At 41.8% G+C, this 57,671-nt stretch carries 50 protein-coding genes (2 of these 50 cut by a window edge); 35 read left to right on the top strand and 15 right to left on the bottom strand.

Annotated elements, in window-relative coordinates:
- The 3 genes in view from H5123_RS13080 to H5123_RS13070 are tightly spaced (at most 18 nt apart) and all read left to right on the top strand, a layout consistent with a single transcriptional unit that may run on beyond the window.
- Positions 1-1,202: the 3' portion of a bifunctional diguanylate cyclase/phosphodiesterase gene (locus tag H5123_RS13080; RefSeq protein WP_182698245.1), read on the top strand. The gene continues 1,108 nt to the left of window position 1, outside the view; the window shows 1,202 of its 2,310 coding nt (coding positions 1,109-2,310); its start codon lies off the left edge, out of view; it ends in the stop codon at positions 1,200-1,202.
- An 18-nt stretch (positions 1,203-1,220) separates the two neighbouring features.
- Positions 1,221-2,063, top strand: coding sequence for a DUF3034 family protein (locus H5123_RS13075; protein WP_124016714.1), 843 nt, complete (start codon positions 1,221-1,223; stop codon positions 2,061-2,063).
- Positions 2,063-2,494, top strand: a complete 432-nt coding sequence (locus H5123_RS13070; RefSeq protein WP_124016713.1) for a group 1 truncated hemoglobin — start codon at positions 2,063-2,065, stop codon at positions 2,492-2,494. The genes H5123_RS13075 and H5123_RS13070 overlap by 1 nt, the downstream gene beginning before the upstream one ends.
- A gap of 34 nt (positions 2,495-2,528) precedes the next feature.
- On the opposite strand, the gene H5123_RS13065 is transcribed toward H5123_RS13070, so the two are convergent.
- Positions 2,529-3,722 carry an HD-GYP domain-containing protein gene (locus H5123_RS13065; RefSeq protein WP_182698244.1) on the bottom strand — a complete coding sequence of 398 codons (1,194 nt, stop codon included), beginning with the start codon at positions 3,720-3,722 and terminating at the stop codon, positions 2,529-2,531.
- Positions 3,723-4,075: 353 nt separating this feature from the next.
- On the opposite strand from H5123_RS13065, the gene H5123_RS13060 reads away from it, so the two are divergent.
- Together H5123_RS13060 and H5123_RS13055 are read left to right on the top strand one after the other, a co-directional pair.
- Positions 4,076-5,434: an isochorismate synthase MenF gene (locus H5123_RS13060; RefSeq protein WP_404948311.1), complete on the top strand. Its 1,359-nt coding sequence runs from the start codon at positions 4,076-4,078 to the stop codon at positions 5,432-5,434.
- Between the two features lie 304 nt (positions 5,435-5,738).
- Positions 5,739-6,419, top strand: a complete 681-nt coding sequence (locus H5123_RS13055; protein WP_182698242.1) for a 7-cyano-7-deazaguanine/7-aminomethyl-7-deazaguanine transporter — start codon at positions 5,739-5,741, stop codon at positions 6,417-6,419.
- Positions 6,420-6,961: 542 nt separating this feature from the next.
- Here the strand turns inward: H5123_RS13055 and H5123_RS13050 are convergent.
- Together H5123_RS13050 and H5123_RS13045 are read right to left on the bottom strand one after the other, a co-directional pair.
- Positions 6,962-9,052 carry a HAMP domain-containing sensor histidine kinase gene (locus tag H5123_RS13050; protein ID WP_124016773.1) on the bottom strand — a complete coding sequence of 697 codons (2,091 nt, stop codon included), beginning with the start codon at positions 9,050-9,052 and terminating at the stop codon, positions 6,962-6,964.
- Between the two features lie 56 nt (positions 9,053-9,108).
- On the bottom strand, positions 9,109-10,497 hold the full coding sequence (locus H5123_RS13045) for a sigma-54 dependent transcriptional regulator (protein ID WP_182698241.1): 1,389 nt from the start codon (positions 10,495-10,497) through the stop codon (positions 9,109-9,111).
- A gap of 644 nt (positions 10,498-11,141) precedes the next feature.
- Here H5123_RS13045 and H5123_RS13040 point away from each other — a divergent pair.
- From H5123_RS13040 to mutM, 7 genes are all read left to right on the top strand, one after another.
- Positions 11,142-11,906, top strand: a complete 765-nt coding sequence (locus tag H5123_RS13040; protein WP_371697349.1) for a substrate-binding domain-containing protein — start codon at positions 11,142-11,144, stop codon at positions 11,904-11,906.
- Positions 11,903-12,610, top strand: a complete 708-nt coding sequence (locus H5123_RS13035; protein ID WP_124016707.1) for an ABC transporter permease — start codon at positions 11,903-11,905, stop codon at positions 12,608-12,610. The genes H5123_RS13040 and H5123_RS13035 overlap by 4 nt, the downstream gene beginning before the upstream one ends.
- Before the next feature lie 58 nt (positions 12,611-12,668).
- Positions 12,669-13,361 carry an energy-coupling factor ABC transporter ATP-binding protein gene (locus H5123_RS13030; RefSeq protein ID WP_404948312.1) on the top strand — a complete coding sequence of 231 codons (693 nt, stop codon included), beginning with the start codon at positions 12,669-12,671 and terminating at the stop codon, positions 13,359-13,361.
- A complete protein-coding gene (mobA, locus tag H5123_RS13025; protein WP_182698238.1) occupies positions 13,345-13,935 on the top strand; it encodes a molybdenum cofactor guanylyltransferase MobA in 591 nt (196 codons plus the stop codon). The genes H5123_RS13030 and mobA overlap by 17 nt, the downstream gene beginning before the upstream one ends.
- 18 nt (positions 13,936-13,953) lie before the next feature.
- On the top strand, positions 13,954-15,771 hold the full coding sequence (locus H5123_RS13020) for a bifunctional molybdopterin-guanine dinucleotide biosynthesis adaptor protein MobB/molybdopterin molybdotransferase MoeA (protein ID WP_182698237.1): 1,818 nt from the start codon (positions 13,954-13,956) through the stop codon (positions 15,769-15,771).
- A 276-nt stretch (positions 15,772-16,047) separates the two neighbouring features.
- Positions 16,048-16,506 carry a hypothetical protein gene (locus H5123_RS13015; RefSeq protein WP_182698236.1) on the top strand — a complete coding sequence of 153 codons (459 nt, stop codon included), beginning with the start codon at positions 16,048-16,050 and terminating at the stop codon, positions 16,504-16,506.
- Positions 16,507-16,514: 8 nt separating this feature from the next.
- Entirely contained in the window at positions 16,515-17,330 is an 816-nt protein-coding gene (gene mutM, locus H5123_RS13010) for a bifunctional DNA-formamidopyrimidine glycosylase/DNA-(apurinic or apyrimidinic site) lyase (protein WP_182698235.1), read from the top strand.
- A 96-nt stretch (positions 17,331-17,426) separates the two neighbouring features.
- Here mutM and H5123_RS13005 read toward each other — a convergent pair whose 3' ends face one another.
- Positions 17,427-18,932, bottom strand: coding sequence for a capsule assembly Wzi family protein (locus H5123_RS13005; RefSeq protein ID WP_182698234.1), 1,506 nt, complete (start codon positions 18,930-18,932; stop codon positions 17,427-17,429).
- A 4-nt stretch (positions 18,933-18,936) separates the two neighbouring features.
- Positions 18,937-19,443 carry a pantetheine-phosphate adenylyltransferase gene (gene coaD / locus H5123_RS13000; RefSeq protein ID WP_101088596.1) on the bottom strand — a complete coding sequence of 169 codons (507 nt, stop codon included), beginning with the start codon at positions 19,441-19,443 and terminating at the stop codon, positions 18,937-18,939.
- A gap of 235 nt (positions 19,444-19,678) precedes the next feature.
- Between coaD and H5123_RS12995 the strand changes: the two genes are divergently transcribed.
- The 4 genes from H5123_RS12995 (at position 19,679) to H5123_RS12980 (ending at position 23,749) form a co-directional block, all read left to right on the top strand.
- Positions 19,679-19,975, top strand: a complete 297-nt coding sequence (locus tag H5123_RS12995; protein WP_182698233.1) for a hypothetical protein — start codon at positions 19,679-19,681, stop codon at positions 19,973-19,975.
- Positions 19,976-20,061: 86 nt separating this feature from the next.
- Positions 20,062-20,778 (top strand): YjbF family lipoprotein, encoded by a 717-nt coding sequence (locus tag H5123_RS12990; RefSeq protein ID WP_182698232.1) that lies wholly within the window; start codon positions 20,062-20,064, stop codon positions 20,776-20,778.
- On the top strand, positions 20,775-21,557 hold the full coding sequence (locus H5123_RS12985) for a capsule biosynthesis GfcC family protein (protein WP_182698231.1): 783 nt from the start codon (positions 20,775-20,777) through the stop codon (positions 21,555-21,557). Before H5123_RS12990 ends, H5123_RS12985 begins: the two co-directional genes overlap by 4 nt.
- A gap of 2 nt (positions 21,558-21,559) precedes the next feature.
- On the top strand, positions 21,560-23,749 hold the full coding sequence (locus H5123_RS12980) for a YjbH domain-containing protein (RefSeq protein ID WP_182698230.1): 2,190 nt from the start codon (positions 21,560-21,562) through the stop codon (positions 23,747-23,749).
- A gap of 287 nt (positions 23,750-24,036) precedes the next feature.
- On the opposite strand, the gene H5123_RS12975 is transcribed toward H5123_RS12980, so the two are convergent.
- Entirely contained in the window at positions 24,037-24,798 is a 762-nt protein-coding gene (locus H5123_RS12975; RefSeq protein WP_182698229.1) for a glycosyltransferase family 25 protein, read from the bottom strand.
- 506 nt (positions 24,799-25,304) lie between these two features.
- On the opposite strand from H5123_RS12975, the gene H5123_RS12970 reads away from it, so the two are divergent.
- The 5 genes from H5123_RS12970 (at position 25,305) to H5123_RS20790 (ending at position 30,266) form a co-directional block, all read left to right on the top strand.
- A complete protein-coding gene (locus tag H5123_RS12970; protein WP_182698228.1) occupies positions 25,305-26,306 on the top strand; it encodes a glycosyltransferase family 9 protein in 1,002 nt (333 codons plus the stop codon).
- 52 nt (positions 26,307-26,358) lie between these two features.
- Positions 26,359-27,312, top strand: a complete 954-nt coding sequence (gene rfaD / locus H5123_RS12965; protein WP_182698227.1) for an ADP-glyceromanno-heptose 6-epimerase — start codon at positions 26,359-26,361, stop codon at positions 27,310-27,312.
- Positions 27,313-27,358: 46 nt separating this feature from the next.
- Positions 27,359-28,204 carry a glycosyltransferase gene (locus H5123_RS12960; RefSeq protein ID WP_124016696.1) on the top strand — a complete coding sequence of 282 codons (846 nt, stop codon included), beginning with the start codon at positions 27,359-27,361 and terminating at the stop codon, positions 28,202-28,204.
- A gap of 138 nt (positions 28,205-28,342) precedes the next feature.
- Positions 28,343-29,125 carry a glycosyltransferase family 25 protein gene (locus H5123_RS12955; RefSeq protein ID WP_182698226.1) on the top strand — a complete coding sequence of 261 codons (783 nt, stop codon included), beginning with the start codon at positions 28,343-28,345 and terminating at the stop codon, positions 29,123-29,125.
- A gap of 1 nt (position 29,126) precedes the next feature.
- Complete coding sequence (locus tag H5123_RS20790; protein ID WP_182698225.1) at positions 29,127-30,266, top strand: glycosyltransferase family 9 protein; 1,140 nt, start codon at positions 29,127-29,129, stop codon at positions 30,264-30,266.
- Positions 30,267-30,332: 66 nt separating this feature from the next.
- Here H5123_RS20790 and H5123_RS12945 read toward each other — a convergent pair whose 3' ends face one another.
- Both H5123_RS12945 and H5123_RS12940 read right to left on the bottom strand, forming a co-directional pair.
- Complete coding sequence (locus H5123_RS12945; RefSeq protein WP_124016693.1) at positions 30,333-31,328, bottom strand: glycosyltransferase family 4 protein; 996 nt, start codon at positions 31,326-31,328, stop codon at positions 30,333-30,335.
- 53 nt (positions 31,329-31,381) lie between these two features.
- Complete coding sequence (locus tag H5123_RS12940) at positions 31,382-32,443, bottom strand: glycosyltransferase family 9 protein (RefSeq protein ID WP_182698224.1); 1,062 nt, start codon at positions 32,441-32,443, stop codon at positions 31,382-31,384.
- A 110-nt stretch (positions 32,444-32,553) separates the two neighbouring features.
- Between H5123_RS12940 and H5123_RS12935 the strand changes: the two genes are divergently transcribed.
- Positions 32,554-33,282 (top strand): 3-deoxy-D-manno-octulosonic acid kinase, encoded by a 729-nt coding sequence (locus H5123_RS12935; RefSeq protein WP_182698223.1) that lies wholly within the window; start codon positions 32,554-32,556, stop codon positions 33,280-33,282.
- Between the two features lie 44 nt (positions 33,283-33,326).
- On the opposite strand, the gene waaA is transcribed toward H5123_RS12935, so the two are convergent.
- Complete coding sequence (gene waaA, locus H5123_RS12930) at positions 33,327-34,589, bottom strand: lipid IV(A) 3-deoxy-D-manno-octulosonic acid transferase (RefSeq protein ID WP_182698222.1); 1,263 nt, start codon at positions 34,587-34,589, stop codon at positions 33,327-33,329.
- Positions 34,590-34,706: 117 nt separating this feature from the next.
- Between waaA and H5123_RS12925 the strand changes: the two genes are divergently transcribed.
- The 5 genes from H5123_RS12925 (at position 34,707) to glpG (ending at position 39,210) form a co-directional block, all read left to right on the top strand.
- Positions 34,707-35,363, top strand: coding sequence for a TetR/AcrR family transcriptional regulator (locus tag H5123_RS12925; protein ID WP_124016689.1), 657 nt, complete (start codon positions 34,707-34,709; stop codon positions 35,361-35,363).
- A 334-nt stretch (positions 35,364-35,697) separates the two neighbouring features.
- The gene (locus H5123_RS12920; protein WP_182698221.1) at positions 35,698-36,891 is read left to right on the top strand and encodes a glycine C-acetyltransferase; all 1,194 of its coding nucleotides are present in this window, start codon (positions 35,698-35,700) and stop codon (positions 36,889-36,891) included.
- 24 nt (positions 36,892-36,915) lie between these two features.
- Complete coding sequence (tdh, locus tag H5123_RS12915; protein WP_124016687.1) at positions 36,916-37,941, top strand: L-threonine 3-dehydrogenase; 1,026 nt, start codon at positions 36,916-36,918, stop codon at positions 37,939-37,941.
- Between the two features lie 112 nt (positions 37,942-38,053).
- On the top strand, positions 38,054-38,362 hold the full coding sequence (gene glpE, locus H5123_RS12910; RefSeq protein ID WP_124016686.1) for a thiosulfate sulfurtransferase GlpE: 309 nt from the start codon (positions 38,054-38,056) through the stop codon (positions 38,360-38,362).
- Positions 38,359-39,210: a rhomboid family intramembrane serine protease GlpG gene (glpG, locus tag H5123_RS12905; protein ID WP_182698220.1), complete on the top strand. Its 852-nt coding sequence runs from the start codon at positions 38,359-38,361 to the stop codon at positions 39,208-39,210. The genes glpE and glpG overlap by 4 nt, the downstream gene beginning before the upstream one ends.
- Before the next feature lie 88 nt (positions 39,211-39,298).
- On the opposite strand, the gene elbB is transcribed toward glpG, so the two are convergent.
- Positions 39,299-39,952: an isoprenoid biosynthesis glyoxalase ElbB gene (gene elbB / locus H5123_RS12900; RefSeq protein ID WP_182698219.1), complete on the bottom strand. Its 654-nt coding sequence runs from the start codon at positions 39,950-39,952 to the stop codon at positions 39,299-39,301.
- Positions 39,953-40,482: 530 nt separating this feature from the next.
- Between elbB and polA the strand changes: the two genes are divergently transcribed.
- Positions 40,483-43,242, top strand: a complete 2,760-nt coding sequence (polA, locus tag H5123_RS12895; RefSeq protein ID WP_182698218.1) for a DNA polymerase I — start codon at positions 40,483-40,485, stop codon at positions 43,240-43,242.
- Between the two features lie 685 nt (positions 43,243-43,927).
- Here the strand turns inward: polA and yihA are convergent.
- Positions 43,928-44,590 carry a ribosome biogenesis GTP-binding protein YihA/YsxC gene (gene yihA, locus H5123_RS12890; RefSeq protein ID WP_124016682.1) on the bottom strand — a complete coding sequence of 221 codons (663 nt, stop codon included), beginning with the start codon at positions 44,588-44,590 and terminating at the stop codon, positions 43,928-43,930.
- 263 nt (positions 44,591-44,853) lie between these two features.
- Here yihA and H5123_RS12885 point away from each other — a divergent pair, with 263 nt between their 5' ends.
- From H5123_RS12885 to H5123_RS12865, 5 genes are all read left to right on the top strand, one after another.
- Positions 44,854-45,477 carry a cytochrome c gene (locus H5123_RS12885; RefSeq protein ID WP_182698217.1) on the top strand — a complete coding sequence of 208 codons (624 nt, stop codon included), beginning with the start codon at positions 44,854-44,856 and terminating at the stop codon, positions 45,475-45,477.
- 837 nt (positions 45,478-46,314) lie between these two features.
- Entirely contained in the window at positions 46,315-46,977 is a 663-nt protein-coding gene (locus tag H5123_RS12880; protein ID WP_182698216.1) for a methyltransferase domain-containing protein, read from the top strand.
- Between the two features lie 55 nt (positions 46,978-47,032).
- Positions 47,033-47,581 carry a Der GTPase-activating protein YihI gene (gene yihI, locus H5123_RS12875; RefSeq protein ID WP_124016679.1) on the top strand — a complete coding sequence of 183 codons (549 nt, stop codon included), beginning with the start codon at positions 47,033-47,035 and terminating at the stop codon, positions 47,579-47,581.
- Positions 47,582-47,676: 95 nt separating this feature from the next.
- Positions 47,677-48,144 carry a DUF2489 domain-containing protein gene (locus tag H5123_RS12870; RefSeq protein WP_182698215.1) on the top strand — a complete coding sequence of 156 codons (468 nt, stop codon included), beginning with the start codon at positions 47,677-47,679 and terminating at the stop codon, positions 48,142-48,144.
- 338 nt (positions 48,145-48,482) lie between these two features.
- Positions 48,483-49,037, top strand: coding sequence for a 1-acyl-sn-glycerol-3-phosphate acyltransferase (locus H5123_RS12865; protein ID WP_124016677.1), 555 nt, complete (start codon positions 48,483-48,485; stop codon positions 49,035-49,037).
- Between the two features lie 259 nt (positions 49,038-49,296).
- Here the strand turns inward: H5123_RS12865 and H5123_RS12860 are convergent, their stop codons facing one another.
- The 4 genes from H5123_RS12860 to hutC all read right to left on the bottom strand — a co-directional run bounded on the left by H5123_RS12860 (position 49,297) and on the right by hutC (position 54,909).
- Positions 49,297-50,541, bottom strand: coding sequence for a mechanosensitive ion channel domain-containing protein (locus H5123_RS12860; RefSeq protein ID WP_220487642.1), 1,245 nt, complete (start codon positions 50,539-50,541; stop codon positions 49,297-49,299).
- Positions 50,542-50,894: 353 nt separating this feature from the next.
- Positions 50,895-52,433, bottom strand: a complete 1,539-nt coding sequence (hutH, locus tag H5123_RS12855; RefSeq protein ID WP_182698214.1) for a histidine ammonia-lyase — start codon at positions 52,431-52,433, stop codon at positions 50,895-50,897.
- Positions 52,434-52,436: 3 nt separating this feature from the next.
- Positions 52,437-54,107, bottom strand: a complete 1,671-nt coding sequence (gene hutU, locus H5123_RS12850) for a urocanate hydratase (RefSeq protein ID WP_182698213.1) — start codon at positions 54,105-54,107, stop codon at positions 52,437-52,439.
- A gap of 94 nt (positions 54,108-54,201) precedes the next feature.
- Positions 54,202-54,909 (bottom strand): histidine utilization repressor, encoded by a 708-nt coding sequence (hutC, locus tag H5123_RS12845; protein WP_182698212.1) that lies wholly within the window; start codon positions 54,907-54,909, stop codon positions 54,202-54,204.
- A 134-nt stretch (positions 54,910-55,043) separates the two neighbouring features.
- Between hutC and hutI the strand changes: the two genes are divergently transcribed.
- Both hutI and H5123_RS12835 read left to right on the top strand, forming a co-directional pair.
- Positions 55,044-56,276: an imidazolonepropionase gene (gene hutI / locus H5123_RS12840; protein WP_182698211.1), complete on the top strand. Its 1,233-nt coding sequence runs from the start codon at positions 55,044-55,046 to the stop codon at positions 56,274-56,276.
- 226 nt (positions 56,277-56,502) lie between these two features.
- On the top strand, positions 56,503-57,671 hold the 5' portion of the coding sequence (locus H5123_RS12835) for an amidohydrolase (RefSeq protein ID WP_182698210.1). The gene runs 493 nt beyond the window's last position; 1,169 of the gene's 1,662 nt are visible here — the first part of the coding sequence; its start codon is at positions 56,503-56,505; its stop codon lies beyond the right edge, outside the window.

Below are 57,671 nucleotides of genomic sequence, written 5' to 3'. Positions count from 1 at the left end.
AAATGCATGGCAACTTAGTGATGATAGACATCAAAAACTTTCGTCATTTGAATAACATTATTGGCTTTGCCAATGCCGATGATCTGTTGGTATTGTTTGCCAGTCGCTTAGAAAGCTTATCTCCAACAGCACAGTTAATATCGCGCTTAGATGGCGACTCGTTTTTATTATTATTCCAACCTGGTATTGATGATCAACAGCTTGATAATTATTTACGCTTATTAACTCAACCCTTTGCCATTCAAGGATCAAAAATCACAGTCAATGTTCGCGTAGGGATGGTAGATTTATCCCGAGGCTATGACAGTAATGATATCGATACCTTGATTCGCCATGCTGAAATTGCCTTAAACCAAGCCCGCATGGAATCATTAAGTATTGCCACTTATCAACAAGGCGAAGATGAGCGCTATCTGCGTGAATTAATGATCATCCGCGATTTACCGATAGCCCTAAGTCAAGGGCAACTGCATTTAGTGTTTCAGCCCAAAGTTGATATTCAGACGAATCATTGCCATGGAGCAGAAACCCTGATCCGTTGGCTGCACCCTGAATTAGGGTTTATTCCACCGGATGAATTTATTCGCTTAGCTGAAAACTCAGGTAATATCTCGATTATTAGCGAGTGGGTGCTCAATACCACCATAAAACAGCTAGCAAAATGGCAGCAACAAGGTATTTCACTTACGGTCGCGATTAATTTATCCGCCCACGACTTAACCAATCCTCAGCTACCACTGGACATTGAACAATTACTCATTAGCAATAATTTACCCATTACCGCCCTATCGATAGAGGTCACTGAAGGTGCGGTGATGAAAGATGCGCAAACGGTGATTGCGGTTTTGCAGCAATTTCGCAATATCGGTATATCGATTGCCATCGACGACTTTGGCACAGGACACTCTTCATTAGCCTATTTGAAATTATTACCGGTCAATGAAGTGAAGATTGATCGCAGTTTTATTAAAGATATTCATACCGATGCCACTGATTTAATGATCGTTGATACTAGCATTAGGTTAATTAAGGGACTTAACTTATCCGTAGTGGCCGAAGGCGTAGAATCCGCAGAAGGAATCGATATTTTGCGCAAGCTTAATTGTGATATAATTCAAGGCTATGTGTATTCTAAGCCATTAAAAGCGGATGATTTTATTGTATGGTTTCAACAATTCAATCAATCTAATGTCCCATTCTAATGAAGATACGGTGCGCTAATGTATCAAATCATATGCATTATATTATCCGGGCTATTAAGCCTAATCGTGACGCAGGCCCAAGCTGATACGAGCAAAATTATCGCCACTGGCGGCGCAACCACTATTGAAGGTAGTGCCGGAGGTGGCATAGTACCTTGGGCGGTAATTAATGGTTATGCAAGCTCTGATCAATGGTCTTTAACCGCGATGAACTCCGCCGTTTATGTTGACGACTTTACACTGCATTCTATGGGGGCATCGTTAAGCATTGATAATCGCTTTGAACTGAGTATTGCCAAACAAACTTTTGATTTAGACACTCTGGGCGGCAAACTAGGCCAAGATATTGTAGGCATAAAATACAAACTGGCTGGTGAAGTACTCTATACCGCAATGCCGCAAATCAGCTTAGGATTACAGTACAAACGTGTTGATGACTTTGCCTTACCACAAGCGGTGGGAGCGAGAGATGATTGGGGGTTAGATGTGTATTTGGCCGCTAGCAAGGTCTATTTTGAAGCCATTGCAGGTCGTAACCTTGTGACCAACTTAACCCTGAGAGCCACCAAAGCAAACCAAACAGGTTTACTCGGATTTGGCACTGCAACCAACAACGATTACACCTTACAAGCCGAAGCTTCTATCGCGGTGTTATTAACTGATAATATTGCTCTGGGTTATGAGTACAAACAAAAACCAGATGAGTTGAGTTTTGCGCAAGAGCAAGATTGGCAAGATATTTTTGTCGCCTGGTTTGTTAATAAACACCTTTCGGTTGTCGGCGCATATGTCGATTTAGGCAGTATTGCCGGATTTAAGCAGCAACAAGGGTGGTATTTATCCGTAGAGGGAACACTGTAATGCTGAATGCTTTTAAACATCATCTACTGGTATTGGGCGCACTGTTATTACTGTCTACTGGCTGCGCAAGCCAACCAACAAGCCTTTACCAGCAGCTGGGGGGGAACAAAGGCATCAGTATGATCACCGACGATTTCCTGGTTAATTTGTCCCAAGACAAACGCCTCTTGCATCACTTTGAACAAACCGACATCAGTGTTTTTCGTCAACGGCTGATTGAGCATTTATGTGTTGTCACTGGCGGTGAGTGTCTTTATCAAGGAGCATCTATGTATGATGCCCATATCGGACTGCACATTAGCCAAGCCGACTTTGATGCCTTAGTGGGCCATTTGATTGAAGCCCTTAAACAACAGCATATTCCTATCGCAACACGTAATGCGCTTCTAGCTAAGTTAGCACCCATGTACCAACAGATTATTGGCCATTAGTTATTGCTATTCACTCACAGGGCTTTACTGGCATTTAGTAAAAAGGGCTAGGATCGACATCGAGCATACTTGGCGATACGCCTCGCTCAATATTTAACTCAGATTTAAGTAAATCCACCATAGTCACTTCGGTATAGTGCTTATGCTTGATTGAATAAAAGCACTTAACGATAGGATGCAAGGCATCGCGACCTTTAGCATCCCATACAATTCCTACACGCAGGTCCGATAGCTGTACTAATGAACCGACAGGGTAAATACCCACGCAGCGGATGAACTCATATACCAGTTTTTGATCAAGATGAAATGGTGTCAAGCTGATCAATATTTTAAATGCTGCCGCGGGGCTCATGGCTTCTTTGTAACAACGAGCAGCAGTTAACGCATCGAAAATATCTACAATACAACTCATTCGCCCATGCTGAGGAAGTTGCTCATCTTTGAGGCCATTAGGATAACCGCGGCCATCAAGCTTTTCATGATGCATTAAGCACACATCTTTACTCACTTGTGACAGCCCTGTTGTTTCATGCATGATTTCAATTGCATAAAATTGATGCAATTTCATGTGTTCAAATTCTTCTGGGGTCAGCTTACCTGGTTTGTGTAATATTTCGTTATCAACTTTAATTTTGCCGATATCATGTAAAATCCCCCCAACCGCCATTTGCTTAAGCAATTCGCGGTCAAGCTTAAGGTGCTTGCCAAAGGTGACGAGCAAAAAGGCAACATTGATAGAGTGTTCAAGTAAGTAAGCATCTTTGCTACGCAGTGCTGAGATACACTTAAATGCGTCGGCATCATCCATAACCGACTCAATCATTTTATCAGCAACATCTTCAAATTGACCCACTTCGATAGCTTTACCTTCGAAGGTTTCAGACATTACTTTTTTGATAAGCCCCTTGGCTTCAGCAAGTAACTTTTTAGCTTGCCCTCGCTGACCATCTCGAGTGACCGTCGCTTTACGCATTAATAGGCTACTAGCAGAGCTTGCTCTTTCTGCTTTTTTTAATCCACAGGTGTCTGAAGAGCGTTCAATATCAACCCACACCACTGCAATATTGCTGGCTTTAAGTTTGACAATTGCATCACGGTATTTAATTTGTCCGGGATTACGGATGGCTACTTTACCGTTCTGATGATCTATCGCGGTAACAAACATGCCTAAAGCAAGTTTATCGATAGGGACTTTAATGACATTGTTTGATTCGGCAGAATCATTCATTGTACAAATTACTCCGGGAGACAAAACTAAAAAACGAAATCTGACTTGCAATTTCTAGTGATATTTTGAACGACTTTACTCAATTCAGCTAATTTTCACTTCAGATCATCACACAAATATCGATGGCACTTTAACATTGACTCAACGAGATGCTCGACATTGCTTTTCATTCTATAACGATCCAATAACACTAGCCAATAGCTGAATTCTTTAACATGGTTACCTAACAGACACATTACCAAAATCTCATGGCTATATTAGCAATTCAGATCACACACTTTAATCTTGCTAATTGACACTTTTTCATCTGTTTATTAACGTTAACCCTTATGTTGATATACGAGAGGCACAGATTGAAAGGTCACTTTTTTTCACCACAATTTAGCGAATTGATCTCTAAGCTCGAACAACTTCGCAGCATACCGATCTGTGACCCTATAGTGCAACTGTCAGTCGATGCTCCAGCATTGCCATTAATCTCTTGGTTAAGTGCCCAAACCGTATACCCTAAAATTTATTGGCATGGCCGTGATAGAAATGAAGATGTCGCCGCTATAGGTTCATGTAAGGCATTTTATTTTGCCGACCAAGTCGACGACAATGCCTTAGCGCAAATCTATCAGCAACAACGTAACAAAACCAATCACCTAGACATTCGCTATTACGGCGGTTTAGCGTTCGATCGCACGGTAGAATGTTGGCCTGAATTTGGCCGTGCACACTTTATATTACCTAGAATAGAATTACGCCGAAGCGGTCATAAGGTTAGGATATTAGTAAACCTTAATTTTGAGAATGGAAACGCTGAAGACGAAATCCAAGCTGCACTTGATACTATCGCAATGGTGCAAAAACCTGCTCCCTTGTCACCACCGAATAAACTCATGTTAATAGGTCGAAGTGATTTACCTAATTTTGCCCGTTGGAAGGAATTAGTTGAACAGGTCACCCAAGCTAATTTTATCAAATCGACCCCCAAAGTCGTCTTATCACGCCTCAGCCAAATTGATGTAAATGACCATATTGACCCTTGGACTGTTTTAGCCTGTTGGCAAGGGCGTAATCCAAATAGCTTTCAATTTGGCTTTCAATTTAGCCCTGAACGCGCATTTATATCTTGTTCACCCGAACGGTTATATTTACGCCGCCAACAGGAACTGTTTACCGAAGCATTAGCCGGAACAACAGTGCGAGGACTTAATCCAGATGAGGATGCATTACTGGCTCAAGCGCTATTAGATGATATTAAAAATAGCCATGAAAATCAGTTAGTCAGAGAGCATATTGTCAATGTACTCACACCATTAAGTCAATATGTGGGCGCCGACGAGCAGCCTAAAATATTTAAGCTTGATCATATTCAACATTTACATCGCGCTATTCGAGCACAGTTAAAGCCAGGTGTTAGTGATTTTGAATTATTACGGGCGCTGCATCCTACTCCTGCCGTAGGAGGTTTACCCCGCGAGGCGGCATTAAACTTTATTCGCCAGCGAGAAGGTTACGCTAGAGGTTGGTATGCTGGAGCTTGTGGTTATTTAAATCACCATGAATCAGAGTTTTCTGTTGCGATCCGCAGCGCTTTAATTGAACCCAGAAGAATCAACTTGTTTGCCGGAGCAGGTATTGTTGCGGGGTCAAATCCTGAAGCTGAGTGGCAAGAGCTGGAAAACAAATTAGCGACAGTATTGTCTATATTAATCGATTTTTAATATTTCTAAGCTGACTCCAACGATGCTTGCTCGCCATGACTAGGCCTTTCGCTTGTACAAAACCCATGCTATTATCCCGCCCCCATGATTGCTGACCGCCATGAATTCGCTTAAAAAGGTTAATCAAGTGGTGTATTTATCAGCAAACACGACCAATAAACTATAATGATAATATTCTCTATAACAGGTATTAACTTATCGGCTTAACTCAGGCTATATAGTCTCGTTAACACCAGTAAATACTGTTAACTAATTAATAGCGGGTTCCCTCACCCCGCGCTAACCCAATTAAAAAGGCCACAATATGTTGACGTTAACCCAGGCGAAATATCGCCGAGCACTGATGCTATTAGTCAGTTTCCATATCTTAATTATTTGCGCAAGCAACTATCTTGTTCAGCTACCATTTCAGCTGTTTAGCTACCACACCACTTGGGGTGCATTTAGCTTTCCATTTGTCTATCTCGCCACCGACCTAACCGTAAGAATTTTTGGCCAACAAGCTGCTAGAGGCATTATTCTTAAAGCCATGATACCGTCACTTGTGGTGTCGTATTTAGTCGGGGTATTGTTTCACCAAGGTCAATTACAAGCATTTGGTGCATTAATCGAGTGGAACAGCTTTGTGTTTCGCATCGCCTTTGCCAGCTTTGTGGCGTACTTGATTGGCCAGCTAATGGACATCACTGTATTTGCTAAATTACGTCAGGCCAAAGCTTGGTGGGTTGCCCCCGCAGCATCAACATTAGTGGGTAACTTAGTCGATACCTTAGTGTTTTTCAGTATCGCGTTTTATGCTTCCAGTGATGTATTTATGGCCACACATTGGCCAGAAATTGCTAGCGTTGATTACGCCTTTAAATTGATCGTGAGCTTAGGATTGTTTTTACCGGCTTATGGGGTGTTATTGAAGGTACTACAAGATAAAATTTTATTAAATGACATCTCGGCTGATGACGACATTATTATTCATGCATCAAAGTAATCGTTGTTAGGATAGGTGAATAAGCAAAAAAGCATCGTCAGCTCAATTACAGTGCCGCCGATGCTTTACTTATTTAATATGCTCAGTTTTTATCAAATACGATGACAGTATTGTTGTTCTAAACAATATTCCACAGATTATCATCAGCACATTAATCGCAAGATGCTCCTCGCGTTCCAGTAACGTTCATCTAAGCGTGAATAATAACAATCAAACTAACACCAACCTCTAATACCAGAATAAGCGCCAAACTGTTTTATTTTACAAAATACATTTACATATAAGCAATAAGGCATAAACATTTTAAACAAAAACAATAGCTTATAATTTTATGTACTTAATTGAATGTAAAGATGCGATATATTATCTTAAATGCTTGCAAACACTAATGAGAATGATTATTATTAACTTGCGTTCCAAAACTCGGTTTAGTGATTAAAGACTTCATCACCTTTAATCACTTTTCAGAGTTCGCAAGCACGACATTGCTCATACACTCTTTGTGGCCGGATTCATCATCCGGCTTTTTTTTAGCTGTTTTCTTATTGTGCTTTTTCACCAAAATGTAAGCCTTCATAAGGCCCAAGTTGCTGATCATCTTTTGCCTTGTGGTAAAGACCAATGGTAAATATGGTGCCCTTACCTACTGTCGAATTCACTTCAATCGTACCACCAAGCCGTTTAATGATCCCATAGCTCAACGAGAGGCCTAAACCAGTACCATCTTTACGTGTAGTATAAAATGGGTCAAAAATACGACTCAAATCTTCTTTATTAATTCCCACTCCCTCGTCTTCAACTTCAATTTTAACGCCAATCGTTTTGCCATCTTCTAGCCAGTCATATGTTCGTAGCCAAATTCGGCCTTTGTTTTCAATCGCATGAGCGGCATTAACCATTAAGTTAATCAGTACTTGTAACAGCTGGGGACGATTGACTTCAACATCACCTGTGGCAGTGAAATCTTTGATCAGTGTGACCTCTTGTTGTTCAATGGAATGGCGGGCTAACAACAGCATCTCTTCAACAATTTGCGTCACTGGTTGCGATGTTATGGGGGCATTGAACTCACCTGGACGGCTGTATTGCAGTAGGCTTCGAATAATAGTGGTGATCCGGCCCACTTGCTGGAGCACTAACTCGATCTCTTCTTCGACTACGGCAGCATTATCACCAAGTTCATATTTTAACAGCTCCATATTGCCCAAAATTACCGCGGTAGGATTATTAATTTCATGGGCGATACCTGCGATGAGCTCTCCTAATGCGGTAAGTTTTTCATTGGTGACCAGTTGTTGTCTGGTCGCATGCAATAACGCCACATTACGCTCGAGCTCCTCCGTTTTATCTTGCAAGCTACGAGTACGCTGCTCAACTTTAATTTCAAGTTGCTCTGCAGCAGATTGAATTTGGGCATTACGTCTCTGTAATTGATCCAACATATTGTCAAATTGTTCGGCTAAATGTGCCAGTTCATTATCACCATTGATGTCTAATTTACCGATCCTGATATTGCGCCCAGATTGCACCGCAGTAACCACTTGGTGAATATACTCAATTGGCTGTAATAAGCTGTTTGCTCCCCGGTACACTAGAAAACCTGAAATCAATAACACAAACACTAAAATGGTACCGAGCTCGATAATATTGAGTAAATAATTATGCAGAAAAGGAGACTCAGAAAAGCCCACATAAACCATCCCAATCCGTTTACCGCGCACATCCTGTAAAGGTAAATAACCAGAGATGTACCAATCATTGAGAACAAAGGCACGATTTATCCATGTTTGCCCTTCAACCAATACTTGTTGATACACTTCATTAGACACCAGCGTACCTAATGCTCTATTGGGTTTATTCGGGTCTTTGGGAAATTGCTCCATCGGCACATTAGTACTAATCCGAATATTATCCAGAAAAAGGGTCACGGTACCGATTGAGCGTTCTGGTAATGTGCCTTTGCCGTACACTAAGTCACGAATATTATCGACGATGGCAGTATTGCGGTTAAACAACATACCACCATCTAAATACCAAAATACATTACCCGACTGGTCGGCTATCGGTAATAAGGTTCGGCTTAATAAACCACGTGTTTCGATATTTTGTAGAGGCTGTTTGGCATGTAATGTGGGAATTAAGCTAATGTTAGCTTGGGTTGCTAGACTTGAATTAATTCTTTCGAGACGTTTAGCTGACAGCACCATCAAACCAGAAAAAGCCTTCTGTTGAGTTTGGTGCAACATCAAACGTAAGTCGGGATCCGCGGCAGCATCTGCGACACGAATTAACCTTAGAAAGTCTAATCCTGATGCTTTTTGCTGCTGTTCTAATAGTATATTTAGCGCACTAATAACCTTGGGATCAGCTTGCTGCTGACTGTGTTGTAGTAACCTAAATGCATGTTGAAAATCCCATGATTTACTGATCGACTCTAAACTGTCTTGTTGGCGTTCCTGCACTTGCATCAAGGTACTATTAGCGACAACCAAATCAGCCTTTACCTTCATAAACAATTGCTTACCTGTATATATTACATTCCAATATATGGTTATAAAAACTAAGCTAACCAGGGTTAATACAATAGGCAGAGATGTCAGAAACAAGATCCGATAACGTACTTTGGCTTGCATTTGCTGCCAACTAATACCGAAAACTCGTGTAAAAAAACCCTTCGAATTCGCCACGTTTATGTTTCCTCGTGACCTTCTTCGGCGTGATTCAACCAATCTTTAAATTTTCGATCTAATGTTTTTCGCGACACACCTAAATCGCGGGCAGCCGCAGATTTATTGCCGTTATGATTATCAACAACCTTTGTGACATGTTGTTTTTCAACTTCTTTCAATGGCCAATTAAGCGGGTAACCCATGGCATCGTTGACCATAACTGACGCAGGTTTTTTCCAATATTCAGCAGGGGGTTTGCCTAATAAAATACACCGTTCAATCATATTACGTAGCTCACGAATGTTTCCAGGCCAATCATGTTGCTGCAGCACTTGCAGATCTTCGTGGCTCCAAATAACGTCTTTAATACCCAATTCTTGTGACAATTGTAAGGTAAAATAATGGGTAAGTTCAGCAACATCATCGGGGCGAGATCGCAAAGATGGAATAACAATATTTAATACATTCAAACGGTAAAATAGATCGCGCCTAAAACGTCCCGCCTCAACCTCATCGATTAATAAACGATTAGTTGCCGCGATAACGCGCACGTTAATATCCACTTCTTTTTCGCTTCCAACTGGACGAATCGCACGCTGTTCAAGCACTCTTAATAATGCCGTTTGCATATTCATTGGCATTTCGCCAATTTCATCCAAGAATATTGTGCCACCCGAGGCATAACTAAATAAGCCTTCACGATTACCTTTGGCCCCTGTAAATGCACCTGCAGTATGGCCAAACAACTCACTGGCCAACAGATCTGGGGCTATTGCACCACAGTTCACCGGCACAAATGCACCACTTCGACCGCTAAGCAGATGTAGCTGTCTGGCCACCAGCTCTTTACCCGTACCAGACTCGCCTTCAATTAACACCACAGCGTTCGTCGGGGCGATGCGTTCAATCACTTCTTTAACATCGCGAATAGCTTCACTGTTACCAATAATAGTCGATGATTGACCGTGCGATAATTCACGCTTTAGCATAAAATTCTCACGCTTAAGCAAACGTTTTTCGATACAACGATCAACGGCAGTGATCATCTGCTCTAAATGAAACGGTTTCATAATAAAGTCACACGCACCCGCACGTAATGCTTTGATTGCCACATCCATATCGGCGTAACCAGTCATAAAAATAATATCGGATTGGTGCTCGGGATCATTAAGCGCTTCATGCCATTCAATACCCGATCTATCAGGCAAGCGAATATCCACAATCAATAAATCGAAATGACCATGACTGCGTAACTCTTCAGCTTGGGCAATTGAAGAAGCGGTTTCAACCAAGGCAAACTTTTTAGCCAAGGCTTTCATCAAAAAACTGCGCATACCGGGTTCATCATCAACAATGAGTACTGACATTGTGGTCTTTGCTACTGGGTTGGCATGTTCATTTGGACTCATAAATGGACTCTTATATGGACGCTTTGGCAAGCTTTGTAATACTGTATCACTGAATTCAAATCACTTGGTCACTATGAACCATAGAAAGGTGATCATGGGACAATTTGTCTAATATAAATAACCATAGCTTGGGAGCAAGTTCACAGTTTCGATTTTATGCGTGAACAGTATTTGCATTAAAGTACTTTGGCATTTAACTTGCTTATTACGTTGGGAATTAGTTATTTCCTAATGCATTTAATTTTTTAGTTAGGGCTTGTTGATCTTTCGAGATGAATTTTTACGCAGTTTATAGCCATTTCTCCGAGGCGAAGCTTATAGCATGTGATCATTCTACATGAACAAGCGGTCAAGTAATAGAAAGTGGCTACAAGTGCTGCCCGAAGGGTTCAACTTAAGCGTGTGACGCCTTTGCAAGTAGAAGTCTTTGTTGCAAATTATTCGCTTAGAAGGCTAGGCGCCATAACTTGCTCTGCGATTTTGATACAAGGTGCGACACGGTTTACGTTTAAAAATTTTGATCATCAAAGATCAACAGACCAAAAATATGAATATCATAACGATTAATATATCAAGGAGCGGCAATGTTAAAACTCAAAGCAAGCATTAGTATTCTGATAGCAGCATCGGTACTTAGTGGAGCGATGTTTAGCCCTACTGCACTGGCAAATGAAGTGATTAAGTTAGCAACCACAACCAGTACTGAAAACTCAGGCCTACTGGGGGCACTGTTACCTAAGTTTGAAGCTGAATCAGGTTATACTGTTCAAGTTATTGCAACGGGTACAGGTAAAGCATTAAAACTTGCCAGCCAAGGAGATGTTGACGTTGTGATGACTCATGCCCCAGATGCTGAAGCGAAATTTATCGCCGATGGCGATGGTATTGAACCGCGCGGCATTATGGAAAATGATTTCGTGGTATTAGGACCTAAAAATGATCCTGCGGCAGTAAAGTCTAGCAAATTAGTCACTGAAGCCTTCAGTAAAATTGCCCAAAGTAACAGTAAATTTGTTTCTCGCGGTGATAACTCTGGTACCCACATGAAAGAATTAATCATTTGGAAAGATGCCGGCATTACACCAGACTTTGCAGGTTATACCTCTGTAGGCCAAGGCATGGGTAAAACGTTATTAATGGCGGATGAATTACAAGCTTATACATTAACCGATCGTGGAACGTATATTGCTTATAAAGCTAAACTCGATCTCAATATTAGCTTTGAAGGTGGCGATAAATTAGCTAACCCTTATCAGATCATGTTAATTAACCCAGCAAAATACCCAGACTTAAATCATAAGGGTGCCAGAGCATTGAGCGATTGGTTTATTAGTCCTGCAACACAAACTATGATTAACAATTATAAAGTGCAAGGAGAGCAATTGTTTAAGGCAACCTATAAAAAATGAGTGATGGCTGGTTAGTACTATTGCAGCAAGCATTTAGCTTGCTGCTCTCTTTTGACCCTCATGTTTGGGCCATTATTAATATTTCTTTTTCAGTGTCTTTTGCTGCACTATTGATCACGATTATTCCCTCTATTATTTTAGGTTTTATCCTTGCTTTTAGCCACTTTAGAGGTCGTTGGATTGTCACTAACTTAGTGCAAACTTTACAATCCATTCCTACCGTTGTAATCGGTTTATTAGTCTATTTATTGCTGACCCGTAATGGCGCTTTAGGTGATTTAAAATGGCTATTTACTCAAAAAGGCATGATTCTGGGTCAAATGCTAATTTGCGCCCCGGTATTGATAGCATTATCACAAGCAGCATTTTCGAGTGTCGATCGTCGAGCTTGGGAAACATCACGAACCTTAGGAGCATCCTGGTTACGCGCAGTGTGGACTTTATGCCGTGAATTACGGGTGCCACTCTTACTCGCTATTATCGCCGGTTTCAGTCGAATTTTAACTGAAGTGGGTTGCTCTATGATGGTCGGTGGCAATATTATGAATGTCACTCGTAATATCCCTACGGCTATCGCCCTCGAAACGAGCAAAGGCGATTTTGCCCAAGCAATTGCCTTAGGACTGGTGTTACTCATATTAGCCTTAGTGTTAAATTTCATCTTGGGTTCATTGCGAGGCAAAGCCGTCCCAAGGAGCCATTAAAATGTCGTTAGCGAATAACGCTGTTAAATACCCAGTCAGTATTGAAGCTAAAGATGTCATGATTAAATTTAATCAAAAGATGTTATTTTGTGCTGATAGACTTAACTTTAGTCAGGGTGATGTCATTTATCTGCAAGGTGATAATGGCTCAGGTAAATCAACCTTGATGAAGCTACTTGCTGGATTACAGTCCCCTACTAAGGGCCAAATTGAGAGTCATGGCTTTGTGCCCACACCTTGGTGGCGAACTCAGTCGCTTTTAGGTAAAGCAGTCTATTTGCATCAGCATCCTTACCTGTTTGAGGGGTCTGTCAAATACAACTTAACTTATGCCTTAGCTCAACGGTCGTTATCGTCAGAACAACGAAAAAAACGCATTAGCCAAGCGATTCATATGTCTCAATTAACTGACTTGCTTAACCACCATGCCAGCGATTTATCTGGCGGAGAGCGACAACGCCTTGCCATCGCAAGAGCCTGGATCGCTCAACCAAAACTATTAATGCTCGATGAACCGATTTCGAATATGGATAAACACTCGCAGAGTTTAGTGCTTGCGATGATTAATCAATTAAAACAAGATGGCACAGGACTATTAATCAGTAGCCATCAAACCTGTGGCCTGACGGCGTTATGTCATCAATATTGGCACATCAAACAACATACCATTCATACCAGCATGCATGTTCCTACAGTAGAAGAAGTGCATCAGGCTAATACAACGGAATTACATTATGGCACCACAAATTGACGCAGTAATTTTAGCTGGCGGCATGGCTAGGCGCATGGGTGGCAATGACAAAGGCCTAGTGAGTCTTAATGGCCAAGCCATGATTTGCCATACAATTGATAAGCTAAAAAGCCAAGTCGATGGCATTATGATTAATGCTAACCGTAATCAAGAGCAGTATGAACAATGGGGTTACAAAGTCTTTAGCGACCAAGATAGTGGTTATCTAGGGCCGCTTGCTGGAATGGTCACCGCATTAAAGCAAACTGAAGCAGATTATCTTCTGGTCGTGCCTTGTGATTGCCCAATGTTACCTGATGACTTAGTCGTAAGGTTATTAGCGGCTTTAGAGCAACAGCAAGCCGACCTTGCTGTGGCCAGTGATGGTGAGTATGAACAACCCGTAGTATTACTATTAAAACCTCATCTAGTGACATCGATGCAGGCTTTCTTGGATGCGGGAGAGCGCAAAATTGATTTGTGGTACAAGCAACATAAAGTGGCAGTAGAAAGTTTTGCCGACCAACCCAATGCATTCGTTAACATCAATACACCAGAACAAAAACATCAGTTAGCAAAGCAAATTGCCAAGTAATTTCAGTAGAGGTACTTCATGACAGCATTATTTACCAATCCATTGCCGATCCCCGTTTTAGGTTTTTGTGCATACAGCGGCACTGGGAAAACCACCTTACTGAAACAACTTATTCCGTTATTGAATCAGCGTGGTTTACGTTTGGCAGTCATAAAACATGCTCACCATAATTTTGATGTCGATATTCCAGGTAAAGACAGTTTCGAAATGCGTAAAGCAGGAGCAAAACAAGTCTTAGTGGCGTCGAATATGCGTTGGGCGTTAATGACCGAAGATCCGCTCGATGATGATCCCCAGTTACAACACTTATTGCGTCAAATTGAAGTCGATAAAGTGGATATTGTTTTGGTAGAGGGCTTTAAAAAGTTAGCATTACCTAAAATTGAACTACATCGTGCAGCACATAATAAGCCATTGATCCATATCCATGATGACAATATTGTCGCTATCGCCTGCTGTGATGAGACGACTGTCCCTGCATCTTTAACTCGTTTAGATTTAAACAATGTGGCACAAATTGCTGATTTTGTTCAGCACTACCAACAAAACTGGCAAGCTACAGTCATCAATTTACCGGTTGATGCCAGTAAAGCGGCGAAAATAGACGACACCGCAAACAATAAAAACGGTATTAGTGTATCGCAAGGTGTAGCTGCAGTGTTGGCACAAATTACACCAACCAATCACCCCGAAGTCGTTGACCTGATTGATATCGATAATCATGTGTTAGCACAAGATATTATTTCTGAAATCAATGTGCCGCAGCAAACAAACTCCGCAATGGACGGTTACGCATTTGCCTTCAATAGCATAGCTAACGCCCCCCTCAAAGTTGTCGCTGAAGTGTTAGCAGGACATCACTATCCTAATATTTTACAAGACGGTGAAGCAGTGCGCATTATGACTGGAGCTACCGTGCCACAAGGCGCCGATACGATTCAGGCAATCGAACTGGCAAATGAGCAAAATCAAAAATTAATACTGCTTGAAACAGACAAGATTATCAAAGGCCAACATGTTCGCCTTGCTGGTGAAGATATAGCTCAAGGTCAAGTCGCTTTAGCTGCTGGTACAAGATTAGGTGCTGCAGAACTGGGATTAATGGCCTCACTCGGTTTCCATCGATTACCGGTATTTAAACGCCCGATTGTGGCGGTATTTTCTACCGGTGATGAAGTAAGTCAGCCCGGCGATCAACTAAAAGCTAACTGCATTTATGACGCTAATCGCTACACGATTTTATCTATGGCGAAAAAGCTCGGCTGTCAGGTCATCGATCTCGGTATCATAGATGACAACGAGCAGACACTGACCAATACCCTCATTGATGCCGGAACCAAAGCAGATATTGTGATCAGTTCTGGCGGCGTATCCGTGGGTAATGCCGATTACATTAAAATGGCTCTCGCGAATGTGGGCAATACCCATTTTTGGCGGATTAATATGCGCCCAGGAAGACCGCTTGCGGTGGGTAATATTAATCAAAGTCTCTTTTTTGGCTTACCGGGTAACCCAGTGGCTGTCATGGTGGCTTTTCTACAATTTGTGCAGCCGGCTATTCGTAAAATGGCAGGCGAAGCAAACTGGCTACCGCAATTTATTCCCGCCATTGCCAGCCAACCACTGCGAAGCAAAACAGGTCGCACAGAGTTTTTACGCGGTATTTATACTCTTGGGCCTGATGGCAAAATTCATGTCAGTACAACGGGGGCGCAAGGTTCAGGCATGCTCAGTTCGATGGTCAATGCCAATTGCCTTATCGTCATTGGCGATGACCATGACACCATACCCACTGGTGGATCTGTATTTATTCAGCCATTTGCCGATTTATTGTAACTGAAACTAAACACGTCCCCGATTGTCATTACATTAAAATCATGACGTCATGATATTAATGTAATGACTATCGGGGAATGCAGTAAAGCAGATAATTCATTGCTCATCGTTAATCTAAAACCCTATCCGCAACCGTATCAATACTACAACAAAGATTAACTTACGGATGACTCCTGAGCCGATTCGTTTTTTATCTCCTGGGTGATACACTCAAAAATCAACAGGGCACAATGCTGCCTTAAGATAAATAACATCATCCGATTAAAGGTAATGACTATGGCGCTTTCTCGTAAAAGTTGGAACTATATTATTATTGGGTCCAGTGTATTTATGATTGCCGTACTGTCTTTCATCAATGATAAAACGGCTAGCGTTCCCGCTGATGCTGTGGCTTTATTTGACTCGCAAATGCCTTTAAAGCAATTACACCTCGATGATATATGGCTAAGTCAACAAGATGGTCAATGGCAATGCCACCAGCAAGTACTCAATTGTCAGCAATGGGCCCAATCATGGCAAAACATTAGTGTGTCACCATTAAAAACCGAACCAGAGCATAGCCTTGCAGAGCAGACGCTCACGATCGCGATTAATCATGTTCACACAGCACAACAATGGCGTTATTTTCCAAATGAAGGTCTATTACAATCGTCTAACCAAAATTGGTATCAAGTACCACCCAGTTTACGCGCCGATTTACAGCCTATTCTTGCCGTTCCTTCTCAATCAAAATAAGAGTTTTTATGCCTGAATTACCGGAAGTTGAAGTAACCCGCCTTGGGATCAGTCCTTATCTCATAGACCAAACTGTCAGTGAGCTCATTGTCCGTAATGGATCATTACGCTGGCCAGTGCCGGACGTGGCACAAAATATTGTCGGCCAACGGATTAATAATGTTCGTCGCCGCGCCAAATATCTATTAATCGACACTGATGCGGGCATCACCATAGTTCATTTAGGTATGTCCGGTAGTTTACGTATTTTGCCGCGTAACACCCCGGTAGAAAAGCACGACCATATTGATTTAATCCTCGATAATGGTCGTATGTTGCGATTTAACGACCCGCGACGCTTTGGCGCCTGGCTATGGTACGAATTACCAGAAGAGGCTCATCCATTGCTATCAAAGCTTGGTCCAGAACCATTAAGCCCGCATTTCACACCATTACAATTGCAAGCTGCACTGGCTGGCAAGAAAAAAGCCATTAAGTTATGCCTAATGGATAATCATATCGTAGTGGGAGCAGGTAATATTTATGCTAATGAAGCACTATTTGCAGCAGGGATCCATCCACAAGCTGCCGCTGGGAGTATTGACCTAGAAAGGTTAACCATTCTTGTGGCGGAAGTTAAACAGATTTTGGCTCATGCTATTGAGCAAGGTGGAACAACATTGAAAGATTTCATTAATGCAGATGGTAAGCCAGGATATTTTGCGCAAAAGTTGCATGTTTATGGTCGCGGCGGCGAAACATGTACCAGCTGTGGCAACTTATTAAGCGAGATAAAACTCGGTCAGCGTACTACAGTATTTTGTGGTTTATGCCAGCAACGGTAAATGTCTAGCCACTGCGCCTAGCATTAACCAATAAAAAAGGGAGCCATTCGGCTCCCTTATATCATCAACCTCAACTCGGTTAATCAACCATAACGCTTAAAACTTATATTCGTAAGTTGAAAAAATAGTCCCTTGACTATCATTGGCTTGCACTTCAAATTTGGAATTTGCCACACTGCCGCCTAAGGTCAACATACCGTTAAACGCCGGCAAGCGATATGACAACTCGAGCATCATAATATCTTCTTTTAATGGTTGCGGCGCCCATTCACTATCAAAGTTTCCACCGTCTTTATTAAGCTGAGCATAGCGTAGTAGCGTAGTAAAACCATGACTATTATCAAATTGGCCTATTAACCCTAAAACATAAACATTAGCATCGCTGTCGTAGGTGCTACCAAAAGCACGACCATAATAACGTGAACCACTTAGGTAGGTTGAATGTTCGTAAAAACAGTTCGAATTGGCATCCGTTTCGCTTTCAAAGCAATACACCAAAGTATTTGTATATTCTAAGAACAATTTATACTGCTGGCTATTAAAGTTAATCCTTGTGTCAATACCAACCATTTTAGCACAATCAGCAATTTCCCATGGCTGACCAGTTGAATCTTCACAGGTTCTTTCCAAATAAAGTCCTACAGGGATATTGAACCACTCATCAGCATAACGGACATCAAAGCCAGCCATTTGATTACCATAATTCGAGCAACCTTCATATAACTCAGTGTCTATTCGACAATCTCTTTGTCCAGTAATAGATTTAACAGCAGTATTAAAGCTACACTCTTGGCCTTCACCACAAAACTGTGTGGTCCAAGACAAGCCTATTTCTAACTGTTTGAATGGCTTAATGGCACCGCGAAGGTTCCACAATAGAGCATGAGGAGCATAACGTTCTTTTTCTGTAACACTAATACCTCCAGTTAAACTCCAATCACCAATCCATGACAGCCAAGGCGTTTCGAATGCTTGTGAATTATTACGGCTGACCATCAACGATGGCATGGGTCTGGCATTGTTCGATTTATGCAGCGAGGAGTCAAATCCTGGTCCCCACCACTGGCCAACACTGCCAGCAGTGACAATCCAATTGCCTAACACCACAGCAATATAAGAATCATCTAAACGGATTTCTTCGTCGTCCGCAGGGTTATAATTTGCAGAGGTGGAAATCTTATAAGCGAAACGCTCACCTGTGTATTCGTGTGAGCCTTGTAATTGGCCCTGTTCACGATAATCAGAGCCAAAATGTTGAAAGCGCGCCTCATCAGATGCAGCAGCCACTTTGATACTGGTGTTACCACGATTACCCACAGCATTCTGGTAGTAAAAGTTAACCCGTGCGAAAGCGTCCACTAAGTCAGGAGTTAATATCGAAGGCTCAACGTTGGCAAGATCAGCTCCAATACCCGCCCACATCAATGGAAACGTATTAATCGGCGCACTAATCACACCTGCATCGGCTAAAGCTTGGATATCTGCGCGTAAATAGATATCTGAAGTATCAACCCATGGCGCAGCTTGAGCGCTGGTGTAAACCATCATAGCGCTTAGCCCCAATGCGGCAGTAACACTAGCTAAACTAAATCCCTTTATCATACGACTACTTACCTTTATTTTCTGCTTGAATTTGTGCCACTTTCTGTTTCAATGCCGCCGCGATCTGTGGATGAACAAACTGGCTTACGTCCCCCCCATGCAAGGCAACTTCCTTTACTAACGTAGATGAAATAAATGAATTCTCTTCCGCTGGCGTCAAAAAAACACTTTCAAGATCGGGGCTTAAACGGCGATTCATATTTGCCAACTGAAACTCGTATTCGAAATCAGATACTGCTCGTAATCCACGCACCAAGACACTAGCATGTTGCTCTTTAGCAAAATCAACTAATAGACCAGTAAAGCCAACAACTTCAACATTATCTAAATGTGCAGTCACCAAATTAACTTGAGCGACACGCTCTTCGAGGCTGAAACGAGGTTGCTTAGAAGGGTTTGATGCTATACCAATAATCACGTGCTTGAATAAGCGTGCTGCACGTTCAATTAAATCGGCATGACCGTTAGTCACAGGATCAAAGGTACCTGGATAAATAGCTCTTCTGTGCATAATAATGCCATTGTGGTTAGTTTTCAGTGATTTTATCAGCACATTATGTCTCAACACACTTGTCATCAACAATTAATTAAATCTTTTTTGTCAAAAAACAAGATCCAATACATTATTCACTGAACATCACTGAATATTTATTGAGCAATTTTATCGAATTTAATATGGAAGTGAATTGATTGTATGCTAATCTATCAAAAGGTTTGTTTGGATAATTTACGGGAATACTTTGAATATGAAAAAATTAGCTATAGCGTTAACAACGGCTTTATTAATGATTAGTTCAGCTCAAGCGGCTGAAGAAACTACTGGTGCTGGTACTGGTGGTACTGCTGGTGCTGGAGCTGGTGCTGGTGGCCTAGGTGCTGTAACTGTAGGTACTCTTGCAGTTTCTGCAGGAATTCTTGCTAGCGTAGCCGCTTTGACTGTGAATGATAGTAATTCTAATAGCGGCTCAGGTACTGGAACTGGCACGGGTACAACAACAACGAGCACTGGCACAGGTACTACTACAACTTCAGTTACAAACTAAAGTCGTTAGTAAAATAAAAAAGCACATTTTTAATGTGCTTTTTTTATTTTCCATAAATATTATCAAGCTTAAGGAATTGAGCTAGTATGTCTTTTATTTTAAATAGCAAAACTCTATTTATTATCTCTTTGATCACCTTATCTGGTTGCAGTAACACTTCATCCCAAATTGCTAATATGGTTAAAGAAAGTATCATAGGACCACCTGATTCGGTCATTTCAGCAAGCAAAATTGAAAGTAGTCCATATGCCAGTATCTACGTCAGAGTAAATAAGTCTTCTCAAGCCTATGTATTACTTGCTTTTGCTGAAGCATCACAAACAATTCCTGCTACGCCATTTTCAAAAAAAAATGCTGAATTAAAGTGGGTTTCATCTGATGCTGCAATGCTGGTTACTCGTAACGGTCGCTTACTAAAGACAGTTAATTTGTTTGATGGCAACCTTGTCACTCTTAGTAGCGAACAAATCGATCCAATTTCATTAGGACTTCATTTAACCAGCACACCAATGCAATGGCAAAGTACTATTGATTGGCAACCCGGTTACCATTTTAGTTACAAACAGCAATCAACCTTTACCTTTATTGCTGATGAGACCGTTATCATCAATGAGAGTCCCGTGATATTGAAAAGGTATGATGAACATGTATTTATTCCCAAATTAGGTATCGAATACAATAACCAGTTTTGGATTGATGCCACTTCTGGCATGGTCTTTAAAAGCAACCAAAAAATTGCTCCTAATCTCCCTTATATTGATATCACGCTGTTAAAGCCTTATACATTTGAGGATATAAAATGACGCTGTTTATTAGATTTCTACCGCTTTTGTTAATTTTTCTTGCTCAAAGTGTCAGCGCTGAAACAACAATTACCGTCACACAATCAGCATCAGCAACTAAAACATTAACGCTTGAATATTCACAACCTGTTCGCTTGGTGCAAGTTATTGAAGACAGTTTGGCAAACATTAGTAAATTAGTTTCTCAAAATGACATCCAGCCACAACCTATCTATTGGTTATCTGCCGGACTTTATGACCTATCCACGGCCACGGCAGTAGAAAACCAGCAACAACAAGTTTTACATTTACTGAGTAACCAAGATTCCAATAAAAATAAGCCACAAAATATTCAAGCAATGAAAGCATTATCAGATTGGATAATGGTTAATGAATTCGCAAAACGTGAAGCAATTGTTTTGGACTTTGACTCAATAAGACTTAAAGAAGAACTCAATCCACTTATTTCAGGACACTATTTATTCTCATTACCGACCAAACCTGAATATGTAATGGTATTAGGGGCAGTAGAGAAAAATGGCAAACAACCGTTTCGAGTTAGGCAAAATGCAACAAAATACCTCGATTGGGCTTTACCAATAGATGATTCAGATAACAGTTTTGCATGGTTAATTCAACCTGATGGAAAAGTTGAACATTACCCTATTGCCTATTGGAACAATCACCATACTGACATTGCGCCGGGGGCAATTATTTACCTTGAATTTCGAGGTGCTCAAGAAAATGAACAAGTATTAAATCAACAAGTGATTGAATTATTAAAATATTGGATACGTTAACCATGAGCAATGTCAAGCAGAATGTTAGTTACCTTTTCGTCATTCCTTTTATGTTTAGCAGTGTACTTGTATCCGAAAAAGCACTAAGTGATGAGTTATCTAAACAGAAAGTTACTCCTTCACAATATGACTTTGGCGGTGTCGGTCTGATACAAATGCCTACAGGTAGAATGGCCGCAGAAGGTGAATTTAGTGTTAACGCCACCTTTAACGAAGATTATTATCACGGTGCATTATCTATCCAGCTTTTCCCTTGGTTAGAAACCACCATTCGCTACACTCAAGTACCCGATGTACTTTACAGCAATGATCCTAACTTTAGTGGTGATACCTATTACACCGATAAAGGTATCGACGTAAAACTGCGCTTACTAGAAGAAAGCTATTGGATACCTGAGACGTCTATCGGCGTACGTGATATCGGCGGTACAGGCTTATTCGATAGCGAATATATTGCTATGACCAAAGGATTTGGACCGTTCGATGCTACTATTGGGTTTGGGTGGGGCTATATAGGCAACCGCGGTAATTTAACCGGTACTAACAAATCATCATCAGTAGATTGTAACCGAAATACCGGCTATAAAGGCAAGGGTGGTAATGTTGACTTTGAACGTTGGTTTAAAGGCTGTAGTGCCGTTTTCGCTGGTATTGAATATCAAACCCCTTGGGATCCTTTACGTATAAAGGTTGAGTACGATGGAAATGATTATAAGTCTGACTTTGCCGCTTTACGTACTGGTAATGAACTGAAACAAAGTAGCCCAATAAACTATGGCTTATTGTATAAAGTAAGTAACTGGGGCGACTTTAAGCTAAGTTATGAACGGGGTAATACCTGGACATTAGGCTTTAGTTTAGCCACTAACTTTAATACCTTAAAATCTAACTGGCGCGACACACCAAAGCAAGCTATTGAAGATAAACCTGATATGGCCGATCGCAAAGTTGATTTACCAGAATTAAATAAACAACTGGCTTATGATGCCGGATACAAAGGCGCCAAGATTTACATCAAAAATGATGAAGTCACCGTGGTAGCAACTCAAACAAAATATCGTGACAGAAAATATGCACACAATCAGGCTGGGCGTATTTTAGTAAATCAGTTCCCTAGCGCCAAGACTTTCAAAATTATTGAAAATACTGCACGCTTACCTACAACTGAAACAGATATTGATGCTCATAAATTTAAAGATGCTGTCCAGCATAACTACATTAATGCAAACATTGAAGATAGCACTAAAGTAATCGAACCCACTCTACCTTCTGAAAAACCCGATTGGGAAACTCCTGATCAATGGAATTATGGCTTTGCGCCAAAACTTGATCAATCTTTTGGTGGTTCTGAAAATTTTTACCTTTTTAACTTTGGTATTAATGGATCTGCGGGTCGTTGGTTAACAGATAATATAGAAGTAAGTAGCTCTATTTATATTAACTTGTTTGATAACTACGACCAATTTAAATATAAAACACCACCAGATGGTACTGACTTAAAACGTGTCAGAACTTTAGTCCGACAATACGTATCTGATAATCCAGTTCGAGTTGATAACCTACAACTAACTTGGTTAGATAAACTCAGTGAAAATATCTATGCCCAAGCCTATGTAGGCTATCTAGAAATGATGTTCGGTGGTGTTGGTGGGGAAGTACTATACAGACCAATGAATAGCGAATGGGCGTTTGGGGTGGATGCAAACTACGTTAAACAGCGCGACCCAGATAACCTTTTTGGTTTATTTGACCAAGAAGTCAACTTTGATCCCGACTCCGGACGTTTTTACCGTGCTCAAACAGGTACATTCACAGGTCATGCTAGCGTATATTATCAACCAAACTGGTTCGACGATGTTCTTCTTAAAGTCAGCTATGGTCAATATTTGGCAGAAGATCGCGGTGTAACCGTTGATTTCTCTAAGCAATTTAAAAGTGGTGTCATTGTTGGTGCATTCGCCTCTAAGACAGACTTATCTGCTGATCAATTCGGTGAAGGCAGTTTCACCAAAGGATTTTATATCTCGATCCCGTTTGATGCCATATTACCTACGCCAGTGACCAATCGCGGAAATCTTGCTTGGCAGCCATTAACTCGTGATGGTGGCCAAAAGTTGGGACGTAAATTTGAATTATATGGCGGTACAGATGCCCGAGCACCTTGGCTAAATAAGCCTTCTACAACAAAATAAATGCCAACGGGGACGATATGAATAATTCACATCGTCCCCGAAGCAATCACTAGCCCTCTTCACAAGAACTCAGAATAATAAATGAAGAAAAATCATTAAGTATTCTTTCGGTTTCAGCATTTCAATAAAAACCTTCATGTGATTTCAAATACTGATGCAAAGTAAATTTACTCATCCCACTCGGTAGTAATCAATGACTATTGAATGAGACCAATTAGGCTAGCAGTATAAAACACAATTGTGACGGTAAATTATCTAACGTTCAGATGACTTACCTTGTAAAATCACTATGATTTATAGCTTTTAAATCGCGGAAGTGATGGCAATTGTTGTTTATATTTTAACAATTCCAGCTCGTATTTCACTTTTTGCCAAATACGCAACAAATGATGACGCTTAGCATTATTGCGTCGCCCTTGTCGGCTAATATCACTGTCTAAATCGGTCGCGATCACCGGGAAAGGTCTAACAACAAAACAGCGTAATTGTTTTTCATACCAATACTGAATATCAATATCCACAGGACGTGCAATAGGATAGGCCGTAGCTAATAATTTTTCAGCACCAGCCAATGACACGCACTGCCCGCGAGTCGAAGACGGCAGCTTCAAACACGTCGATAAACTAAAACGATCATCAAGCGCTATCGATTGTACAATGCCTTTCTGCTTACGCCCATGACACAGTTTGATGTAATCCCAATCTGTAGATAAATTATCGATATGCTGTATCACAGTCATCAATGCGGGATCTAAGACAGAATCATCTTCGAGAATTAAGGCATAATCTAATTGCTGATCAATAATCATTTGCCAACATTGCACATGACTGAGGTAACAACCAATTTCACCTAAATTCAGTTTTTTATCGTACTTTTGAAGGTTTGTTTGCGGATCATATACTTTGCTAATGTCGGTAGCGTGTAAATCCTTACCATATACGGCAGAAATACGTTGATATTCGATACCTAACTGTTTGAGTTGATCATCCATGAAGGTAAATCGTTCTGTACTGCTATCTAAATTTATTAGAAAAACTTTAAATTTCATATACTAATAACCCAAACACCTATTTTAATCATGTTCAACTACTGACGATTAACCCAATAATACTCAGTCGTGATGATATCTGCTGAATAAAATGGTCGATGCTTCAGTTAGGTTACTTTTGCCAGTGACATTTGATGTAATCCGTTGAATAAGCTTGAAATAACCGTTATTAAATTAGTGGTTATTTGCGTCCTGTATCTCACATACATTTCACTATTTTGAGAGTGAGAGGTTTGGGAGTATATCACTAATATTATCGCTTTAGTTTGTTGTCAAAAAACTTCTTCATTGTCACCAGATGAGTTAACAATAACAACCGGCATTTACTCACCCTCAATACAATTCCTAATGCAAAACGATGAACAAACGGTCTTGAGTTGATATACTTGGCAGAAGCGTTATACCTCAATCATCATGATGGTTAATAGAATCGTTAAAAGTTACACTATAATGAGCCCCATCATCTGATGGAATTAAGTTAATATTTTTATCTTTCAGACACTAATATGAAAAAAATCTTAGTCATCAAACACGATAAAATTGGCGATTTTGTACTGACATGGCCTGCATTCTATCTACTCAAACAAGCCATTCCAGATGCGACAATTGACGTATTTGTTGCCAAAGTAATTACACCTTTTGCCGAAGCATGTCCCTATATTGATAATGCTATTGCTGATTCTGGTGATGACAAAGCTATCGCAGAACATATTGCCAAGCAAAATTACGATGCTGTCATCGTGGCACATTCTGAAATGAGAATGTATAAGCTCTTAAAAAACATTGATATTCCATACAAGCTAGTGCCGAAACATAATTGGTATCAGTATCTGTATAAACATCGAGCAAACACAGATTACAAAAAAGGTGAAGGTTGTTGGCGTGGCAGCTGTATGTTGATAGAACATTTTTTACACCATCATGGTTATCCTATCCCAAGTTTACCGAAGCAGTATTGGGATATGAGTGAATATAAACCTAAATGGCAGCAATATTATGGCCAACAAGGTGATGAAAAGCTGATTTTTATTCATCCAGGTACCGGTGGTTCTTCGGGCAGTGTTGCAGAAGTCGATCTGGCAAAAATGATCAGCCAAATCAACCGCCTTACCCAAACAGCTTGTCATTTTGTTTTAACCTATAATGGCGATGAATTGGTTTTAGCCCAAAATATTCAAGCGTTACTTGCAGATCAACCTATACGCGTTTCAATAGCGAAACCATTAAGCAGTTTGCGTGATTTTGCCGAATCGCTAGTTGCCGCAGACATGTTTATTGCCGGTTCAACAGGCCCATTGCATATTGCCGGCTTACATAATGTACCGACTGTCGGTTTTTATGCCGGTAGACGATCAGCACCACATATTAGATGGCAAACGTTAACCGAGCCGAGTAAGCGACTCACTTATACGCCGCCAATTGGTAAGAAAACTGGCCGTAATATGTCGCTAATTGACTTTGATCAAGTGTCCCAAGAAATTGCAGATTTTTTGAATAAGTTATCTTAATCGCAATAGGTTCAGCCTGCTCATCTAGAGCACAAATATTGGAAATATTATTATGATAGTGGTTACAGGCGCAGCAGGGTTTATTGGTAGTAATTTAGTTAAACAACTTAATGCCATGGGACGAAATGACATTATTGCCGTTGACGATTTAACCGACGGTACCCAAATGTTTAATTTAGCCGATTGTGAAATCGCCGACTATCTTGATAAAGATGATTTCATCAAGCAAATTCAAGCCGGTGATTTTGATAACGCACTCGAAGTAATCTTCCATCAAGGTGCTTGCTCATCGACCACAGAGTGGGATGGCAAGTTTATGATGGCTAACAACTACGAGTATTCAAAAACTTTATTACATTATAGCCAAGCCAATAACTGTCAATTTATCTATGCTTCTTCGGCCTCGGTATATGGCGGCAGCGAAAAGTTTATTGAGCAACGTGAACTCGAGAAGCCGCTGAATGTCTACGCTTACTCCAAGTTTTTATTCGACCAGTATGTAAGACAACAAAAACTTACCAGCCAGGTAGCTGGTTTACGTTATTTCAATGTCTATGGTCCGCGTGAGCAACATAAAGGCGGTATGGCCAGTGTGGCTTTCCACTTTAATAACCAAATTAATCATAATGGTGTATGTCGTTTATTTGAAGGTGTGGATGGTTATGACAATGGCCAGCAACTTCGTGACTTTGTGTTTGTCGAGGATGTCGTTAAGGTTAATTTATGGCTCTGGCAGAATCCATCAGTATCTGGCATTTATAACTGTGGTACTGGCCAAGCACAAAGCTTCAATGATGTTGCTAATGCTGTGATTGCGTATCATGGTAAAGGACACATTGAGTACATTCCTTTCCCTGATAAGCTTAAAGGTGCCTATCAGAGTTACACTCAGGCTGATTTAACCCAACTAAGAGCCGCCGGTTATCACGCCGAATTTAAAACGGTCGAACAAGCGGTACCAGAGTATTTAAATTGGCTTAAGAGTCAGCACTTTATTGGTCAATAATGACGAGCAACCGTTAAGCTAACTCCTACTTTACTTGGATACAATAATGAAAAAAGCTATCTTCACGCTTGCGATTGGTGATGAAAATCCGATGTACCGAGCGGCACTGCTCAGCTTTGAGCAATATGCACAAAAAGTTGGCGCGGATCTCATTGTATCTAAAGAGTTTCATTATCCAATCACAATTACAGATCCTCAACATACCGCCAGCCCTGCATGGACTGAAAAACTGTATATTAAAGAAATTCTGAAACAATATGATCGCGTATTGTATGTCGATGCTGACATTATTATTCAACCCGATGCAGAGAATATCTTTGAGGTTTACGATGACCTGAACACGGTTTATTTGTTTAATGAAGGCGAGCACTTAGAGCGCCAAAGTGTAATTGATAAAATAACCTCAATTATGGGGCCTGTCGATAACTGGCCTGTGGTCAACAATCGCCCAGTGTATTACAACTTAGGTTGTATGCTTATTTCGAAGCAAAACCGATTGTTTGATATTGCTAAACTCGACGATCTGCAACAGCTATGTAACCATATCAAGTATTACGAACAAACATATGTAAACTACTTATTGCACCGAGACGGTCTAAAGCATCAGAATATTTCGCCTAAATTTAATCGCATGGACTTTATGGGGCCAGAGCATTATCGCGATGCCAGTTTTATTCACTACGCTGGCCGAGGCTACAGTAATTCATCGCTCAAGCGAGAAGTAAGATTTGTAAATGACTTTTGCGAGCTATTCAAAGGTCACATCGATGACAACACATTAGATGAAATTAAACAAAGTGGTTGGGATCTGTTTATCAATAAAGCCCAACAACGCTATAAATTACCCAAACCGATTATCAATGCGATAGCAAAGCGTTTTATCACTATTTAATAAAGGGTTATTGACCCTATTCTTAGCGTAATAGGCATTGAGATTTAACCCGTTTAGCAACAAAGTATTCCGTGAAAAAGGCATTGAGATTTAACCCGTTTAGCAACAAAGTATTCCGTGAAAAAGGCTTAATTATTCATGTTAAAGTACAAAGTGTTTGTTATTAATTTGGCTCGTTCGCAAGAGCGGCTGGCACAAATTGCAGCGCAACTTGCGGCGGTTAACATTCCGTTTGAACGCATTGACGCTGTTGAAGGTAAATTGCTATCAAGCGAAGAAATCGAAGCCGTATCCCCCGCACGTATAGCCAGACAACATTATTATCGCGATCTCAGTGCTGGTGAAATCGGCTGTAGTTTAAGCCACAAACGAGCGTGGCAAAAAATTATCGACGACGATTTAGACTTAGCCTTTGTATTTGAAGATGATATTCACCTTGAGGCTAACTTTGCCGATACAATCAACATGATCCTCAATCTGCCCACCATGGATTGGGACTTTATTAAGCTATATCCATTGACACGAAAAAGTCGTAAAAATATTCAGTCGTCGATGCACTATGGTGAATTTGAATTTGTGACCTATAAAAAATTTCCACTTGGGGCAATGGCCCAAGCCATTAGTCGTCGTGGTGCAGAGTCACTGATTAAACATATGCCTTATATTGTTCAACCAGTAGATGGTCATTTAAAATCTTGGTGGAGCCTAGGAATAACGCCTTTTGGCTTGCTGCCTTACTGTATTTCTGTCGACATAGAAGGTCCGTCAGATATTAATCCTGACGGTAACTTAGAAAGAGCACCTCAACGACGTGTGACAAAGTTAATGTTAAATTGGAGCCGGGCATTGATGCGATTTATCGCAACACCTCAGCTGGAAAAACAATTTCGTCAATTCACTCAAGCGTTAAAAAAGGATTAATGTGTCTTCATTAATTAGCCATACACAATTACAAAATGCCCAGCGTATTTTGTATATGACCCACTTAGCCATTGGTGATTTTGTTTACCAGAGTGTCTGGTTAAAAGCCCTAAAAGCTAAGTATCCACATTTGGTTATTGATGTGTGGTTTGATGATTGTCGTAGTCGTCCACAATCGTGGGCAACAGGCCGCAATAAAGTCCTCAATGAATGGATAGACTCACTGGGTATTATCGATAACACTTACCCCATTGTTGGCGATCTCGCCCAAAGACAAGGCTATATCAGCCAAGCACAATCGCTCAATTATGATTTAATTGTATTTATTGGTAAGAATCGCAGTGAGCAGTTCGCAAAAATTGCTCGAAAAATATCAACTTCAGCCTTTGTCGTCGCCTCTAAAAGTAAACCATTGAGTAACCCGATAGCAAAATGGCTGTATTTTAATAATATAAATGCCTACTTCAGCTACGATGACATGGTTAAGAGCAGCCAACATATTACCGATTTATATAGCCAATGTTTCGAGCGGGCGTTAGGTCTTACTTGTGGCGATTTAGTCGATGGTCAAAAGCAGTTAGTGTTTCATGTTGATGCCATTTATCAACAACAAGCTTGTACACTGATTAACAAGTTAACCGCAAATGACACCAATAAACTGGTGGTGTTTGTAAACCATTTATCCACCGCCGATAAACGTGATTATCCTTTTACTCAACTTAAACAAGTGATTTTGACTCTCGAACTTCAATATCAAAATCTGGTGTATATTTTCAACTGTCCACCAGATAAATTGAATGAAGTGACCACTCAAGTTGCTGAAGATAGCGAGCTAAACCATTTAGCGATTACCACATTTACCGCCAAGCAAAACTTCTTTCAATTGCCCGCCTTAATTGCACAAAGCGATATCGTCATTAGCGCTGAAACCGCTACGGCACACTTAGCTGTATGCATGGATAAACCACAAGTGACCATAATGTCGAATGATTTAACCCTATGGCAACCCAAGGGCGACAGTATTATTTTAACTGGTAGCGGCCAAGCGAAATCAATTACACCGCAGCAAATTGTTGATGCATTCACCCAACAGCTAAAGCAACATTATAGTGGCACGCCCAAGCTAGCTGAACGGTTATAATTGGAGTCAATAAAAAAGGCCGAATAGGCCTTTTTTATTGAAACGGTTAACCGTGAATGATACGAGTTATGACATCAATTCGGTAACAGGCAGTAAATCTAATAAGCTCTGGGTAGCATAAGGTGCAGCCTGATTTAAATATTCACCATTAAGCACCTTGTCGTACATGGCTTGATATTGCTGCGCCATCACATCGGCATTAAACACATCCCTTGCCACTTGGTGACACACTTTACGATCAAAACGATCTAGGTGCTTCAGTGCATCCACCATCTCATTATAATCTGTAGTCAGAAGTCCCATTTCAGGTTGGGTGATAATCTCAGGTAAAGACCCAAAGGGTGTTCCAATAACTGGCGTACCTAAAAACAGGCTTTCGGTTATCGCCAAGCCAAAGGGTTCATGCCATCTCACTGGAAATAATAACGCTTGTGATTGCTTAATAATCGTAAATTTATCATCGCCACCCACCATGCCTTTAAAGTCGATATTCATATCAAGGTTAAAGTAGCCTTTTTTACCAAACTCAAATCGTTTACCGCCCAATACCGCTAATTTATGACCCGCTTTTTTAGCAATCTTAGCGGCGCCAGTCATGTTTTTATGACGAACCGTCGCTTTACCCAAAAAGTGAACATAGTTACTGTTAGATTCAAAGCTAGGTTGGCCATACTCAGACCAATCTAGGCCATTGTAAACATAGCAATCACTGTGATGATTATTAGCATGGCGCTGGGAGATAAAAATAGTGTTGCGATCATATTGTTTCGCTTTATCTGCATTGGCGTGTTCAGTGCACACAAACGGCTTATCTAATTCGCCGGTAAAGGCGCAATGAAAATGCACCACATCAGGCCAATCAGTAATCTGTTGATTAAATGATTTTCTCTTATCGTACAACAAGGTTCCTTCAGGCCTAATATCATGTGGGCGCATCAAAAACTTAACTTCGTGACCTTGCTGTTTTTGAGCGGTAGCCAATGACCATACCACGCGCTCAGTACCGCCAAACTTAAACGCCGGAAACGGTCCTCGGCAAAGTAGTACATGTAAGATTTTCATTTAACCTTTCCATATTGAATATGTCACCGAACAGAATAATCGCTGATCTTCTATCAGCGTAAACCAGCAGCTGAAACTGTGTATTGCTCTGCGCAAAACTGTTTGAAGGAGGCAATAACCTCATCAACCTCTATTATTGCCATTAAATGCTCGCCTTTAGCACGCGTACCCCAGTTTACATCTCCTTCAACCTGTTGCTTTATGACATGGTCATAAACAGACACGGTATAATCTCGATAAAAATAGGGACCCGTTCGCCCGGGATTAGAATGAGCATATAAACCAATAACCGGAGTACCTTGAGTCACCGCCATATGTAATGGCCCGGTATCTGGTGCAAGCACTATTGTCGCTTGCTTTAACACCGCAAGCAGTTGCGTAAGCGATGTCTTGCCCACTTGATTATCAAAGGGCTGCTGACTATGAGATTGAATCACATCTGCTAAGGTTTGTTCTAGCGCGCTTGGGCCGCCACACAGCATCACTCGGTAACCTTGATCAATGGCGTAATCGGCTACGGCAGCGTAACGCTCTGGCAGCCAATTACGCTCTGCTTTACTGGCAGCAGCACAAATCACCAACACCTTATCATCACCCACGAGCCGTTTAGCAAAATCAGTATCGGCTTGCGGTACCGGAATATTCCAGCTTGGGGTTAAGTCTTCTACGCCAATGGCATTAGCAAAGCCCATAAAACCATCTAATACATGCGGCGTGGCCAAGGGCTCAACGGCATGATTGGTAACCAACCATTGACCTTCTTTGGCTCTTGCTTTATCAAATCCGACCCGCACTCGGGCCTTAATCATTAACGATGCTATGGTTGCGCGCAAGGCAACTTGCATGTGCAGCAACACATCAAAACGCTGACCATGTAAATCACGACGTAACTGAACATAACTACGCCAGCCCTTAGACTTATCGAAAATAACAAACTCAATGCCAGGTAAGTGTTTAAGTAACTGATATTCGATCTTGCCAATAACCCAAGTGATACTCAGATCGGGATACTGTTTTTGAATAGCCTGTACCATAGCTACAGCGTGGCAAACATCACCAATAGCAGATAAACGCAGTAAACATAATGAACGTATCGCACTAAAGTCAGCTTTCATTGATTATCCAATATGCTTAAATGAAGAAGTAAGACGGTGGAGGCAAGTAAGTGATCTTAAGGTATAATGTTATTTCGATCCACAATCTCGCCAATGCTATTGATAATTAGATGCAAATAAAAACCACTCAACTTGGCCATATTGCCTGGTGTGAAACTACAGCCCAACAACTGGAACCTCACGACTTTGCCGTAGAGGCTTGGCAACAAAGAAATGCCATTGTCGGTCAATCTAAGGGGCGTTATACCACCTGGTTTGTCAAAACCGATAACTCGGATTCGCCGCAAACATGGGTTTTACGTCATTACTGGCGTGGTGGGATGATGGAAAAGTTGAGCCGTGATGCCTATCTTTATACTGGCCTACAACATACTCGCGCTGTGGCTGAATTAGCCATACTGGAAACCTTATATCAAGAAGGCTTTGCTGTTCCACGTCCAATAGCAGCGAATGTTGAGCGCTTTGGTTTATGGTATCGGGCCGACATCATCATTGAACATGTCGCTGGATCAAACGATTTAGTGGCGCATTTACGCCATAAGCCAATGACAGAAGCACAATGGTATTTACTCGGTGAGACCATTGCCAAATTTCATCTGCGTGGGGTGTATCACGCAGATCTAAATGCTAAAAATATCCTACTGGCTCAAGGGAAATTCTATCTAATTGATTTTGATAGAGGTGAATTACGTCAACCACAAGCCAGCTGGCAACAAGCCAATCTGCAGCGGTTACTACGTTCTTTTAAAAAAGAACTCGCCAAACTCGCTACGCTGCAATTTAATCAACAGCACTGGCAGCAATTACTTAACGGTTATCAAAGCGTTAATCCTATCTAAACCAAGTCATCGTATGGCCTTGTCATACGATTAACCGTTCAAGATTAAATGATAAGTTGATTGATCAATGTAAACTGCTCTAATAAGGCACCACGATTTTGCTCAACCACTGCAAGAGCGGCAAAAGACGCCGATTGATATAGGGGGTTATCTGTGAACTTATGTTGTAACTCTTGGGCTAATTGTTCTGCAGAAGTAATGCAGCTTAATGCTCCGGCATCTGCGAGTAATTGCGTAATTTCAGCAAAATCCCAATGATTGGGACCGACATACACAGGTAGCCCCATGGCAGCAGGTTCAAGCGGGTTATGACCACCATTATTAATCAGTGTCCCGCCAACAAATGCCTGATCAGCTGTACCATATAGCATAACCAGTTCCCCCATAGTGTCACCAAGTAACACTTGAGTTTGCCCATTCACTTCATCATGCATACTGCGTCTAGCTAAGGTTAATCCAGACTGAGTAATCGTAATCGCGGCTAAGTTGAATTGCTCAGGATGTCGGGGTGCCATGATCAATAATGCATCTGGAAAATAACTCAGTAGCTGCTTATGGGCACTTAACATTGCCTCAAACTCGCCAGGATGAACACTTCCGGCAACCCAAATAGGTGAATTAACACGATGCCATTGATCTCGAAGCGTATTGGCTTGCTGTTTTTTAATGGGATCAATCGTGAGATCAAACTTCAAACTGCCACACACCTGTAGGCGTTCAGCTTCCACTCCCAGATGAATAAACCGCTCTGCTTCAGCCTGAGTTTGAACAGTAATCAACTTGAATTTATTTAACATAGGTACTGCTAAACGACGCTTTTTAGCGTATTTATCGGCTGATTTTTGCGACAAACGTGCATTGGCTAAAATCACAGTCACTTGTTGCCGCGCGGCAAAGTGGACTAAGTTAGGCCATAACTCGGTCTCCATGATAATGCATACTTTGGGTTGTAATTGGCGGAGAAATTTTTTAATAGCATAAGAAAAATCAAATGGTAGATAACAATGCTGTACCTTATCGCCAAATGCTTTTACCACCTCTGCAGACCCTGTTGGGCTGGTAGTGGTGACGGTAAATAAATAATCTGGGTGCGCTGCCATAAGCTGCTTAATCAAGGGAATCGCCGCCAGGGTTTCCCCCATCGACACGCTGTGGATCAATACATCAGTTTGCTCTAGTTTGGCCAAGCCAAAACGTTCAGACCAACGACGACGGTAATCGACACTTTTTATTGCCCGAAATGCAAGATAGAGCACCACCAGCGGAAACAATAAATACAGAAATAAAGAATAAAAAATACGGTTCATGGAAGAAGAGTCATCGATTTTTGCTTGTCAGATGAGCACAATGTTAACATACTCATACTAAGTCGGCTTAAGCAATTATTTGACCGATAATAAGCTAATAATGAATATGGAAATCAAATGAAAACCCGCGATAAAATTATTTTTGCCAGCTTAGAGTTATTTAATGAACATGGTGAGCGTAGCATTACGACTAACCATATTGCCGCTCACTTAAGTATTAGTCCGGGTAATTTGTATTATCACTTCCGCAATAAAGAAGACATTATCAATTCGATTTTTAGTTTATATGAAAGTCATTTAGAGTCAGGCTTTAAGCCTTATGATGATGTGCCTATTACGATTGAGTTATTAATGGGTTACTTTGATGCCATGTTCTACACCTTGTGGCAGTTCAGGTTTATGTATGCCAACCTCGCTGATATTTTAAGCCGTGATGAAGCACTTAAAAAACGCTATTTACATGCTCAACAACAAGTGCTTAATCGTTCAAGCGATGTGCTTCGCAAACTCAAAAAAGACGGTTTCCTCGATGTCGATGATAATAAAGTCACTGCGCTTGCCGATACAATTAAAATGATGGTCAGCTTCTGGATCAGCTATCAATTAACCCAATCCAGCACATCAACTATCACTAAAGCCACTCTGTATGATGGACTATTGCGAGTTTTGATGATTTTTCAGGCTTATTCTACGCCTACGTCAAGCGCAACATTTTGCCGTTTAGAACAACATTATTTAGATATAGCCAGCCAAGAGCGCCATAACGCTGCGTAACCAAATACTGACATTCTCGCTTATCTCATATCCATAACATGCCTTCCAATCCGCAAGTAACCGACTACAATTGAGTCGGTTACTTGCGGATGATGTTGGACGGATGCATCCACTTCCCCAACATCGTAATCAACCATGTTAATGATTAGTTTTTTTAATGTGAATATATCAGTAGCCCTAAACTAACTCATGTTGGTCTGACGACTAAAAAAAACGCTGTAGAGCGGCAAAAATAAAGGTTAGAATGCCAACAACTCCAGAACACCCTGTCATTTATCGCGGTGTTTACTGCGTGATTTGGATAAGCATAATAACCATATTTAGGAGAACACAGGTGGCATCTACCTCTTTTTACGACCGAATTAATCAGCAAATTATCGATGTAAAAGCCGATGGTTTATACAAGAATGAACGCGTCATTGCTTCTGCTCAACAAACTGCCATCCAAGTTAATAGTGAAGAAGTGATTAACTTCTGCGCCAATAACTATTTAGGTCTAGCCAATCATCCGGATCTTATTGCAGCAGCAAAAGCAGGTTTAGACAGTCATGGTTTTGGTATGGCTTCGGTACGATTCATTTGCGGTACTCAAGATATTCATAAGCAATTAGAAGCTAGCCTAAGTGAATTTTTAGGCATGGAAGACACTATTTTATATTCATCTTGCTTCGATGCTAACGCGGGTTTATTTGAAACCCTATTAGATGCAGAAGATGCGATTATATCTGATGCGCTTAACCATGCTTCAATCATTGATGGCGTGCGTTTGTGTAAGGCTAAGCGTTTTCGTTACGCCAACAATGACATGGCCGACTTAGAAACTCAGCTTATTGCCGCCCAGGCTGCTGGTGCACGCAACATTTTGATCGCCACTGACGGTGTATTTTCAATGGATGGCGTAATCGCTAACCTTCAAGGTGTGTGTGATCTAGCCGATAAGTATGGCGCATTGGTGATGGTCGATGACTCTCATGCCGTAGGCTTTATCGGTCAAAATGGCCGTGGAACCCATGAATACTGTAATGTTATGAATCGTGTCGACATTATTACCGGTACATTAGGTAAAGCCTTAGGTGGTGCATCGGGTGGTTTTACTGCAGCGAAGAAAGAAGTGGTTGAATGGTTACGTCAACGCTCGCGCCCTTACCTGTTTTCAAACTCATTAGCGCCTTCTATTGTTAGTGCATCAATTTGTGTGCTTGAAATGCTAAAAACCGGTCAAGACTTGCGTGAAGCCGTATGGGAAAACAGTCGTTATTTCCGTGAGCAAATGTCAGCAGCAGGTTTTACCTTAGGTGGTGCAGACCATGCCATTATTCCGGTTATGATTGGCGATGCGAAATTGGCAGGTGACTTTTCAAACCGTTTGTTGCAAGAACACATTTACGTGGTTGGATTCTCGTTTCCTGTAGTGCCTAAAGGCCAAGCGCGTATTCGCACCCAAATGTCTGCGGCACACACCCGCGAGCAACTTGATCATGCAATTGGTGCCTTTACCCGTATTGGTAAAGAAATGGGCATTATCTAATTCCAGACAACATAGGTCATTAACATGAAAGCATTAAGTAAGTTAAAGCCTGAAGAAGGCATCTGGATGGTCGATGCACCAAAACCAGAAATGGGTCACAACGACCTACTGATTAAAATTCGTAAAACGGCTATTTGTGGCACTGACGTCCATATCTACAACTGGGATGAATGGTCACAAAAAACCATTCCTGTACCTATGATTGCTGGCCATGAATATGTCGGTGAAGTTGTCAGTATGGGTCAGGAAGTTCGTGGTTTCAGTATTGGCGATCGCGTTTCGGGTGAAGGTCATATTACTTGTGGCCATTGCCGTAACTGTCGTGCTGGCCGTACTCACTTATGCCGTAACACTTCAGGTGTGGGTGTGAACCGTGACGGTGCATTTGCCGAATACTTAGTGCTACCTGCATTTAACGCTTTCAAGATCCCGGCTGATATTCCAGATGATTTAGCGGCTATATTCGATCCTTTCGGTAACGCTGTACATACCGCATTATCATTTGATTTAGTCGGTGAGGACGTATTAATTACCGGCGCTGGTCCTATTGGTATTATGGCTGCTGCTGTGTGTAAACATGTCGGAGCACGTCATGTCGTGATCACTGATGTAAACGAATACCGACTTGATCTTGCTCGTAAAATGGGTGCTACCCGCGCAGTGAATGTCGCCACAGAAAGTCTTAAAGATGTGATGAAAGAGCTTGGCATGACAGAAGGCTTTGACGTCGGTTTAGAAATGTCAGGTGTGCCATCGGCATTCCATGCCATGTTAGACACGATGAACCATGGTGGTAAAATTGCCATGCTAGGTATTCCTGGTGGCGAAATGGCTATTGATTGGAGCAAAATCATTTTTAAAGGTTTGATCATCAAAGGCATTTATGGCCGTGAAATGTTCGAAACTTGGTATAAAATGGCCAGTTTAATCCAATCTGGCTTAGATTTATCTCCGATCATTACTCATCACTTTAATATTGATGATTTCCAGAAAGGCTTTGATGCAATGCGCTCAGGTCAGTCTGGCAAGGTTATCCTGAGCTGGGATTAATTATTATTAACATCTAGCATATCCACACTAACAAGGGGTTGTATTTATACAACCCCTTGTTGCAGACTGATACTAAGTCAAACGCTATGCGTACATTTTTATAGGTAATAACATGTCTGGTTTTAAACATCTGTCGATTAATGAGCTTATCCATATGTCCTCCGAATCTAACGACATACAAGTTGTTGATATTCGTGATGCTGCTAGTTTTACCGCTGCTCACATTGAAGGTTCAACCAATCTAACCAATGAAAATCTAGCAACCTTTATTGCCGATGCTGATATGGACAAACCTTTGGTCGTAGTGTGCTATCACGGCATGAGTAGCCAAAGTGCGGCCAACTACTTAAATGAGCAAGGTTTTGATGATGTTTACAGCCTAGATGGCGGCTTCAGCGCTTGGAGCTTAGCTCACTCATGATAGAAATTGGCCAACTTCCTAATGCACGTGCAGCACAAGCATTTATTGACTACCTTAAAGGGTTAAATATTCAATGCCATGCTGTTTCTCATGCTGAGGGTGTTGGCCTAGCGATCACCAACCCTGCTGATGAAGTTCAAGCCCGCGCCGAGTTACTTGAGTTTGCTAAAAACCCTCACGACAGCAAGTATTTGCAGGCATCTTGGGATAACGGCGCTACCGATACTAAATTTGACTACGGCCCGGGAGCTAAAGGCCTCATTCAACAGTTTATGACAGGTGCAGGCCCACTCACATTAGTATGTTTTTTTGCATGTGTGGCCGTTTTTGCTGCTATGAACCTTGGTTTTGCTAATGATATCTTTACTAAATTATCTTTTTTCGGCGCCGTAGCTGATAGTGATTTAAGCCAAATATGGCGAGTCTTCACCCCTAGCCTAATGCACTTTTCTGCTATGCATATTATCTTTAATTTACTTTGGTGGTGGTATTTAGGCGGTAAAATTGAGACCAATTTAGGTACTCGACCATTATTATTTTTATTAATCGTCGCGGGTACGTTACCCAATATTGTGCAGTTTTACATGACAGGGCCTAATTTTGGCGGGCTGTCTGGCGTCGTTTATGCTGTGGTGGGTTACACTTGGTTAATGGGGATCCGTAAACCCACTTGTGGTATTAATTTACCGCAATCTTATATGGGGTTTATGATGGTTTGGCTCGTTCTTGGCTTTACGGATGTGCTGGGAATGCCTATTGCAAATGGTGCCCATATTGCAGGGCTTTGTGTTGGTTTGGCTCAAGCATTATTTGATAGCAAAAAATCACCAGCCGCGAAAACGAACTAACACTCTTGCAGGATGAATAAAAAATGCCACCAAGGGTGGCATTTTTTATTCATCCGCTCACATGTACGATATATGTCACGCCTAATCGTTAAGCCATTTCAAGCACTTTTGTAACCAGTTTATCAATACCTATGTGCGCCTCTAAAATCGAGGTTGCTAACATATAGGCTGGCGTACTGACGATTTTATTGGCCTCATCAACCACAATATCTTCCACTTGTGCAGCTTTATGTTTACCACCCATTTCATTAAATGCATGCGCGGTATCAGAATCAGTTCCAATAGTACCGATAGCTCCTTTGCCATAAATATTGGGGATCATCACAGGTGAAACACACACAAAACCCACCGGTTTATGAGCTAAAGCGAATTCACGAATAAAGTTCTCTACAATAGGCTGAATATGGCAATGACTGCCCGTGGTGGCAAAGTTTGATAAATTTTTAGCCGCACCAAAGCCACCAGGGATCACCAAAGCATCAAATTGACTGACCTCTAAGGCATTAGCATTAAGCACTTCACCACGGGCAATTCGTGCCGACTCAACCAAAACATTACGACTTTCGTCGTTATTGACCTCACCGGTTAAATGATTCACTACGTGCATTTGAGTAATATCTGGCGCAAAACATTGATATGTCGCCCCCGCTTGGGTTATCGCCAGAAGCGTTAATACCGCTTCGTGAATTTCAGTTCCATCAAATACCCCACAGCCACTCAGTAAAACAGCAACCTTTTTCATGACACTCTCCTTCATCTTTTAAGTGACAATACAAAAAATACAACAAAAAACTAACAAAACGGTTGATCTGATTAAAAATCGTGCTAACTTAGAGCGTCGAATTTAGTAGATGCGCTTTTTTTAGTCACAAAACATCACTAAATTTGCGAGAGACTTAACTGACATCAATAAAAAAGTCCACAAAATAGTAATATTTATTAAAATTAATATTTAGCTCACAAAAATAAAAATAAATTAAAAAAATCAACTAGTTACTGATTTCATTTCAAGCCGTAAGAAAATCTATCCAACAAGGTTGACTATTCCACTCACAGACTTATCCACAGGCTGGGAGCTTTTTTCGTGGCTGATTTTCTACTTCCTGAGATATTTGCACCGATAAAGTCCCACTAAATGCACGACTTGTCATACGTCAAGATTATTTAGCGTCATTTTGGATAAATAACTGACAATCTCACAAGCATCTTGAGGTGCTGTGGGTATAATGTCATCCTATTAGTCTCGCAAAATAATGAACACGAATATTAATTATGCCAACGATTCCCAATAACCCGCTCATCCTAGTTGATGGCTCATCTTATCTTTATCGCGCTTATTATTCGCCGCCTCATTTAACCAATTCAAAAGGTGAAGCGACTGGTGCGGTTTATGGCGTCGTTAATATGCTTCGCAGTTTATTAAGCCGCTATAGTCCGAGTCATATTGCGGTGGTTTTCGATGCCAAAGGCAAAACCTTCCGTAACGATATGTACGGCGAATATAAAGCCCAGCGTCCACCTATGCCTGATGATCTGCGTACTCAAATCGAACCATTGCACAAAATCATCCACGCGATGGGCTTACCACTGATCAGCATTTCTGGTGTCGAAGCCGACGATGTTATCGGTACCATCGCCCTGCAAGCGAGTAAAGAAGGCCGAGCAACCTTAATCAGTACCGGCGATAAAGACATGGCGCAACTCGTCAATGAGCATGTCACGTTAATCAATACTATGACAGACACCATTATGGGACCGGAAGAGGTCAAGGCTAAATACGGTGTCCATCCAGATAGAATCATCGACTTTTTAGCACTCATGGGCGACAAGTCAGATAATATTCCAGGTTTACCTGGCGTCGGCGAGAAAACCGCGCTAGCGATGCTGCTTGGTGTGGGAAGTGTAGAGAAGATTTTAGCGGATCCTCAAAGCGTCATTGAAGTGGGCTTTCGAGGCTCAAAAACCATGCCGACTAAAATTATCGACAATGCCGATATGCTAAGACTGTCTTACGAGTTGGCCACCATCAAAACTGATGTCAAACTTGAACAAGACTGGCATGAACTCACAGTTAAGCCACAAGATCGAGATGAACTGATTAAATGCTTTGGTGAAATGGAGTTTAAGCGTTGGTTAGCAGAAGTATTAGATAACAAGCAACCTCGCGGCACAGTTAGCGACAAAGATAGCGATGAAGACATCACGGTATCACCGACCATTGAAGCAGAATATGAAACGATTCTGACGATGGAAGCACTCGACAAATGGATCGAACAGCTCAATAGCGCTGAACTGATTGCAATTGATACTGAAACAACTAGCCTCAATTACATGGAAGCTGAACTTGTGGGTTTATCATTTGCCACTGAAGCAGGTAAAGCAGCTTATTTACCATTAGCACATGATTACCTTGATGCACCGCAACAAATTGATAAAACCAGCGCACTTGAAAAACTGCGTCCTATTCTTGAAAGCGATACACCGCAGAAATTAGGCCAAAATCTCAAATATGACATGAGTATTTTAGCCAATGTTGGTATTACCCTAAAAGGTGTCCGCTTTGACACCATGCTCGAATCCTATGTATTTAACTCAATAGCATCACGTCATGACATGGACGGATTAGCGCTTAAATATCTTGGCCATAAAAATATCAGTTTTGAAGAAGTCGCAGGCAAAGGCGCAAAGCAACTGACTTTTAATCAAGTTGATTTAGATATTGCTGGACCATATGCCGCTGAAGATGCCGATATTACCCTGCGTTTACATCAACACTTATGGCCAAGACTGGAAAAAGAACCCAAACTGGCCAGTGTGTTTGATGAGTTAGAGCTACCGTTAATTCAAGTACTGTCAGACGTTGAACGCCAAGGTGTCCTTATCGACTCAATGTTACTGAGCCAACAAAGTGGTGAGTTAGCCAAAAAACTTGATGATTTAGAAAACAAAGCCTACGAAATAGCCGAAGAGAAGTTTAACTTAGCCTCACCAAAGCAACTACAGACACTATTTTTTGAAAAACTAGGTTACCCAATAAAGAAAAAGACTCCTAAGGGTGCACCATCAACTGCTGAAGACGTATTAGTCGAGCTAGCACTTGATTATCCTTTACCTAAAGTTATTCTCGAGCATCGCAGCCTAGCAAAACTAAAAAGTACTTATACCGATAAACTGCCGCTAATGGTTAATGCCATCACAGGCAGGGTTCACACTAGCTATCATCAAGCGAATGCCGCAACAGGCCGCTTGTCATCAAGTGAGCCAAACTTACAAAATATTCCTATCCGTACCGAAGAAGGCCGCCGTATTCGCCAAGCCTTTATCGCTCCTGCGGGTCGAAAAATTTTAGCGGCCGATTATTCACAAATCGAACTGCGTATCATGGCTCATTTATCTCAAGATGAAGGCTTACTGACCGCTTTTGCTGAAGGTAAAGATATTCATAAAGCCACTGCAGCCGAAGTATTTGGGGTGCACTTTGAAGAAGTCACGACCGAGCAACGTCGCCGCGCCAAAGCGGTTAACTTTGGTTTAATTTATGGCATGTCTGCATTTGGTTTAGCTAAGCAATTAGATATTCCACGCAACGAAGCACAAACCTACATAGACACGTATTTTGCTCGCTATCCTGGTGTGCTTAAGTATATGGAAGAAACCCGCGCCATTGCTGCTGAATTGGGTTATGTTTCGACCTTATTTGGCCGTCGTTTATATTTACCTGAAATCAACGATCGCAATGCCATGCGCCGCCAAGCCGCTGAGCGAGCAGCGATTAATGCTCCCATGCAAGGGACTGCAGCAGACATAATCAAAAAAGCCATGATTGCTATCCACCAGTGGATTAACCAAGATACTCAAGGTGAAATTACCTTGATCATGCAAGTACACGATGAATTAGTGTTTGAAGTGGATGAAGCTCAAGCAGAAACACTCAAAACCAAAGTGTGCGATTTAATGGCACAAGCAGCATCATTAGATGTGACCTTGTTAGCTGAGGCAGGTATTGGCGACAATTGGGATGAAGCCCACTAAGTCGTAGTTTGATAGGTTTGCATTGCATAAGATAAATAACCTAAGTTGCTAAAGCATAAAATGCCGTATTCATTGGAATACGGCATTTTTATTGCCCAAACGTTTCAACGGCTACGCTTTTCAACATTTGTAGACCTTAAGCGCATAACCTACACCCCAAATCAACCTAATAAACACAACATTTTCGTCGACACAGTTAACAAAGCTGCATTAATTTGTTGCCAAACTCACAGTTATTGTATCTTTATATGAAAAACAGTTTTTCATTTTAAGGCGGATACGGTATTATATTCGTTGTAGGGTACAGAGGTTAAGATGTTCAATCTTTCAAACCTTTATTTCACTAGCAGTAGTGACTAGCCAAATTCGGCGCCCCAGCAACTCAGGTTGCTGGGGCTTTTTTTTGATTTTTTTTTCACCGCAAAAATATTTAGAGTAAATACTTTAATGTTGGTTAAAAAAAGGTTATTGTATGGTTATTGAGAGTCATCAAATTGAGTTGATGGCACTTGAGTCTTGTTGAATTTAGCTTCTCCCCAAAAGAGCTAATTTTTTTGTACCGATGACCGTTTGGTTATCGGTTTTTTTTTGCTTGAAAATCACCATTCTCATATCAAACACATAAAAAAACCGACTTGGTTGTCGGCTTTTCGTGCTGTTGGTAATCAATTACATCATGCTATCGTTACTCAGACTCTGAAGCTTGCTCGGCCTTCTGTTCCGCTAACCATTGGGGATGACACCAATCATTTAGAATACTGAGCACTTTAGGTTTCCCCGTGCCTTTTAGCGATGACAGCGTCTCCACTTGTACTTTATCACCAAAATCTTTTAGGGCAGCACGGACATCATTAACTGTTTTCATTTTGACACTTTGGGTCAATTTATCCGATTTGGTTAACAATGCTAACACCGGAATATTACTGATCACGGCCCACTCAATCATTTGCATATCAAGATCTTTCAATGGATGACGAATATCCATCAACACCACCACGCCGCTTAAACAAGCTCGTTTTTGCAGATACTCGCCAAGCGCCTCTTGCCATTTATTTTTTAACGCTAAAGGAACTTGGGCAAAACCATAACCCGGTAAATCGACTAAACGACGATCATCATCTAACTGAAACACGTTAATCAGTTGGGTACGACCAGGGGTTTTACTGGTTCGAGCTAAACTTTTTTGTTCAGTAAGTGCGTTTAACGCACTGGACTTACCGGCATTAGAGCGTCCAGCAAACGCAATCTCAACCCCGATATCCCCAGGAAGATACTGATCTAAATGCGCAATATCAGGCGCACTGATTAAAAACTTAGCCCTACGGAAATCGATACGAGATTCTGTCACTCTTAACTCCAATTAAATTACTTCTAGTAAACGCGTTACCATAAATTTTTAACAATTGCTTACTTTTGCACATTTTCGTGTAAAATATTAGGCAGATCACATTATATACCCAAGCAAAGCTGATATGTGTGATGTAGTCAAAAATGATCTCACTCTTAACGAGCATCGTAAACTACATCAAAGCGCTTGGAAAAACATTTTACCACGCTTGCGGGTCTTCCTAGTAAGCTCAGGACAATAAATTAACTAGAAGTTGGAACGCCATGAAAAAGTTAGCTCTTGCGCTGTCTGTAGTAGCCGCTATGTCATCATCAGTTATGGCTGAAGGTAATGCTGAAGTAGGCAAAACTAAAGCAATCGTATGTTCTGCCTGTCACGGTGCTGACGGCAATAGTATGATTGATATGTATCCTAAATTAGCAGGTCAACATCCTGCATACCTTGAAAAACAATTGACTGAATTTCGTTTAGCTGCGAAAACCGGCGGTGCTGAGGGTCGTATGAACCCAATTATGATCGGCTTTGCTATGGGACTCAGTGATGAAGACATTGCAGACCTTTCAGCATACTTCTCTAGCCAAGTACAAGCGGCCTCAAATGTTGCCGATGTACCTGCTGCTGGTGAAAAACTGTATAAAGGCGGTGATACCGCTCGTGGAATTACCGCATGTGTTGCTTGTCATGGACCGGAAGGTAAAGGCGCCTCTGCTGCAGGTTTCCCTATGGTTGGCGGTCAACATGCTAACTATATCAAAATTCAGCTAACACAATTCCGTGATGGACTTCGTCACAACGATTTAAATGGCATGATGCAAGATGTAGCGAAAAAATTATCTGATGCTGATATCGAAGCATTATCTAAATATATTTCAAGTATTAAGCATTAATACCACTAAATATTCACTAATAAAGAATGGGCTTTTGAGCCCATTTTTTACCGCCTAAAGTTTACGTTTACGTCAACTTCACTGATTTTTACTTGACAGTGTTCGTTGTTTTAGCGTTAAATACACCCCGTACCGAGGTAAACCCAGCTGTTTGTAATATAAATCTAATAACATCAAGCAGGTTTCGGACTGATACATTTAAGATATAAGAATAAAGCTAATTTATAATAATAATAATTTAAGACCGCTCACTAATAATAACTACATGAGTCGATATTTCATCTTGAAATACTGGTCGTAAAATTTGTAAGGAACAGACCGATTGGTCTACATGCTGTTTAGCACTGCCTTACACAACAGAGTGACTGATAACCCAGAGTATTATTTGAAGATTCAAATAATAGCTGACAAAGCTTATAGCTGAGGATGCACACTGGAAGCTTTATCGCTCGAAGGTACAAAGCAACAAGGATGGTTAACTAATGTCATTGAAGACAATTAGGATAATGATGCGTCATTGAAGACCATCTACGGAAGCTGTAGTCAGGACGGCAACAGAATATAAAAAAGCGTCATTGATGACCAATAACAACTAAAAACGGCATGGAAAGCAGAATAAATAAAGATCTGACCGGGACAGTCACATAGCAAGTACGGATACTTGGAATCAGAATAAAGTGCATTAAGCACTGTTTTACGAGGTGGCAGTTTATACTGCCACCTTTTTTTATGCCTAAAAAGCATTAATATCAACTTGATTTCAAATACTTACTTTTAATTAACCGCATTCGCTATATAATCGTTTATCCAGTCAATACTTAGGTGCTGCTGTATTTGATGAATGTATGTCCGCTTTGTAATCATTTTGCTGAATTTTTTGTTCAAGACAAAAAAAGAGCGTTCTACAGCTGCGAACAATGTGGTTTAGTCTTTGCTAACCCAAAATCTCATCTGATGCCCGATCTTGAGAAGCAGCGCTATGGTCGATCGCAAAAGTCATCGAAACAGAAGCCATTATCGCAATTTATTCTGCCACTGTTAGATCAAATATCTCAGCAACAAACCGGTACATTAACAGGCCTCAATTTTGGCCGCTTACTTGACGAGCACAGTAGACAATCTATCGCTGATGCCGGCCATATTGTTAATGAGTACGATCCTTTTTTTGCTGCTGATCAGTCAGTGCTGCAACAGCGTTATGATTTTGTGTGCTGTTATCGAGTCTTTGAACACTTTCGTCATCCTCACCGAGAATGGCTCTTACTCAATCAATTGATTAAACCGGGTGGCTGGTTAGCAATAAGCACTCCCTTACTGACTGATAAAGACCATTTTGCCAAATGGCATTACAAAAACAATCCAACTCATGTAAGCTTTTATCAGCACTCTACATTTGAATATTTAGCATTGAATAGTGATTTTGAGCTATTATTTGCATTGAAAGATCTGGTTTTGATGCAAAAATCATCAAAATCTGATATAAAGCGCATCCTTATTTAGTGTCTTGTAGAAATTGATCTGCAAGGACGTGTTTAGAAAACCTAACGAGAACATCATGGCTCGCAGTAAAAAAACTCGCAAAGGCGGCGAAAACGGCGCTAAGTTTGCCCCAAGAGTAAAAAAAGTCGATCGCAATGCGGTCGATGGTAAAAAGTCAGAAACCGGCCGTAAATCAGGCAGCCGTCATAATGAAACGTTGCTTAAACAAGCCGCGGATAATGCAACGGTTAAAAATAAAGATGCACGCCATGGCAGTAAAAAGCCGGTCGCATTAATATTACCAACATCAATTACCAAGCCTTTAGTGGTTAAGCCTAAACAGCCTAAGCTAACTGACGAGCAAAAGTTATTGAAACTCGAAGACGATCCAAGATTAAATCAGTTACTCGACCAACTTGAAGAAGGTCGTGATTTATCTGACGCAGACCAAAAGTGGTTGGACGCTCAATTAGACAGAATTGAGCAACTGATGTTAAGTTTAGGTCTTACTGATGGTGATGATACGCCAATGGAAAGCCCTAAAAAGCAACTGAGCGACGATGACCTATTGAATCGTTTTGAATCAGGTGCGGATCTGCTTAAAGATTATCAGCAGAAAGACTAGTCTGCTCGATGAAAGTAATACCAAGCTATTTCTTGGTTTGATATCAGAAAACTGGCGCATATGGCGCCAGTTTTGTATTCAGAAAAGGATAAATTGTGTCTACAACCGCCATCGTTATTGCATTACTCATCATTATTGCCCTTGCAACTTACGCAACATACTTACTGATAACGCTTAAGCGTCGCACCCAAGCTAATCAACTCGCACAGTCAGAGCGTAAGACTAAAGCCGAGGAGCGCAGACAGCAGATACTGACCGATATCCGCTATATTGCTGCAGCAATGTTAGAAGATCGCTGTGAGTTGTCTGAAGGCGTTATGCGCATTGGCAAATTATTTGATGCCTTATCCATGTCGGAACAAGTTGTCGCCGACTTCCCTAAGCTGTTTAGCCATTATGAGCTGATTAGAAACCACCCTATTATGGAAGCTCGCACTGCTTTACCAAAGCAACAGCGGATGAAATTAGATTTGGAACGGATGAAGTCAGAAGCAGAATTAGAACAAGCCATCCTAGACGAGGCAAAACGTATTGCAGAATTTAGCAAACCAAGCACTCACTAGCACATCCCGCTTAAGAATGAGTTGATGCTACACGCTTAGCATGCCGATGTGCTCTGCTAAGCGGTATTCCCTAGGGCGAATAAGCACACTCTTGAGGCACAAATTTGTCTTGTGAGCATTTAAGCCCATGCCTAACATAGTCTCATGCCAGCGATTATTTTAAGTCAGATTCAAGCATCAAATGGCCATGATGATCGACTATGCTGATATGAGATCAGATACACTGACACGTCGCAATAGCTAGAAAACATGTTTGACTCCGATTCTCGGCACAGGCTTTGATGAGTCAATACCATAAAACAAAAAGCTTAATAAAGCTCAATGATTGGAATGACGCCATGTTCAGCTCACTTTGCTCTGGATTACTCACAATACTTGGTTGGAAAATAGATGGCCAACTGGATAAAACCAGGCCGTGCGTCATCATTGTTGGCCCACATACGAGCAACTGGGATTTCATTATCGGTATTATCGCTCGCAGTGCGTTAGGCACTAAAATCCACTTTTTGGGCAAACATCAGCTGTTTATTCCACCTTGGGGGTGGATGTTTCGCGCCATGGGCGGCAGTCCAGTCAATAGAAGCAAATACAATAATTTAGTTGATGGCGTCGTACTGTTATTCCAACAAGATCCGCTTTATAAACTAGCCTTAGCACCTGAAGGAACCCGCAGCCCTGTAACACGTTGGAAAAGTGGTTTTTATCATATAGCAGCCAAAGCCAATGTTGATATTGTGCCAATAGGATTAGATTTTGGCCGAAAGGCCATTGTGATTGCCAAGCCCTTAAAGCCGAGCGGAGAGATTGAAGCGGAAATAAACCAGTTAATGGATTTCTATCGTTCAATCAAGGGTGTGCACCCAAAAGTAATCCCTGACTATCAACAAAAATAGCGGCGATATGCTACTGCTTAGCCAATGTAGAAATAACCTTTAACCCACTGTCCTTGTTTATACGCTGAGTCACTTAACCTTCAGTCAGCACAAGCCTATCATTATGCTCAGACCTGTCGACACACTATGGCTGTGGTGACTTATTGCCCGAACTTGCCTATTGAGATTATTTAACCAACTGGCTTGCACGGGCACAGCCCTGATATAAAGAGTCGTATCGGTGATTTAACGACTCAGAGATCCATTATCTGACCGCTTATCAATCTTGTTCGGTGTGTTGCTTTATGCTACGAATATCGGTTCCTGTCGGATTTTGAAACGCACGTAAACCAAACTCGGGTAACACGGCAAAAATGTGGTCAAAAATATCGGCCTGAATGGCTTCGTAATAGGTCCATCGAATGTCATTGGTAAAAATATACAACTCGATGGGTAAGCCTTCAGTCGTTGGCGCAAGCTGCCTAACCATCAATGTCATGTCTTTATGTATTTTTTCATGACGGCGCAAATATTCTTGTAAGTATGCTCTGAATGTTCCGATATTGGTTAGATGACGACCGTTCACCTTCATTTCAATATCACTTACGTTAGCATTAGCGACACTGATTTCAGTAAATATTTGTGGTAAGTATTCTTTTAAATAATTCACCTTACCTAGGCGTAGACGTTCTTCATCAGTTAAAAATTGAATACTATTTACATCGATGTTGATTGAACGCTTAATCCGTCGACCACCAGACTCAGACATGCCGCGCCAGTTCTTAAATGCATCAGACACTAATGCATAGGCTGGGATCATGGTAATGGTATTGTCCCAGTTGCGGACTTTGACTGTGGTTAATGTAACGTCTTCAACTGCGCCGTCTGCAGCATACTTATCCATTTGGATCCAATCGCCTTTACTCACCATGCGATTAGCCGCTAACTGAATTCCGGCAACAAAACCCAAAATAGTGTCGCGAAACACTAGCATTACCAAACCAGTTGCCACACCTAAGCCACTAAAAAAATAAATAGGCGACTGGTCGGCTAAAATGGCAAATGCGACAATTAACCCAATAAAAAACAGGAATAATTTGGTTAGCTGAACAAAGCTTTTTACCGGTAAACGGCGATTCACATGATTAACATCAGCAATTTCATCGATGGCATTTAAGCCGCTATATATTGCGCGAATAATAAAGAACACCAACAAAGCGCTAAGAGAACGGTCGATAATGGCACTGATTAACGGGTGCTCAGTCACTAAAATAGGCATTAATAAATCGAGGATTAAAATCGGTACCAGAATAGCGAGGCGCTCAAATACAAAAAAGCGCATAAAAATATCGTCCCAAGTCACCGAGGAGCGACGGATCACGGCATTCACACCATGAACCACAAATCTGTGGGTAATGTAGTAACTGATACCTGCCACCAGTAAACAAGCAAGAACTAATATTGATGTGGCAACACCATCCGATGGTTGGCTATTAATGCCTAAGCGGGTTAACCAAGCCGCCATTTCAACTCGTACATCTATATTCACAAAAAAATCCTTAGCAAGACGTTCTCTTTACTCAATAAAGAGACTTAAATTAAATCGCGTAAAAAATGATAAAGCATTCACAGGCTTATCAATATGACATTATGCATTGTGTTGATGCAGAACGTTAACGAAACCTCGACAAGATCAGTAACACGCTCAATATAAATGTAAGTCACGGCTATGTTAGCAGTGATAAATAGTGCCAGTATACCTATGAAAGATTAAACAAAAATTAGCTTAGCCTTGAACAAGAAAGGCAATAAAAAAGGACCTTTCGGCCCTTTATCGGATTATTGATCAATATCTTATGCTAATGATCAGTGGCATCACTAAAAGCTCGGTAACATCCCCTGTGGCAGCAGCCTGTTAAAGCTTGCACTCGATAACAAATCGACCGAGTTCTCGATATCAGGTGAAAAATAACGGTCTTTATCATAAAACGTGACGATGTCACGCAGTTCGGCTTTGGCCATTGCCACTGCTGTACTTGGTTGCAAAGGCGCTCTAAAGTCGAGTCCTTGTGCAGCAGCTAACAATTCAATGGCTAATACACCACGGGTATTTTCGCTCATGTAGCGTAAGCGCCGTGCAGCAAAGGTGGCCATCGACACATGATCTTCTTGGTTAGCCGATGTGGGTAAGCTGTCTACCGAGGCTGGGTGAGCATAGGTTTTGTTCTCAGACGCTAACGCTGCCGCAGTCACCTGAGCAATCATAAAACCAGAATTCACCCCGCCGTTATCCACTAAAAATGGCGGCAACTTAGATAAGCTAGAATCAATGAGTAAAGCCATTCTACGCTCGGAAATTGAACCCATTTCAGCAATCGCAATTGCAAGATTATCTGCCGCCATTGCTACAGGTTCCGCATGAAAATTACCGCCCGAAATAATATCGCCAGTGTCTTGGAACACCAGTGGATTATCGGTAACACCGTTAGCTTCAGCCCCAAGCACTTCTGCAGCTTGACGTATTTGGGTTAAACAGGCACCTAACACTTGCGGCTGACAACGTAGTGAATAGGGATCTTGTACTTTTTCGCAATTGGTATGGCTTAAGCTAATTTCGGACTCATTGCTTAACAGATGACGGAAAATAGCGGCCGAATCAATTTGGCCTTTTTGACCACGCGCAGCATGAATGCGTATATCAAATGGGCTACGACTGCCCATAGCCGCTTCAACACTCATAGCACCAATCACTGAACTAGCAGCAAACAAGTCTTCGGCATTAAATAACCCTTCAAGCGCTAGCGCTGTAGATGCTTGAGTACCATTGAGAAGCGCTAAACCTTCTTTAGCGGCTAATTCTATGGGGTGTAATCCTGCGATGTCTAAGCCTTCTTTAGCGCTAATGATCTGGCCTTGATAACTCATTTCGCCTTCGCCTAATAACGGCAAACACATGTGTGCGAGTGGCGCTAAATCACCTGATGCACCAACCGAGCCCTTTTCAGGCACACATGGATACACACCGGCATTGATTAGCTGGATTAAAAACTCAATCACTTCTAAACGAATGCCCGAAAAACCGCGACTTAATGAGTTAATTTTCAATACCATCATTAGGCGCACAGTGGCATCTTGCATGTATTTGCCAATACCTGCGGCATGAGATAGCACAATAGAGCGTTGCAGTAATTGCAGGTCTTCAGGGGCAATTTTAGTATTGGCTAATAAACCAAAGCCTGTATTGATGCCGTAAACAGTTCGGCCTTCGCGGAGCACCTGCTGAACGATCTCAGCACTTTGCTTAATATCTTTAATCGCTTCCTTCGCAAGGGTCAGCTTGACACTATTACGGCTGATCGCACGAGTCTGAGCTAATGTCAGCGTACCTGGAATAAGTTCAAATGAATAAGTCGACATGGGTTATGCTCCTAACATTGGCAGGTCTAAGCCTTGCTCTTTGGCACAATTTTTTGCAATGTCATAGCCAGCATCTGCATGACGCATTACCCCAGTAGCGGGGTCGTTCCATAATACTCGGCCTAATCTCACCGCAGCCTCATCGGTACCATCGGCAACAATCACCACCCCAGAGTGCTGACTAAAGCCCATGCCTACGCCGCCGCCATGATGTAATGATACCCAAGTCGCACCACTGGCCGTATTGAGTAAAGCATTCATTAATGGCCAATCCGATACCGCATCAGAACCGTCGAGCATGGCTTCGGTTTCACGGTTTGGACTGGCAACTGAGCCAGAATCTAAGTGATCACGACCAATGACAATCGGTGCGGATAACTCACCATTTTTGACCATTTCATTAAAGGCTAGCGCTAAGCGGGCACGATCTTTTAAGCCAACCCAACAGATACGTGCCGGCAGACCTTGAAATGCAATACGCTCACGCGCCATGTCGAGCCAATTGTGTAACTGCGGATTATCAGGGATCAGCTCTTTGACTTTGGCATCTGTCTTATAGATATCTTGCGGATCGCCAGACAAGGCTACCCAACGGAATGGTCCAATGCCTTCACAAAATAATGGCCGCACATACGCAGGCACAAACCCTGGGAAGTCAAACGCATTCTTCACACCTTCTTCAAAGGCCATTTGACGAATATTATTACCGTAATCCGTGGTTGCCGCACCGGCAGCTTGTAATGCCAACATAGCTTTAACTTGAACGGCCATTGACTGCTTAGCCGCTTTAACCACTGCCGCTTCGTCAGTTTTACGCATTTGCGCTGCGTGCTCTAAGGTCCAGCCTTGAGGTAAATAGCCGTTTAATGGATCGTGGGCTGAGGTTTGGTCAGTGACCACATCAGGCACAATGCCGCGAGTCACTAACTCAGTAAACACATCGGCGGCATTCGCCAGTAAACCCACCGAAACAGGCTTGCCGCTTTGGTTTGCTTCATAAATCATCGCTAATGCTTGATCTAATGAAGTGGCTTTTTTGTCGACATAACCGGTGCGCATGCGAAAATCGATACGGCTTTCATCGACTTCACAGGTTAATACTGAATAACCCGCCATAGTACCAGCCAATGGTTGCGCGCCGCCCATGCCACCTAAACCGCCAGTTAAAATCCACTTGCCTGCTGACGAGCCATTAAAGTGCTGTTTCGCCATGGCGACAAAGGTTTCGTAGGTGCCTTGAACAATGCCTTGGGAACCAATATAAATCCACGAACCGGCGGTCATTTGGCCATACATAGCCAAACCTTTTTTATCCAGTTCATTAAAGTGTTCCCAGTTAGCCCAATGTGGTACTAGGTTTGAATTAGCAATAATCACGCGGGGCGCATTGGCATGAGTGGTAAACACCCCTACAGGTTTACCAGACTGCACCAATAAGGTTTGATCGTCTTCAAGGCGCTTTAGCACCTCAATAATCTTGTCGTAACTTTGCCAGTCACGCGCAGCACGGCCAATACCACCATAAACCACTAGGTCTTCTGGGCGCTCGGCTACATCTGGGTGGAGGTTATTCATTAACATCCGCATTGCCGCTTCAGTTAACCAGCTTTTACACTGTAATTGAGTACCGTGCGGGGCAATAATGCGACGGCTTGGATCATGTCGTTTGTCCATATTATCCTCTTCAACCGATTAATTCGGTTTGGTTTTTTATTGGTCTTGTTGTTTATGATTAATGTCTTAAGGTTTTCATTTTCGATATCACTATTTAACGCGCAAACGTTAAATGACCACCCAGTTTAAACTTGCTGCCCGGGTGAACTAAGCGAGCAAAACTGACCACACCTTGGCGTGACCAAGTGCGACGTAAAATTTGTAAACAGGGTTCACTCGCCGTAATAGCTAAACGTTGCTGCAACAGCTCATTAGCCATAATGGCTTCAACGGTATGTTTAGCCTCTGTCAGTGGCGCCACCGCCGATAAATATTCATGGGGTGTATGTAAGTTAAAATCTTGTTGTAGGTAATCAGGTACAAGTAGTGGGTTCACATAACGCTCTTCAACTTGCAGTGGTAAGCCTTGCTCGCAATGCACTAATACTGAATAAAATACTGGGTTGCCGACTTCAAGTCCTAACGCATTCGCCACCGCTGTTGAGGCATCTATTTGTTTTAGTTCCAGCTGTTGAACGCTATAGCCATGGCCGCGATCTTTTATCTCGTCGGCAATATTACGAATAGCCAACAGTGACGATTGCGACTTTAATCCCGCCACAAACGTGCCTACCCCTTGAGTGCGCTCTAACACGCCCGAGTCCACCAGCTCAGTTAACGCCCGCCTTGCTGTCATGCGGCTACAGGCAAACAATTCAGTTAACTGATTTTCAGACGGCACTCGATCGTTTTCTTGCCATTCGCCCGTTTCAATACGGCTCAAAATGAATTGTTTTATTTGGGCAAACTTTGCTTGGACCATATAAGCAGCTCTCAGGTTTTTTAGACAATAATGCCATTGCTGTTTAAAAACACATCATTCATCCTACCTTGTATATACAAGCTAAAACAAGTATTGTTTAGCAAACAGTTATAAACCGATTTTGAGGGGATGTTATGTCGTGGGATCAAGTGTGGATTGATGTAAACGTGGCCACCATGGATACCAATATCCAAGGGGCTTACGGCGTAATACCTCAAGCGGCCATTGCAGTAAAAGACGGTAAAATTGCTTGGGTTGGCCCGCGCAGTGAACTACCTGAGTTTGATGTACTGGCAACACCTGTTTACAGAGGCAAAGGCGGCTGGATCACGCCGGGGCTCATTGATGCACACACCCACTTAGTCTTTGCCGGTAATCGTGCCCACGAATTTGAACAGCGTTTACAAGGTGCGACTTACGCCGAAATCGCTCGCGCAGGTGGCGGTATTATCTCAACGGTTAATGCGTGTCGTGATGCCGATGAAGCCGAACTCTTTGAACTGGGCCGACAACGCTTAAACGCCCTAGCCAGAGAAGGCGTCACCACAGTTGAAATTAAATCAGGCTATGGCTTAAACACCGAAACCGAACTTAAATTACTTCGCGTAGCGCGTGAACTCGGCGAGCATCATCATATTGACGTCTGCACCACCTTTTTAGGCGCCCATGCTATCCCGCCAGAATATAAAGATAATGCCGATGCGTATATCGACCTCGTCATCAATGACATGCTCCCCGCGGTAATCGCTGAAAACCTTGCTGATGCTGTGGATGTCTTTTGTGAAAATATCGCCTTTAGTATTGAGCAAACGGAGCGAGTATTAACCGCAGCGAAACAAGCAGGATTACAGATAAAACTGCATGCCGAGCAATTAACCAACATGGGCGGTAGCGCCTTAGCCGCCAAGCTTGGGGCTAAATCAGTCGATCATATTGAGTTTTTAGACGAAGCTGGCGTTAAAGCCATTAGTGAAAGCGGTACCTGCGCAACCTTGTTACCAGGGGCATTTTACTTTTTACGCGAAACCCAATTACCGCCAATTGAATTACTGCGCCAATACAAGGTACCTATGGTGATTGCCAGCGATTTTAATCCGGGGTCATCGCCTATTTGCTCAACCTTATTAATGCTCAATATGGCCTGTACGCTATTTAGATTAACCCCAGAAGAAGCCTTACAAGGTGTGACCATTAATGCTGCAAAAGCGCTGGGTATCGATAATAATGTCGGCAGTATTAGCATCGGTAAACAAGCCGATTTTTGTTTGTGGGACATCACCACACCAGCACAATTGGCTTACGCATACGGGGTTAATCCGTGCAAAACCGTGGTCAAAAAAGGTCAGGTAATTGCCCTACCGCATTAATCGTGCAGTAACCAGTCAGTTACTGTGATTTAGTCATCCGCCATGACAACAGCTTAACTTCTCATCAGAATTGGCCGTTAAGCTGATTTACAAATCCTTAGACAAAGGAGTTAAACACATAAAACGCTAATCGACATCCCATCACCCCATTACGCCTCTTGCCATTAACGATTAATTAACATTTAATGGGTGCTGATTAAATGGTCGCATGACAAGGGATAACAAGATGAAAAAAGGGTATTTAGCGCTATCGATAGCATTGGGTTTTGCAGGTTTTAGCGCTAACAGCATGGCGCAAACCACACTGGTGCATCACGTTAATGGCTACACTCTCGTTGACGGCAAACTGCAAACCTTTAATGCGATTCAATTTACCGATGATAAAATTGATCAGTTATTTAGCCAAAATCAAACCTTACCCACGGCGACTGATATCACCTTAATTGATGGACAAGGTAAAACGCTACTGCCTGGATTAATCGACGCCCATGGTCATGTACTGAATTACGGCTTGAGCCTACTCACTGCTGATTTGACCAATACCAGTAGCGAGCAAGATGCAGTTGCGCGAGCTCAAGCATTCAGTAAAAAAAATCCCACCGATGGCTGGCTGATGGGTCGCGGTTGGAACCAAGAATTATGGGACAGTAAGCAATTTCCCAGCAAAGAAAGCCTAGATAAAGCCTTTAGCGCTAACCCAGTGTCATTTGGTCGGGTAGATGGCCATGCTATTTGGGTGAATAGCAAAGCCCTAGCCCTAGCCGGTATTTCCGCCAACACAGTCGCGCCAGAAGGCGGGGAAATTGTTAAAGATGAGCAAGGTAATCCAACTGGCGTACTTATCGACAATGCAATGAACTTAGTGTTTAACATCATTCCAGACCTTAACCAGCAGCAACTTGAATCCACTTTAACGCTAGCGATGAACAGCCTTGCCTCTTACGGACTCACCAGCGTTCACGATGCAGGGATTAGCATTGCTAACATCAAAGCCTATCAGCAATTAGCCGATAAAAAAGCCATGAGCATTCGAGTCAATGGCATGCTGTCGGTAGAAGACCCACGCTTTGACACCATATTAAAACAAGGATTCATCACCACGGCTGACGATATGTTTAAAGTCGACAGCGTTAAAATATCAGCCGATGGCGCACTGGGCAGTCGCGGCGCTGCGTTAATCAAAGAATACTCAGATCAACCTGGCCATAAAGGCTTAATGCTTTACTCAGACGAGCAATTAGGCAAACTAATTTTACAGTCGATGAAAGCGGGATTTCAGGTCAACACCCACGCCATTGGCGATAATGCCAATCAAGTCGTACTCGATAAATACCAAACCGCGATTGCAGCCACAGACTCTAAAGCATTACGCCACCGCATTGAACATGCACAAAT

The organism is Shewanella sp. SR43-4, from assembly GCF_014163845.1.
Taxonomy (GTDB): Bacteria; Pseudomonadota; Gammaproteobacteria; order Enterobacterales; family Shewanellaceae; genus Shewanella; species Shewanella vesiculosa.
Note: the sequence above shows the minus strand (reverse complement) of the source record. Positions and strands in the feature narration are given on the sequence as shown.

Bases quoted from the DNA above. Each gene is read 5' to 3' on its own strand.
- tdh (WP_124016687.1), top strand. From the start codon at position 36,916: ATGAAAGCATTAAGTAAGTTAAAGCCTGAAGAAGGCATCTGGATGGTC.
- H5123_RS13035 (WP_124016707.1), top strand. From the start codon at position 11,903: ATGAGTGATGGCTGGTTAGTACTATTGCAGCAAGCATTTAGCTTGCTG.
- coaD (WP_101088596.1), bottom strand. From the start codon at position 19,443: ATGCACAGAAGAGCTATTTATCCAGGTACCTTTGATCCTGTGACTAAC.
- H5123_RS13030 (WP_404948312.1), top strand. From the start codon at position 12,669: ATGATTAAATTTAATCAAAAGATGTTATTTTGTGCTGATAGACTTAAC.
- H5123_RS12970 (WP_182698228.1), top strand. From the start codon at position 25,305: ATGAAAAAAATCTTAGTCATCAAACACGATAAAATTGGCGATTTTGTA.
- H5123_RS12925 (WP_124016689.1), top strand. From the start codon at position 34,707: ATGAAAACCCGCGATAAAATTATTTTTGCCAGCTTAGAGTTATTTAAT.
- hutC (WP_182698212.1), bottom strand. From the start codon at position 54,909: ATGGTCCAAGCAAAGTTTGCCCAAATAAAACAATTCATTTTGAGCCGT.
- hutH (WP_182698214.1), bottom strand. From the start codon at position 52,433: ATGTCGACTTATTCATTTGAACTTATTCCAGGTACGCTGACATTAGCT.
- elbB (WP_182698219.1), bottom strand. From the start codon at position 39,952: ATGAAAAAGGTTGCTGTTTTACTGAGTGGCTGTGGGGTATTTGATGGA.
- H5123_RS13050 (WP_124016773.1), bottom strand. From the start codon at position 9,052: ATGCAAGCCAAAGTACGTTATCGGATCTTGTTTCTGACATCTCTGCCT.
- H5123_RS13045 (WP_182698241.1), bottom strand. From the start codon at position 10,497: ATGAGTCCAAATGAACATGCCAACCCAGTAGCAAAGACCACAATGTCA.
- polA (WP_182698218.1), top strand. From the start codon at position 40,483: ATGCCAACGATTCCCAATAACCCGCTCATCCTAGTTGATGGCTCATCT.
- H5123_RS13015 (WP_182698236.1), top strand. From the start codon at position 16,048: ATGGCGCTTTCTCGTAAAAGTTGGAACTATATTATTATTGGGTCCAGT.
- H5123_RS12880 (WP_182698216.1), top strand. From the start codon at position 46,315: ATGAATGTATGTCCGCTTTGTAATCATTTTGCTGAATTTTTTGTTCAA.
- hutU (WP_182698213.1), bottom strand. From the start codon at position 54,107: ATGGACAAACGACATGATCCAAGCCGTCGCATTATTGCCCCGCACGGT.
- H5123_RS12955 (WP_182698226.1), top strand. From the start codon at position 28,343: ATGTTAAAGTACAAAGTGTTTGTTATTAATTTGGCTCGTTCGCAAGAG.
- rfaD (WP_182698227.1), top strand. From the start codon at position 26,359: ATGATAGTGGTTACAGGCGCAGCAGGGTTTATTGGTAGTAATTTAGTT.
- H5123_RS12980 (WP_182698230.1), top strand. From the start codon at position 21,560: ATGAGCAATGTCAAGCAGAATGTTAGTTACCTTTTCGTCATTCCTTTT.
- H5123_RS12885 (WP_182698217.1), top strand. From the start codon at position 44,854: ATGAAAAAGTTAGCTCTTGCGCTGTCTGTAGTAGCCGCTATGTCATCA.
- H5123_RS13005 (WP_182698234.1), bottom strand. From the start codon at position 18,932: ATGATAAAGGGATTTAGTTTAGCTAGTGTTACTGCCGCATTGGGGCTA.
- H5123_RS12865 (WP_124016677.1), top strand. From the start codon at position 48,483: ATGTTCAGCTCACTTTGCTCTGGATTACTCACAATACTTGGTTGGAAA.
- H5123_RS12860 (WP_220487642.1), bottom strand. From the start codon at position 50,541: ATGGCGGCTTGGTTAACCCGCTTAGGCATTAATAGCCAACCATCGGAT.
- H5123_RS13020 (WP_182698237.1), top strand. From the start codon at position 13,954: ATGACAGCATTATTTACCAATCCATTGCCGATCCCCGTTTTAGGTTTT.
- yihI (WP_124016679.1), top strand. From the start codon at position 47,033: ATGGCTCGCAGTAAAAAAACTCGCAAAGGCGGCGAAAACGGCGCTAAG.
- H5123_RS13075 (WP_124016714.1), top strand. From the start codon at position 1,221: ATGTATCAAATCATATGCATTATATTATCCGGGCTATTAAGCCTAATC.
- hutI (WP_182698211.1), top strand. From the start codon at position 55,044: ATGTCGTGGGATCAAGTGTGGATTGATGTAAACGTGGCCACCATGGAT.
- mobA (WP_182698238.1), top strand. From the start codon at position 13,345: ATGGCACCACAAATTGACGCAGTAATTTTAGCTGGCGGCATGGCTAGG.
- waaA (WP_182698222.1), bottom strand. From the start codon at position 34,589: ATGAACCGTATTTTTTATTCTTTATTTCTGTATTTATTGTTTCCGCTG.
- H5123_RS12975 (WP_182698229.1), bottom strand. From the start codon at position 24,798: ATGAAATTTAAAGTTTTTCTAATAAATTTAGATAGCAGTACAGAACGA.
- H5123_RS12960 (WP_124016696.1), top strand. From the start codon at position 27,359: ATGAAAAAAGCTATCTTCACGCTTGCGATTGGTGATGAAAATCCGATG.
- glpE (WP_124016686.1), top strand. From the start codon at position 38,054: ATGTCTGGTTTTAAACATCTGTCGATTAATGAGCTTATCCATATGTCC.
- H5123_RS13065 (WP_182698244.1), bottom strand. From the start codon at position 3,722: ATGAATGATTCTGCCGAATCAAACAATGTCATTAAAGTCCCTATCGAT.
- H5123_RS12935 (WP_182698223.1), top strand. From the start codon at position 32,554: ATGCAAATAAAAACCACTCAACTTGGCCATATTGCCTGGTGTGAAACT.
- H5123_RS12940 (WP_182698224.1), bottom strand. From the start codon at position 32,443: ATGAAAGCTGACTTTAGTGCGATACGTTCATTATGTTTACTGCGTTTA.
- H5123_RS13055 (WP_182698242.1), top strand. From the start codon at position 5,739: ATGTTGACGTTAACCCAGGCGAAATATCGCCGAGCACTGATGCTATTA.
- H5123_RS12990 (WP_182698232.1), top strand. From the start codon at position 20,062: ATGTCTTTTATTTTAAATAGCAAAACTCTATTTATTATCTCTTTGATC.
- H5123_RS12985 (WP_182698231.1), top strand. From the start codon at position 20,775: ATGACGCTGTTTATTAGATTTCTACCGCTTTTGTTAATTTTTCTTGCT.
- mutM (WP_182698235.1), top strand. From the start codon at position 16,515: ATGCCTGAATTACCGGAAGTTGAAGTAACCCGCCTTGGGATCAGTCCT.
- H5123_RS12995 (WP_182698233.1), top strand. From the start codon at position 19,679: ATGAAAAAATTAGCTATAGCGTTAACAACGGCTTTATTAATGATTAGT.
- glpG (WP_182698220.1), top strand. From the start codon at position 38,359: ATGATAGAAATTGGCCAACTTCCTAATGCACGTGCAGCACAAGCATTT.
- H5123_RS13070 (WP_124016713.1), top strand. From the start codon at position 2,063: ATGCTGAATGCTTTTAAACATCATCTACTGGTATTGGGCGCACTGTTA.
- H5123_RS13040 (WP_371697349.1), top strand. From the start codon at position 11,142: ATGTTTAGCCCTACTGCACTGGCAAATGAAGTGATTAAGTTAGCAACC.
- H5123_RS12945 (WP_124016693.1), bottom strand. From the start codon at position 31,328: ATGAAAATCTTACATGTACTACTTTGCCGAGGACCGTTTCCGGCGTTT.